This is a genomic window from Vibrio paracholerae (assembly GCF_037672085.1).
Lineage (GTDB): Bacteria > Pseudomonadota > Gammaproteobacteria > Enterobacterales > Vibrionaceae > Vibrio > Vibrio cholerae.
In genome coordinates, this window is sequence record NZ_JBBHLM010000002.1 from 115,343 (window position 1) to 173,013 (window position 57,671).

The 57,671-nt window shown below is 47.5% G+C and carries 53 protein-coding genes, 2 pseudogenes and 1 CRISPR repeat array (2 of these 56 running past the window's edge); of the genes and pseudogenes, 35 read left to right on the forward strand and 20 right to left on the reverse strand.

Features of this window, described 5'->3' with window-relative positions; all coding sequences use genetic code 11:
- The 4 genes from R4537_RS05835 to R4537_RS05850 all read right to left on the reverse strand — a co-directional run.
- A protein-coding gene (locus R4537_RS05835) for a methyl-accepting chemotaxis protein (protein WP_071178006.1) crosses the window boundary here: on the reverse strand, positions 1-386 show its 5' end (the start). Its footprint begins 1,594 nt before the window's first position; 386 of the gene's 1,980 nt are visible here — the first part of the coding sequence; its start codon is at positions 384-386; its stop codon lies beyond the left edge, outside the window.
- 374 nt (positions 387-760) lie between these two features.
- Positions 761-1,594 (reverse strand): rhomboid family intramembrane serine protease GlpG, encoded by an 834-nt coding sequence (glpG, locus tag R4537_RS05840; protein WP_071178007.1) that lies wholly within the window; start codon positions 1,592-1,594, stop codon positions 761-763.
- Positions 1,595-1,600: 6 nt separating this feature from the next.
- Complete coding sequence (gene glpE / locus R4537_RS05845) at positions 1,601-1,921, reverse strand: thiosulfate sulfurtransferase GlpE (protein WP_000349528.1); 321 nt, start codon at positions 1,919-1,921, stop codon at positions 1,601-1,603.
- Between the two features lie 760 nt (positions 1,922-2,681).
- Positions 2,682-3,449, reverse strand: coding sequence for a TatD family hydrolase (locus R4537_RS05850; protein WP_071178009.1), 768 nt, complete (start codon positions 3,447-3,449; stop codon positions 2,682-2,684).
- Between the two features lie 176 nt (positions 3,450-3,625).
- On the opposite strand from R4537_RS05850, the gene hemB reads away from it, so the two are divergent.
- The 4 genes from hemB to spfP all read left to right on the forward strand — a co-directional run bounded on the left by hemB (position 3,626) and on the right by spfP (position 8,947).
- Positions 3,626-4,669 carry a porphobilinogen synthase gene (hemB, locus tag R4537_RS05855; protein WP_000116550.1) on the forward strand — a complete coding sequence of 348 codons (1,044 nt, stop codon included), beginning with the start codon at positions 3,626-3,628 and terminating at the stop codon, positions 4,667-4,669.
- Positions 4,670-4,775: 106 nt separating this feature from the next.
- Entirely contained in the window at positions 4,776-5,204 is a 429-nt protein-coding gene (locus R4537_RS05860; RefSeq protein ID WP_000908506.1) for a GNAT family N-acetyltransferase, read from the forward strand.
- Positions 5,205-5,901: 697 nt separating this feature from the next.
- A complete protein-coding gene (gene polA, locus R4537_RS05865; protein ID WP_071178010.1) occupies positions 5,902-8,706 on the forward strand; it encodes a DNA polymerase I in 2,805 nt (934 codons plus the stop codon).
- 193 nt (positions 8,707-8,899) lie between these two features.
- Positions 8,900-8,947: a small protein SpfP gene (spfP, locus tag R4537_RS18725; protein WP_438356636.1), complete on the forward strand. Its 48-nt coding sequence runs from the start codon at positions 8,900-8,902 to the stop codon at positions 8,945-8,947.
- Between the two features lie 505 nt (positions 8,948-9,452).
- Here the strand turns inward: spfP and yihA are convergent.
- On the reverse strand, positions 9,453-10,115 hold the full coding sequence (gene yihA / locus R4537_RS05870) for a ribosome biogenesis GTP-binding protein YihA/YsxC (RefSeq protein ID WP_071178011.1): 663 nt from the start codon (positions 10,113-10,115) through the stop codon (positions 9,453-9,455).
- 151 nt (positions 10,116-10,266) lie between these two features.
- Here yihA and R4537_RS05875 point away from each other — a divergent pair, with 151 nt between their 5' ends.
- The 5 genes from R4537_RS05875 (at position 10,267) to hemN (ending at position 14,296) form a co-directional block, all read left to right on the forward strand.
- Positions 10,267-10,884, forward strand: coding sequence for a c-type cytochrome (locus tag R4537_RS05875; RefSeq protein ID WP_000731846.1), 618 nt, complete (start codon positions 10,267-10,269; stop codon positions 10,882-10,884).
- A 200-nt stretch (positions 10,885-11,084) separates the two neighbouring features.
- Positions 11,085-11,723 (forward strand): class I SAM-dependent methyltransferase, encoded by a 639-nt coding sequence (locus tag R4537_RS05880; protein ID WP_000549852.1) that lies wholly within the window; start codon positions 11,085-11,087, stop codon positions 11,721-11,723.
- The gene (gene yihI, locus R4537_RS05885) at positions 11,723-12,271 is read left to right on the forward strand and encodes a Der GTPase-activating protein YihI (RefSeq protein WP_032480618.1); all 549 of its coding nucleotides are present in this window, start codon (positions 11,723-11,725) and stop codon (positions 12,269-12,271) included. The genes R4537_RS05880 and yihI overlap by 1 nt, the downstream gene beginning before the upstream one ends.
- Positions 12,272-12,280: 9 nt before the next feature.
- Complete coding sequence (locus R4537_RS05890) at positions 12,281-12,769, forward strand: DUF2489 domain-containing protein (protein WP_071178012.1); 489 nt, start codon at positions 12,281-12,283, stop codon at positions 12,767-12,769.
- Between the two features lie 138 nt (positions 12,770-12,907).
- Complete coding sequence (hemN, locus tag R4537_RS05895) at positions 12,908-14,296, forward strand: oxygen-independent coproporphyrinogen III oxidase (protein WP_071178013.1); 1,389 nt, start codon at positions 12,908-12,910, stop codon at positions 14,294-14,296.
- Between the two features lie 63 nt (positions 14,297-14,359).
- Here hemN and R4537_RS05900 read toward each other — a convergent pair whose 3' ends face one another.
- The 4 genes from R4537_RS05900 to hemC form a co-directional block, all read right to left on the reverse strand.
- Positions 14,360-15,556, reverse strand: a complete 1,197-nt coding sequence (locus R4537_RS05900) for a heme biosynthesis protein HemY (protein ID WP_071178014.1) — start codon at positions 15,554-15,556, stop codon at positions 14,360-14,362.
- On the reverse strand, positions 15,553-16,752 hold the full coding sequence (locus R4537_RS05905; protein ID WP_071178015.1) for a uroporphyrinogen-III C-methyltransferase: 1,200 nt from the start codon (positions 16,750-16,752) through the stop codon (positions 15,553-15,555). Before R4537_RS05905 ends, R4537_RS05900 begins: the two co-directional genes overlap by 4 nt.
- Positions 16,736-17,503 carry a uroporphyrinogen-III synthase gene (locus tag R4537_RS05910; protein WP_071178016.1) on the reverse strand — a complete coding sequence of 256 codons (768 nt, stop codon included), beginning with the start codon at positions 17,501-17,503 and terminating at the stop codon, positions 16,736-16,738. The genes R4537_RS05905 and R4537_RS05910 overlap by 17 nt, the downstream gene beginning before the upstream one ends.
- A 76-nt stretch (positions 17,504-17,579) precedes the next feature.
- A complete protein-coding gene (gene hemC / locus R4537_RS05915) occupies positions 17,580-18,515 on the reverse strand; it encodes a hydroxymethylbilane synthase (protein WP_000141020.1) in 936 nt (311 codons plus the stop codon).
- Positions 18,516-18,871: 356 nt separating this feature from the next.
- On the opposite strand from hemC, the gene R4537_RS05920 reads away from it, so the two are divergent.
- On the forward strand, positions 18,872-21,403 hold the full coding sequence (locus R4537_RS05920) for a class I adenylate cyclase (RefSeq protein WP_071178017.1): 2,532 nt from the start codon (positions 18,872-18,874) through the stop codon (positions 21,401-21,403).
- Positions 21,404-21,509: 106 nt separating this feature from the next.
- Here R4537_RS05920 and cyaY read toward each other — a convergent pair whose 3' ends face one another.
- A complete protein-coding gene (gene cyaY, locus R4537_RS05925) occupies positions 21,510-21,824 on the reverse strand; it encodes an iron donor protein CyaY (protein ID WP_001005953.1) in 315 nt (104 codons plus the stop codon).
- Positions 21,825-21,899: 75 nt separating this feature from the next.
- Here cyaY and lptM point away from each other — a divergent pair, with 75 nt between their 5' ends.
- The 7 genes from lptM to cdpA all read left to right on the forward strand — a co-directional run bounded on the left by lptM (position 21,900) and on the right by cdpA (position 29,081).
- Positions 21,900-22,016: an LPS translocon maturation chaperone LptM gene (lptM, locus tag R4537_RS18700; protein ID WP_000726424.1), complete on the forward strand. Its 117-nt coding sequence runs from the start codon at positions 21,900-21,902 to the stop codon at positions 22,014-22,016.
- 32 nt (positions 22,017-22,048) lie between these two features.
- Positions 22,049-23,302 carry a diaminopimelate decarboxylase gene (gene lysA / locus R4537_RS05935; RefSeq protein WP_000384387.1) on the forward strand — a complete coding sequence of 418 codons (1,254 nt, stop codon included), beginning with the start codon at positions 22,049-22,051 and terminating at the stop codon, positions 23,300-23,302.
- Between the two features lie 11 nt (positions 23,303-23,313).
- Positions 23,314-24,144, forward strand: coding sequence for a diaminopimelate epimerase (gene dapF / locus R4537_RS05940; RefSeq protein ID WP_071178018.1), 831 nt, complete (start codon positions 23,314-23,316; stop codon positions 24,142-24,144).
- Positions 24,145-24,157: 13 nt separating this feature from the next.
- Positions 24,158-24,856, forward strand: coding sequence for a DUF484 family protein (locus R4537_RS05945; protein ID WP_071178019.1), 699 nt, complete (start codon positions 24,158-24,160; stop codon positions 24,854-24,856).
- A complete protein-coding gene (gene xerC / locus R4537_RS05950) occupies positions 24,825-25,760 on the forward strand; it encodes a tyrosine recombinase XerC (RefSeq protein WP_071178020.1) in 936 nt (311 codons plus the stop codon). Before R4537_RS05945 ends, xerC begins: the two co-directional genes overlap by 32 nt.
- A 2-nt stretch (positions 25,761-25,762) precedes the next feature.
- Entirely contained in the window at positions 25,763-26,482 is a 720-nt protein-coding gene (gene yigB / locus R4537_RS05955; protein WP_071178021.1) for a 5-amino-6-(5-phospho-D-ribitylamino)uracil phosphatase YigB, read from the forward strand.
- Between the two features lie 109 nt (positions 26,483-26,591).
- The gene (gene cdpA, locus R4537_RS05960; RefSeq protein ID WP_071178022.1) at positions 26,592-29,081 is read left to right on the forward strand and encodes a cyclic di-GMP phosphodiesterase CdpA; all 2,490 of its coding nucleotides are present in this window, start codon (positions 26,592-26,594) and stop codon (positions 29,079-29,081) included.
- Between the two features lie 32 nt (positions 29,082-29,113).
- On the opposite strand, the gene R4537_RS05965 is transcribed toward cdpA, so the two are convergent.
- The 4 genes and pseudogenes from R4537_RS05965 to R4537_RS05980 all read right to left on the reverse strand — a co-directional run bounded on the left by R4537_RS05965 (position 29,114) and on the right by R4537_RS05980 (position 32,710).
- A complete protein-coding gene (locus R4537_RS05965; protein WP_071178023.1) occupies positions 29,114-29,710 on the reverse strand; it encodes a tRNA-uridine aminocarboxypropyltransferase in 597 nt (198 codons plus the stop codon).
- Positions 29,710-30,465 (reverse strand): annotated as a pseudogene (locus R4537_RS05970) (COG3650 family protein); the annotation flags it as partial. The gene R4537_RS05965 and the pseudogene R4537_RS05970, both read right to left, overlap by 1 nt.
- A 286-nt stretch (positions 30,466-30,751) precedes the next feature.
- Positions 30,752-31,579 (reverse strand): Cof-type HAD-IIB family hydrolase, encoded by an 828-nt coding sequence (locus R4537_RS05975; protein ID WP_002030139.1) that lies wholly within the window; start codon positions 31,577-31,579, stop codon positions 30,752-30,754.
- Positions 31,580-31,693: 114 nt separating this feature from the next.
- Positions 31,694-32,710 carry an alpha/beta fold hydrolase gene (locus R4537_RS05980; protein WP_071178024.1) on the reverse strand — a complete coding sequence of 339 codons (1,017 nt, stop codon included), beginning with the start codon at positions 32,708-32,710 and terminating at the stop codon, positions 31,694-31,696.
- A 74-nt stretch (positions 32,711-32,784) separates the two neighbouring features.
- Here R4537_RS05980 and rhtB point away from each other — a divergent pair, with 74 nt between their 5' ends.
- Both rhtB and R4537_RS05990 read left to right on the forward strand, forming a co-directional pair.
- A complete protein-coding gene (gene rhtB / locus R4537_RS05985; protein WP_071178025.1) occupies positions 32,785-33,402 on the forward strand; it encodes a homoserine/homoserine lactone efflux protein in 618 nt (205 codons plus the stop codon).
- Between the two features lie 19 nt (positions 33,403-33,421).
- Complete coding sequence (locus R4537_RS05990) at positions 33,422-34,648, forward strand: EAL and HDOD domain-containing protein (protein WP_071178026.1); 1,227 nt, start codon at positions 33,422-33,424, stop codon at positions 34,646-34,648.
- Positions 34,649-34,827: 179 nt separating this feature from the next.
- On the opposite strand, the gene R4537_RS05995 is transcribed toward R4537_RS05990, so the two are convergent.
- Together R4537_RS05995 and R4537_RS06000 are read right to left on the reverse strand one after the other, a co-directional pair.
- Positions 34,828-35,298, reverse strand: a complete 471-nt coding sequence (locus R4537_RS05995; RefSeq protein ID WP_000224702.1) for a Dps family protein — start codon at positions 35,296-35,298, stop codon at positions 34,828-34,830.
- A gap of 170 nt (positions 35,299-35,468) precedes the next feature.
- Complete coding sequence (locus R4537_RS06000; protein ID WP_001117041.1) at positions 35,469-35,798, reverse strand: DUF2500 domain-containing protein; 330 nt, start codon at positions 35,796-35,798, stop codon at positions 35,469-35,471.
- Between the two features lie 203 nt (positions 35,799-36,001).
- Here R4537_RS06000 and R4537_RS06005 point away from each other — a divergent pair, with 203 nt between their 5' ends.
- From R4537_RS06005 to R4537_RS06015, 3 genes are all read left to right on the forward strand, one after another.
- Positions 36,002-36,370 (forward strand): DUF4145 domain-containing protein, encoded by a 369-nt coding sequence (locus R4537_RS06005; RefSeq protein WP_071178027.1) that lies wholly within the window; start codon positions 36,002-36,004, stop codon positions 36,368-36,370.
- A 502-nt stretch (positions 36,371-36,872) separates the two neighbouring features.
- Positions 36,873-37,130, forward strand: coding sequence for a hypothetical protein (locus tag R4537_RS06010; RefSeq protein ID WP_071178046.1), 258 nt, complete (start codon positions 36,873-36,875; stop codon positions 37,128-37,130).
- 116 nt (positions 37,131-37,246) lie between these two features.
- On the forward strand, positions 37,247-37,876 hold the full coding sequence (locus tag R4537_RS06015; RefSeq protein ID WP_000525633.1) for a lysoplasmalogenase: 630 nt from the start codon (positions 37,247-37,249) through the stop codon (positions 37,874-37,876).
- Positions 37,877-37,927: 51 nt separating this feature from the next.
- Here R4537_RS06015 and R4537_RS06020 read toward each other — a convergent pair whose 3' ends face one another.
- Positions 37,928-38,194, reverse strand: a complete 267-nt coding sequence (locus R4537_RS06020; RefSeq protein WP_000645838.1) for a DUF1145 domain-containing protein — start codon at positions 38,192-38,194, stop codon at positions 37,928-37,930.
- Positions 38,191-38,790: a 16S rRNA (guanine(966)-N(2))-methyltransferase RsmD gene (rsmD, locus tag R4537_RS06025; RefSeq protein ID WP_002030155.1), complete on the reverse strand. Its 600-nt coding sequence runs from the start codon at positions 38,788-38,790 to the stop codon at positions 38,191-38,193. The genes R4537_RS06020 and rsmD overlap by 4 nt, the downstream gene beginning before the upstream one ends.
- Before the next feature lie 202 nt (positions 38,791-38,992).
- Between rsmD and ftsY the strand changes: the two genes are divergently transcribed.
- The 4 genes from ftsY to rpoH all read left to right on the forward strand — a co-directional run bounded on the left by ftsY (position 38,993) and on the right by rpoH (position 42,912).
- Positions 38,993-40,174, forward strand: coding sequence for a signal recognition particle-docking protein FtsY (gene ftsY / locus R4537_RS06030; RefSeq protein ID WP_338953660.1), 1,182 nt, complete (start codon positions 38,993-38,995; stop codon positions 40,172-40,174).
- A gap of 48 nt (positions 40,175-40,222) precedes the next feature.
- Positions 40,223-40,897, forward strand: coding sequence for a cell division ATP-binding protein FtsE (gene ftsE, locus R4537_RS06035; RefSeq protein ID WP_000617863.1), 675 nt, complete (start codon positions 40,223-40,225; stop codon positions 40,895-40,897).
- On the forward strand, positions 40,887-41,882 hold the full coding sequence (gene ftsX, locus R4537_RS06040) for a permease-like cell division protein FtsX (RefSeq protein WP_071178029.1): 996 nt from the start codon (positions 40,887-40,889) through the stop codon (positions 41,880-41,882). The genes ftsE and ftsX overlap by 11 nt, the downstream gene beginning before the upstream one ends.
- Before the next feature lie 169 nt (positions 41,883-42,051).
- The gene (gene rpoH, locus R4537_RS06045) at positions 42,052-42,912 is read left to right on the forward strand and encodes an RNA polymerase sigma factor RpoH (protein ID WP_071178030.1); all 861 of its coding nucleotides are present in this window, start codon (positions 42,052-42,054) and stop codon (positions 42,910-42,912) included.
- Between the two features lie 213 nt (positions 42,913-43,125).
- Here rpoH and sthA read toward each other — a convergent pair whose 3' ends face one another.
- Positions 43,126-44,526, reverse strand: a complete 1,401-nt coding sequence (gene sthA, locus R4537_RS06050; RefSeq protein WP_071178031.1) for a Si-specific NAD(P)(+) transhydrogenase — start codon at positions 44,524-44,526, stop codon at positions 43,126-43,128.
- Between the two features lie 307 nt (positions 44,527-44,833).
- Between sthA and fabR the strand changes: the two genes are divergently transcribed.
- Both fabR and R4537_RS06060 read left to right on the forward strand, forming a co-directional pair.
- A complete protein-coding gene (gene fabR, locus R4537_RS06055) occupies positions 44,834-45,475 on the forward strand; it encodes an HTH-type transcriptional repressor FabR (protein WP_000838356.1) in 642 nt (213 codons plus the stop codon).
- Positions 45,476-45,511: 36 nt separating this feature from the next.
- Positions 45,512-45,883, forward strand: coding sequence for a YijD family membrane protein (locus R4537_RS06060; protein WP_071178032.1), 372 nt, complete (start codon positions 45,512-45,514; stop codon positions 45,881-45,883).
- 65 nt (positions 45,884-45,948) lie between these two features.
- On the opposite strand, the pseudogene R4537_RS06065 reads toward R4537_RS06060, so the two are convergent.
- Positions 45,949-46,179: pseudogene (locus R4537_RS06065) on the reverse strand (MetQ/NlpA family ABC transporter substrate-binding protein); the annotation flags it as partial.
- A 128-nt stretch (positions 46,180-46,307) separates the two neighbouring features.
- Between R4537_RS06065 and R4537_RS06070 the strand changes: the two are divergent.
- The 7 genes from R4537_RS06070 (at position 46,308) to cas6f (ending at position 55,498) form a co-directional block, all read left to right on the forward strand.
- Positions 46,308-47,159, forward strand: a complete 852-nt coding sequence (locus R4537_RS06070) for a BrxR family transcriptional regulator (RefSeq protein ID WP_479688292.1) — start codon at positions 46,308-46,310, stop codon at positions 47,157-47,159.
- 114 nt (positions 47,160-47,273) lie between these two features.
- Positions 47,274-48,275, forward strand: a complete 1,002-nt coding sequence (gene cas1f, locus R4537_RS06075) for a type I-F CRISPR-associated endonuclease Cas1f (protein ID WP_071178035.1) — start codon at positions 47,274-47,276, stop codon at positions 48,273-48,275.
- The gene (cas3f, locus tag R4537_RS06080; RefSeq protein WP_071178036.1) at positions 48,272-51,646 is read left to right on the forward strand and encodes a type I-F CRISPR-associated helicase Cas3f; all 3,375 of its coding nucleotides are present in this window, start codon (positions 48,272-48,274) and stop codon (positions 51,644-51,646) included. The genes cas1f and cas3f overlap by 4 nt, the downstream gene beginning before the upstream one ends.
- Entirely contained in the window at positions 51,646-52,923 is a 1,278-nt protein-coding gene (gene csy1 / locus R4537_RS06085) for a type I-F CRISPR-associated protein Csy1 (protein WP_071178037.1), read from the forward strand. The genes cas3f and csy1 overlap by 1 nt, the downstream gene beginning before the upstream one ends.
- Entirely contained in the window at positions 52,920-53,807 is an 888-nt protein-coding gene (gene csy2, locus R4537_RS06090) for a type I-F CRISPR-associated protein Csy2 (protein WP_055035775.1), read from the forward strand. The genes csy1 and csy2 overlap by 4 nt, the downstream gene beginning before the upstream one ends.
- Before the next feature lie 11 nt (positions 53,808-53,818).
- Entirely contained in the window at positions 53,819-54,850 is a 1,032-nt protein-coding gene (csy3, locus tag R4537_RS06095; RefSeq protein WP_071178038.1) for a type I-F CRISPR-associated protein Csy3, read from the forward strand.
- A 9-nt stretch (positions 54,851-54,859) separates the two neighbouring features.
- Positions 54,860-55,498, forward strand: a complete 639-nt coding sequence (gene cas6f / locus R4537_RS06100; RefSeq protein WP_071178039.1) for a type I-F CRISPR-associated endoribonuclease Cas6/Csy4 — start codon at positions 54,860-54,862, stop codon at positions 55,496-55,498.
- A gap of 155 nt (positions 55,499-55,653) precedes the next feature.
- A CRISPR array of direct repeats spans positions 55,654-57,671; the repeat unit is 28 nt; unit sequence GTTCACTGCCGTACAGGCAGCTTAGAAA (it continues 530 nt past the right edge of the window).

The window sequence follows — 57,671 nt, forward strand, 5'->3', positions numbered from 1 at the left end:
GCATCCTGCAGCAAGCGCTGCACAGATGGTTGCTGATGAGTGCGCCATAAGTTCGCAAAATCCGTTCCGACCATCGCCTCAGCCGATACCCGACAGAGATGAGCAAACGCATCATTGGCATAGCAAATCGTGCCGTTGGGCTCACATTCTAACAGTGCCAGATGTTCACGAATCACCTGAACAAAAGCTTGATTGACTTGGGGTGTGAGGTCTGATTCTGGCGTGGTGAGCGCAAGGTCAGTTTGATAAGGCGCAACCTGTGGTTCTTGCTGTAATGCCGTCGTCTCGGTTGTTACCGGAGATTGCATCAGCGGGTCTGGCTTAACCTCCGCTGGTTGCGTCGGATGATGTGGTGCTGTAGAGAAAAGACGTGCCAATAAACCCATAACCTGCTCTCCTTGGATGGGACCAACTGATGTTTTTATTTCCCTTTTCTACTTGAAGCGGTCACGCTGGAGGCCGTGTTCGTTTCGTCCAGTCACAGAGTTTATCTATGCTTGTAACGATGGTCTCACTGGCCCTCTGCCGTCGCAGCAAGTTGTTAGGGTATGCGATCATTGATCGCGTGATCTTATGGCAACACTAAGGCACAACGCAGTCAGGACAGCACAGAACTGAAAAGCATTATGTTGCACATTCGATACTAACTCATAGCAGAGGTTTGGTGATTAGTACAAGTCGGTGAGCCGTTTTACGATCAGCATACGTGCTGACCTTGATCACGACTCAAAGAGAAGCGGCGCAAGAAAGGAGGAAATGCTTAAGCTTGTTGGTCGCGTTGGCTGTCGAACCATGCCAGTACGACACCGCTGATTAAGCCAGCTAAATGAGCGGTATTGGCAATCGCCATAAACGGCTGCACATAACCTAACACTAACCAGATCAGCATAAAGCCCATCAAGGATCTTGGAATGGATAAACCCAGTTGGGGGGCGCGCTGACCAAGAATCCACAGATACCCAGCCAAAGCATAGACAACACCGGATAGGCCTCCAAAATTCGCGCCTTCAACCCAGTATTGACCGGCACCAGAGATAATCGCGGACACCACAAACAGCTTAATCAGTCTGACACTGCCAAGGCGCTGTTCAAGATCGCCCCCAAATTGCCACCACCAGAGTAAGTTAAAGGCAATATGCATGACGGAAAAGTGCAGTAAAGCATGACTAACCCAGCGCCAAATTTGCCATTGCTGGCCAGCAAGAGCGGGAAAATGTAATGCATTAAACACCGCATCTCCCGCACCAAACGTTTGCAGAGTAAAGATGATGATACACAGCGCCATAATAAACAGCGTAAACACTCCAGCTTTGGCTTTAATCAGGCTGAGTAAATTGGGCGATGCGTAATAAAATTGGGGGCGTTTTTGATCTGCGACTTCCCATGAGGCGGCTTGGTATTTTTCCGCATAAGGGTTCTCTAAAAACAGCGCGAGTTCAGCTTGTGAGGTTTCAATGTGTTGATCTTGGATTACCCAGAGAGTGAACTGACCACCTGCATCCGGCATCATCTGAATTTCAATGTGGTGGGCGGCCATGTAATCGATAAAAGCTTGTGCCGCACGCGGATTGTTAAAAGTGGTCAGTAAATGCATTAGTCGTTAACTCGCTTCGATGGGGAGATTGGCACGATGCCAGGCTTCAAAGCCGCCATCGACACTATACACCTCTTCAAATCCTTGGTTAACCAGATATTGGGCTGCGCCTTGGCTACTGATGCCGTGATAACACATGACTAAAACCGGCTGATCAAACTCAGCTTGTTCCATGAATTGAACCATGGATTGGTTCGTCAGGTGGTAAGCGTTTTTAGCATGAGCGAGTTGAAAAGATTGTGGGTCGCGAATATCGACTAAATGAGCCTGTTTCTGCTCCATCATGGCTTGTGCTGCATTAACGTCGATGTGTAAAAAATGGTCCATAGGTTTGCTCTCATTTGGCATGCCGAATCGGACTAAGTGTAACCTATTCAAGTTTAGACAAGTACTGAGCAAGAGTAGGGTTATCCACTTGTGATTAAAATGACAGCACCTGTGGGTAATCCTGTGAATTGCGTTGATAAAGTGGTTTTGTAATTTTCGATCCACAATATGTAGCGATGATCCTGATTTTGCTGTGGGTAATTTTGAAAGTATCCCCAATCGATGAATTGTAATAAAGCCTTGAAATAGGCGGTTTGATGACAGTGAATAAAGAAATTTATCACAGACTTATCCACAGGCTGATTTGCGCAACGAGATCCCGAGTGCGATCTAAAATCGGATCACTGCAGCGCAATTGAACGTTTGAGTGGAGTCTGTTCCGTGAGAGGTCACAGGAAGGGAGGAAGAGAGAACCAGAATGACCTGCACGGGCAAGTCATTCGCTCACTTATCGAGGCTTGAGTGACGATGAGCTTAGTGCAAAAAAGAGGTTAATAAGACCACTATGCTCTCGCAGCAAAGCCGTCACTATTTGATCTTGATGATATGTCCGCACTCTCTGCAGATGTAGACTTCTTTAATACCAATCAGCTTTTGCCACAATGTGCGCCGTTTACGTTGCAAATGATTCGTGTGAGTACAATTGAGCATAATATATAAGTTAACCATGAAAAATTGTTACGAATATTACATTTGCTGCATAGGAAATGAAAGTGATCTTGGTTCAATAAAATGCTATGAAATCAAATTAATAAAATTGTCATATATCTATTCCAAACAATACCTTAGAGTTATCGTTGGTGATTTTGATAACCTCGTCGAGAGGGAGTGAGCGAAGCTGTGCAACTTTCTCACTGATGAGATGGGTAAACATAGGTTCATTACGTTTTCCACGGTGGGGGACGGGGGCTAAATAGGGACAGTCGGTTTCTAAAATTACGTAGTTAAGATCGAGCTGCGGGATCACTTGATCCATGCCGCTATTTTTAAAAGTACTGACCCCGCCAATACCGAGATGAAAACCAAGATCATTGATCGCTTTTGCCTCGTTGATACTACCGCCAAAGCAGTGAAAAACACCGCGTAAGCGACCATCTTGCGCTTGCTTGAGTAATGCTAATGTCTCGTTGAGCGAATCTCGGGTGTGAATGACCACGGGCAAATCCAGCTCTTTTGCCCAGTTGAGTTGGGTTAAAAACGCCATTTCTTGTTCGGCTTTAAAAGTCTTATCCCAATATAGGTCGATACCGATTTCGCCCACGGCAATAAAAGTGTGGCGAGAAAACCACTCATAGATGGTCGCTAAAGTCTGTTTTACATTGGCATCCACATAGCAAGGGTGGAGTCCCATCATCGAATGGCAAAGATCTGGGTAGGCTTCTTCTGTTGCCAACATGGGCGCAATGGAATTGAGGTCAATATTAGGCATCAAGATTTTTTCAATACCGACTTCTCTAGCGCGAGCGATTACCTCATCGCGGTCATGGTCAAATTCACTGGCATAAACGTGGGCATGGGTATCAATCATCGGATCATCTCAACATTCGGTTTTGTGGCGAGTATACGTGAGTGTGAGCACGAGGTCATTTTTGGCTTTTTCCTGTTTTGCCGCTAGCATGCCGAGCCGAGAGTGATATGATTTTGCCCAGCACTTCCCTCAGCACCTGATTTTTCAGGCACTGACCACATAAGAAGGAGAATAGAGTGTCGGTATCCATTCAAGGTCAATTTCCTGGGCGTCGTTTACGCCGCCTGCGTAAACATGATTTCAGCCGTCGCCTTGTGGCCGAAAACCAGTTGTCGGTGAACGATCTGATCTACCCGATGTTTATTTTGATGGGTAAAGATCGCCGTGAAAAAGTCGATTCCATGCCGGGCGTAGAACGTTTATCCATCGATTTAATGCTGGAAGAAGCACAATACCTCGCTAACCTCGGTGTGCCTGCGATTGCTCTGTTTCCTGTGGTCAATCAGGATGCGAAAAGCCTATGTGCTGCCGAAGCTTACAACCCTGAAGGCTTAGTTCAACGCGCAGTGCGTGCGTTGAAAGAGCATGTGCCGCAAATGGGCGTGATCACTGATGTGGCGTTGGATCCATTCACAACTCATGGACAAGACGGCATCATCGATGAGCAAGGTTATGTGTTGAATGATGAAACAACGGAAGTGCTAGTGAAGCAAGCACTGTCGCATGCTCAAGCTGGTGCGGATGTAGTTGCCCCTTCCGATATGATGGATGGCCGCATCGGGCGTATTCGTCAAGCATTGGAAGAGGCGGGGTACATTCATACTCAAATCATGGCTTATTCCGCTAAATATGCCTCGAATTACTATGGGCCATTTCGTGATGCGGTCGGGTCATCTGCGAATTTAAAAGGTGGCAACAAGAAAAATTACCAAATGGACCCCGCCAATTCCGATGAAGCTTTGCATGAAGTCGCGATGGACATCAATGAAGGTGCGGACATGGTGATGGTGAAACCCGGCATGCCCTATCTGGATGTCGTGCGTCGAGTCAAAACCGAATTGCAGGTACCGACCTTCGCTTACCAAGTTTCCGGTGAGTATGCGATGCACAAAGCGGCAATCATGAATGGTTGGTTGAAAGAGCGGGAAACGGTATTCGAATCTTTACTCTGCTTCAAACGTGCAGGTGCAGATGGCATTTTGACTTACTTTGCGAAAGAGGTGGCTGAGTGGTTGGCGGAAGACAGCGCAAAAGCTGCGCAATTCTTACCTAAAAAGTAAAGAATACACCGCGCCAATAAAGCAAAGATCGAGGCTGACGTAAGTCAGCCTTTTTAACATCCCTAAGCCACTGCTTTTAGCGGTGGTGATTGTTTGAGGAAAAATGATGCTAATTCGTCAAGGTTCCCTGAGTGAAATTGTACAAATCGTTGAAAAAATTCATGAGTTTGCACAGAAAGAGACGGAACAGAGCTTACAAGCTCGGCTGAACGATAAGACTTGCTTAGTGCTCGTTGCAGAAAATGAGAGCGAATTGCTAGGTTTTAAAATAGGTTACGAGCTCGATAATAAAACGTTCTACAGCTGGTTTGGTGGTGTGACTCCTGCCGCACGAGGGCATGGTGTCGCGCAGCGCTTACTTGACGTTCAAGAAAAATGGGCGTTAGAGCAGGGGTATCAACGTATCAAAGTGAAATCGCGTAATCAGTTTCCCGCCATGTTACGGCTGTTGATAAAAAATGGTTATCTCATTGAAGATTATGAGAAAAAAGAATCCATCGTCGAGAGCCGAATCCACTTTGTTAAAGTGCTCTAAAAAATAAATGAGATTTTTTCTCATTTGGGTGTTGACTATTAAATGAGAACCATTATTATTAACCATGTCTTAGGGAACAAGTGAAGGTTAACCAGGACGTTAAGTCACCCTTTATCGAGTCATCGATGTGCGGTAGCGAAACGGCCGAACTTGAGCAGGTTCTTTTTGACACGACATTGCTCACATTGCTTCCAGTGTAATTTTTAGCTTTTTGGTAAAGCGAATCAAAAAATTGGCTTTGACCTTGTTTGCTAGGCGACATCTTCGGGTGTCGCTTTTTCTTTTTGTGGCTCTCGCCCATGAAGTTATCCACTGAAGCTTAATATTATCCCAGCAACGAGTGGACAAGTATGAAGTTTCACTGCACTCATCCACTGGTCAATCCATCACGTAAGCAGAGTGAGCAAAAGGGCAGCGAGTGTCTTTTCCACAATTTACGATCCGCAAAAGATCATTTTATTTTCAGTCGATCCTTTTTTTTATTGTTTAAAAACATTAACTTAAAAATTAATCATGCAGTAAATTTATCGGTTTTAAATCGACGTAAATAAATCTATAAACAGAGTTATCCACAGAATTCTAGGTTGCGTAAGTGGATCGGATATCCCCTGAATGAGCCAAAATCGGTAACAACATGGAATCCAAGCAGTAGTCGTGGCATCCTAGGCTCATTTACTTACGTTTGGATAATCCTTCTATGGCTCATATACCTGACAATCCATTGATTTTGATCGACGGCTCCTCTTACCTTTATCGCGCATTTCATGCTTACCCGGGCACCATGAGTAATGGTGAAATCCCAACCAACGCCATCTATGGTGTGGTAAACATGATTCGCAGCATGATGCGCCAGTTCGCTTCGGATCGTATGGCGGTGATTTTTGATGCCAAGGGAAAAACCTTCCGTGATGAGATGTACGATCAATACAAGGCGCATCGTCCACCTATGCCAGATGAGTTGCGCTGTCAGGTTGAACCTTTACACCAAGTTATTCGCGCTATGGGTTTACCGCTGTTGGCGATTGAAGGTGTAGAAGCAGACGATGTGATTGGTACGCTGGCGCGGCAAGCCTCACAAGCTGGTATGCCTGTTTTGATCAGTACCGGCGATAAAGATATGGCGCAGTTGGTGGATGATAATATTACCCTGATCAATACCATGACCAACGTCGTGCTGGATCGGGAAGGTGTGATTGAAAAATTCGGTATCCCGCCAGAGCTTATTATCGACTACCTCGCCTTGATGGGCGATAAAGTGGATAACATTCCCGGCGTACCTGGGGTGGGTGAAAAAACCGCGACCGCACTTTTGCAAGGGATTGGCGGCTTAGAAGCGCTGTACGCCAACCTCGATAAAATCGCTGCTTTAGGCTTCCGTGGCTCAAAAACCATGGCACAAAAGCTGGAAGAGAACCGCGATAATGCCAAGCTCTCTTATCAACTCGCCACCATCAAATGTGATGTCGAGCTTGAGGAGTCTCCGCAAACCCTGCTAAAGCAAACGCCAGATCGAGATGCGTTGATGTCGCTCTACGGTAAGCTCGCCTTTAAATCTTGGCTGACCGAATTGCTTGATGGTGGTACAGGTGTTGTGACGGCGGACGAGCAAACGAAAACCTCTTCAGTTACTGTGTCAACCGCAGCAAGTCATGCGGCTGCGATTCCTGAAAGCCCAGCGGCCCACATCGATCGTAGCCAGTATCAAACCATCCTAAACGAGCAAGACTTCCAGCTTTGGTTAGAGAAGTTAAAACAAGCCGAGCTGTTTGCCTTTGATACGGAAACCGACAACCTTGATTACATGGTCGCCAATTTGGTGGGAATGTCGTTTGCAGTTGCCGAAGGTGAAGCGGCTTATCTGCCAGTTGCGCACGATTATCTGGATGCGCCGCAGCAGTTGGAGCGCGACTGGGTGATTGCCCAGCTGAAACCTCTGCTTGAAGATGAAAGCAAAGCCAAAGTGGGCCAAAACCTCAAATACGATGCGAGCGTGATGGCGCGCTACGGCGTTGAGCTGCGTGGTATTCGCCACGACACTATGCTGCAATCCTACGTCTATAACAGCGTGGGCGGCAAACATGATATGGATAGTTTAGCGCTGCGTTTTTTACAGCACAGCTGTATCTCGTTTGAACAAGTGGCAGGTAAGGGTAAGAACCAGCTCACCTTTAACCAAATCGCTTTAGAAGAAGCGGCACAATACGCGGCAGAAGATGCGGATGTGACGTTGCGTCTGCATCAGCGTATTCATCCGTTGATTGAGCAAGACCCTAAGCTTGAGCAAGTGTATCGCGAAATCGAAATGCCACTGGTACCTGTGCTATCACGCATTGAACGTACGGGCGTGATGATCGACGACATGCTGCTCAGTGCCCAATCGCAAGAAATTGCGTTACGTTTAGATCAATTAGAACAAAAAGCTTATGAGTTGGCAGGTCAGCCGTTCAACTTAAGCTCGCCGAAGCAGCTACAAACCATTTTGTTTGAGCAAATGAAACTGCCTGTCTTGCAAAAAACGCCATCCGGTACCCCTTCAACCAATGAAGAAGTGTTGCAAGAGCTGGCTTTGGATTACCCACTGCCCAAGGTTCTGATTGAGTACCGCGGTCTGGCCAAACTCAAATCGACCTATACCGATAAGCTGCCGAAGATGATTAACCCCAATACAGGGCGTGTACATACTTCTTACCATCAAGCTGTCACGGCAACGGGGCGTCTTTCATCGACAGATCCTAACCTACAAAACATCCCTGTGCGTAATGAGGAAGGGCGCCGTATTCGCCAAGCGTTTGTTGCTCCGCACGGTTGGAAAATCATGGCGGTCGACTACTCGCAAATTGAGCTGCGTATCATGGCGCACCTGTCGGGCGATCAGGCGTTATTGGATGCTTTCCGTGATGGGAAAGATATCCATGCGGCGACAGCGGCAGAAATCATTGGTGTGCCGATTGATCAAGTGAGCAGTGAGCAGCGTCGTCGAGCGAAAGCGGTGAACTTTGGTTTGATCTACGGCATGAGTGCGTTTGGTCTGGCAAAACAGCTCGGTATTCCACGCGGTGAAGCACAAGAGTATATGGATAAATACTTCGAGCGTTATCCCGGCGTGATGCAGTACATGGAAGATACGCGTAGCCGTGCTGCACAATTGGGTTATGTCGAAACCATCTTCGGTCGTCGCTTACACTTGCCGGAAATTACCTCACGTAACGCTATGCGCCGCAAAGCGGCTGAGCGGGCAGCGATCAACGCACCGATGCAAGGCACCGCGGCAGACATCATCAAAAAAGCCATGTTGTTGGTGGATGAGTGGATTGAGCGAGAAGGCGATGGCCGAGTCAAATTACTGATGCAAGTACACGATGAATTGGTCTTTGAAGTTAAAGAGTCATCTTTATCCGAAATTGAAAGTAAAGTACAACAGCTGATGGAGTCAGCGGCCGAGCTTGCAGTGCCTTTAGTGGCCGAAGCTGGTCACGGCGACAACTGGGATCAGGCACACTAGCTCGATTTTTCAGCGAAACCGAAGAAATGCATGAGCCAGCGCACGTTCGCTGGCTTTTTTTATCACTAAAAAAAGGTTACCTAGCTCAGACAGTTATGTTTTTTAACTAAAATTTAATGAAAAAAAACTACAAAAAATATTTTCAATTCTGACCAATTGTTGTACATTAGCTCGCGTAGGGTACAGAGGTAAGATGTTCTATCTTTCAGACCTTTTGTTTCACGTTATTGGATTAGGCTGATTCAGCCGCCCCAGTCACCATTTGACTGGGGCGTTTTTTATTGGGCGTTATTCCGCGTTTTCAGCTCTACTTTTAGCCTATATCTCTGCCCATTTTGTGGTCGGTCACTTATGTACTTTAAGCGGATTGATTCGACAAAAACACTCCATTCTGTAACTAAACACCATTCACACTTTTATTATTTCTAACGAGAAATCAAGTCTCTAAAACACAGCATTTAGACCTTCGAACGATGCTGAAAGCCAAGAGCAGCAAGGGTTAAGCTATCTTGAGTCATCTGATCTTGAGCGTTTTGTGCCGACTTGAAAAAGAGCCGCGTTTGCGAAATGCTTGGGCCATAACAATAAAAACCGTTTTCTCTCCCGTTGCCCCACCAGGATGGTGGGGATTTTGTTGCTTTCCCTCATATTTGTTGGCTTACCATCGACAGCCCTGAGTGACATCTCTGAATTGTGGTAATAAAAAACCCCGCATGAGCGAGGTTTGTCGTGGCATAGTGTTAAGACTATTGGTCGGTAGAAGATTCAGGCTGCTCGCCTTCTTCTTGTTCGGCAAGAGCTGCCAACATCGGGGCGTACCACTCATCCAGTTTGGCGCGCAGAGTATCGACACCAATTCCGCTTAATGAAGAGAAAGCATCAACGGCCACATCACCACCAAATTTTTGTGCATCTTCACGTACTTTTAACACTTGCGCTTTACGAGCGCCACTTTTTAGCTTATCCGCTTTAGTCAGCATCACTTGTACTGGAATTCCGCACTCCACCGCCCAGATGATCAGTTGCTGATCGAGGTCTTTCATCGGATGACGAATATCCATCAGTACCACTAAGCCTTTTAGGCTTTGGCGCTTTTGTAAGTATTCACCAAGGGCTCGCTGCCACTTGAGTTTCATCTCTAGCGGGACTTGAGCAAAGCCATATCCGGGTAAATCGACGATATGACAGCCGTCTGCTACTTTAAAAAGGTTAATCAACTGAGTACGACCCGGAGTCTTACTGGTTTTGGCCAGATTTTTCTGGTTGGTCAGGCGATTAAGGGAACTTGACTTACCAGCGTTAGAGCGTCCTGCAAACGCAATTTCGATACCTTCATCTTCAGGAAGATGGCGAATATCAGGCGCACTGGTAATGAAATGCGTGTTTTGGTAATGAATTTTTACGCTCACTGTGTTAACTCCATCTCGACTTTGTGTAGTCGATTGATTACTTTTTTGTGAAATTGTGTAAAATAACCGTGCTCGGCATAAGGTCGCCTATTGTACCATGAGAGGTACCCCAGAGTGGTACTGGAAGCTTGATAATTATAAATGGAATGTCATGAAGAAATTAGCGCTAATCTTGAGTGTTTTAGCCAGCTGCTCTGTATGGGCCCAAGGTAGTATCGAAGCTGGTAAAGCCAAATCTCTAACCTGTGCTGCCTGCCACGGTGCAGACGGCAACAGCCCATTAACCATTTACCCTTCACTGGCAGGGCAACATCAGAAGTATCTTGAGAAACAACTCAAGGAACTGAAATTGGGTGCTTCCAGCGGCGGAAAACAGGGCCGTTATGATCCTGTGATGAGTGCAATGGCGATGCCACTGAGCGATGAAGATATCGCTGACTTGGCAGCATACTATGCCTCTATGCCTATCTCTGGCAATACTACACCGGAAGATGTCGTGGCCCAAGGTAAAGTACTTTATACCGCTGGGGATGCATCACGTGGGTTGACCGCTTGTATTGCGTGTCATGGTCCGCGCGGTAATGGTACGGAGTTATCAGGCTTTCCAAAAATTTCAGGCCAGCATGCTGACTACATTAAAGCGCAGCTAGAAAAGTTCCGTTCCGGCACTCGTGCGAACGATATGAACGAAATGATGCGTGATGTGGCACATAAGCTGACCGATGCGGATATCGATATCCTATCCAAATACGTAGGTGGCCTACACTAATTAGGCAAAACGAGCAAAGATGACTAAACAGCCCTAGTGACCTTACTAGGGCTGTTGCTTTTATGGCTTGCCCACCTCTTTTGGGGTAACGCATCGAACAATTCAGCGTTTTTTGTTTAGGCTGATGAGAAAATCGCCTTTTACACTCCACTCTCAAGGCAGTTTCTGGTATGTTGCGCATCCCGTTGGAGGAGGTCAGCATGCATCTATGCCCGTTATGTCACAGTGAAAATAGCCAAGCGTATTTTGCTGATAAGCAGCGCGACTATTTTCAATGTCAGCAGTGCGAACTGGTATATGTGAATCCTGAGCAACGCTTAAGTGCGGAGCGCGAAAAGGGCTTCTATGACTTGCATCAGAACATTCCGAGTGATGAGGGCTATCGACGCTTTTTATCACGCGTCTGTTCTCCTATGCTTGAGAGAGTGCCTCCCCAATCACAAGGGCTAGATTTTGGCTGTGGGCCGGGTCCAACCTTGTCTCTCATGTTAGAAGAGGCGGGACACAGCATGGCGTTGTACGACATCTTCTATCATCCAGATACGCAAGTGTTGAACCGTCAATATGATTTTATGACTGCGACCGAGGTGATTGAGCATCTGCACGATCCGCACCGAGTGTGGCAGCAATGGTTAAATTTAGTTAAGCCAGGCGGCTGGATTGGTCTGATGACAAAAATGGTCAAAGACTTAGACGCGTTTGCTGGTTGGCACTACAAGAATGATCTCACCCATGTGATCTTTTTTAGTCGTGCTACGTTTCAGTATCTGGCGGAGCGGGATCAGCTCGAACTTGAATTTATTGGTAATGATGTAATTTTACTGAGGAAAACCCAGTAATGAGTCGCTCAAAAAAATCGAGAAAACCGGGTACCAACAGTAACGATCAACTGGTCGTGGTACGTACACGCAGCGAATCCGAATTGGAAAGCCGCCTGCGTAAAAAACTGAAAAAGCGTAAAGGCTTAAAGTCAGGCAGCCGCCATTCAGAAGGCAGTGAAAGCCAAGTGCGTCAAGCGGCGCAAAAGCGCGATCCGCGTTTGGGGAGCAAAAAGCCGATTCCATTGATTGTGGCAGAGCCGAAGAAGCTCAATAAGCAAGATCGCAAACTGGCGGCTGAGCAAGAGCTAGCAATGCTAGAGAAAGACGCGCAACTCAACGTGCTGCTCGACCGACTCGACAACGGCGAGAAGCTCGGGATTGGCTTGCAGAAATATGTGGATGAGAAGCTGGATCGCATTGAAGTGCTGATGGAGCAGTTGGGCTTGCTCGACGATGAACCAGAGCTAGCGCCGGCACCACAGTCAAAACCGACTAAAAAGCGCAAAACTGAAGACGATCTATTGTCTGAGTTTGAGCAGCTGGATGTGGATAAGTACCAAGATTAAGGAGCGGTGATGAACGGGATGCTACTGGCTAGTGTGGGCGGTGCCATTATCGTGGCATTGGCCAGCTATGCAGCTTACTTGCTGTGGCAAGTGAAAAAGCAGCAGGCGCTACAGCGGCAACAGCAACAGTTAGCGATTGAAAAGCGTAACGCCAACATCTTTGACAGCGTTAATATCCTTTGTATGGCGGGGATTCAGGGGCAGTGTGATCTCTCTGAAATCAGTATCCGCGTCTATTGCATTATGGATTACGTACAAGGTGAGCAGCGCATCAATTTTGAACAAGAGTATCCCGCCATCAGCGAGCTGTACCATGTGGTGAAAAATATGCCGCGTGGCGAAGCGCGCCAACCACTCCCCAAGCAAGAGCGGATGAAACAGAATCTGGAGCGCACCAAAGCAGAAAGTCGTCTGCAAGATGCAATCATTGTCGAACTCACCGCACTCAAGCAGCGCATTCAGCCGCTGAATAATCAAATCGCGATTCAGATGGTGTGAAACTAACCCGAAAGGGGGAGTGATCGCGCTAGCAGAATCGAATATTTTGTTGCCAGATCCTGTACTGCCGCCCGACGTTCGTCAATGTCGTGTGGCAGAATAGCCCGTCAAGAATTGAGCAAAACGGAAAGATTCATTATGTCGTCGTATGTCGTACCCAGCCAACAGATCGTATGGGATCAGGCCATTCTGGATAAGTACAACTACTCCGGTCCGCGTTACACTTCATACCCGACTGCGGTTGAGTTCCATGAAGCCTTTACCATCGCTGACTTTGATATGGCCTGTACTCAGTACCCAGAGCGACCATTATCGCTGTACATTCATATCCCGTTTTGCCATAAGCTTTGTTACTACTGTGGTTGTAACAAGGTGATCACTCGTCATTCGCACAAAGCGGATGAGTACCTTGATGTGCTTGAGCATGAAATTCGTCAACGCGCCTCACTATTAATCGGAAGAAACGTCACTCAACTCCACTTCGGTGGTGGTACGCCGACGTTCTTGACCAACGCTCAAATCAGTCGTTTGATGACGCTGCTGCGTAGCGAGTTTCACTTCACCGATGAGGCGGAGATCAGTATTGAAATCGATCCGCGTGAAATCCAGTTAGAGGTGCTTGATCACCTGCGCCAAGAAGGCTTTAACCGAGTCAGCATCGGGGTGCAGGATTTCAATAAAGAAGTGCAGAAGCTGGTTAACCGTGAGCAAGATGAGCAGTTCATTTTTGATCTGGTTGAGCGCGCTAAACAGCTGGGTTTTCGTTCGACCAACCTTGACCTCATTTACGGCTTACCTAAGCAAACCGCAGCAACCTTTGCCCAGACGTTGCAACAAGTGCTGACCATGCAACCGGGGCGTTTGTCGGTATTTAACTACGCGCACATGCCGCAACTGTTCGCAGCGCAGCGCAAAATTAAAGAAGCCGATTTACCTGCCGCCGAAGAAAAACTGGCGATTTTACAGCAGACAATCACCACGCTAACAGGCGCGGGGTATCAGTTCATCGGTATGGATCACTTTGCCTTGCCGGATGATGAGCTAGCGATTGCTCAGCGCAGTGGTATTTTGCACCGTAACTTCCAAGGCTATACCACCCAAGGTGAGTGTGACTTAGTCGGCTTTGGGGTTTCGGCGATTTCCATGGTGGGTGATGCCTATGCACAAAACCAGAAAGAGCTGAAAAAATACTATGCGCAAGTCAATGAGATGCGTCATGCCTTGTGGAAAGGTGTGGCACTGGATAAGGATGATTTACTGCGCCGTGAAGTGATTAAGCAGCTGATTTGTAATTTCAAGCTTGATAAAACAGCGATTGAGCGTGAGTTTAATCTGCGTTTCAATCACTACTTCCGCCAAGATTTAGCTCTGCTACAAACCTTTATCGACGATGGGTTGGTGACGGTGGATGAACGCATGATTGAAGTGACGCTGCGTGGGCGTTTGTTAATTCGCAACATCTGTATGTGTTTTGATAAATACTTGCGTGAGCGGGCGCGTCAGCAGCAGTTCTCGCGAGTCATTTAAGACCGCATTCAACAACAAGGCCACCGCATGCGGTGGTCTTGTTGTTTGTGCTCTGACTTAAATTCAGGATGACTGAGCGGAAGGTGATTCCAGCAAAGAAAGCGCTTTACGAGAAACATCGTGCGCGGCACGCGTGAAATTCTGCTTTTCCAGTGCATCAGCCAAATAGGCATAGTCGGAGACGCTAGAGCGCAGTGACAGCGCTTTTTCGAGATGTTTCTGCGCATCAGCCCAATGTTTCTCACGCAGATACAGTTGACCCAAAGCGCTATGTGCTTCGGCATTATTGCCATCACGACGCAGCGCTTCTTGCAGCAAGGCAATCAGGGGATGGCGATCGCTGATATTGAGTTCCGGCAGTAGCGCGTACATCTCAGGAGTCGCTTGTTTCTTCAAGCTCTCTTTGATCATTGAGAAGGCCTCATAGTCAGCTTTGCGTTGAATCAGCTGAGTGATAAAGCACATCAAAAGTTCTGGCTCCGTTTTCAGTTTACGTGATAAGTGAGCCCAATGCTGTATCAAGCCTTCACTGCCTTTTTGGCTGGCAATGTCTTGCAAAATGCCACGCTGAGCGGTGATTTCCAGTTGCTGCGCTTCCTCATTCGTCAAATGCTTCGCTTTGACCAGTTTGGGTAGCAAGGCCAGCAGTGGTTGCCACTCGCCAAGGGCTTGATAACACTGCTTGAGCAAGTTGAGCACCACCGTATTGTGCGGGTGATTGCGCTGCAGTTGAGTTAAGGTTTCTAGGGCCGCTTGGTTATCGCCATCACCCAGTTGTTGTTTGGCGCGTGTCAGCTCCACCGCCAAAGTCGAGTTATTTTGCTGAGCGGCCAGCGCTAAGTAATGATCGCGCTTAGCTCGATCGCCCATACCATTGGCGGCTTCTGAAGCGACAAGATAGCAAAGCAGCGGCATATCGTGGTGATTGGCCCAACGAGTCACTTTCTTCTCGGCTTGTGTCCAATCGCCTTCCAGCAGTTTGATGATCCCTTCATTGGTATAACGGCGTGAGCGACGCTGCTTACGCACGCTAAACCAGTTCCAAGTGTGAAAGCTGGTGTAGAGGATTTTTTTCACCAAAAACTCTAGAGCGAACAGGGCTGCCAATGCTCCAATGATAAAAATCACTAAAGTGGTGACACTCATTTCAATGGTGCGATTGGCGATCGAGATCAGCACATAGCCTTGTTGGCCAGCGTATTGCGTTCCCACAAACAGGCCAAGTCCTAAGACAACAAAGAGGAATATGAGACGAATCATTGCTCAGCCCCCGTGGTCAGTGGTGAAACACTGCGGCGCAAGCGTTCGTTGATCACATCGGCGAGCTGTTGCTGAGCCTGTAATTTAACGGGGTATTCCACTTGCACTTGCTGCTCGGCGAGCTGGGCCAACGCTGCGTTAAAGCTTTGTACGGCTTTATCGTCTGGATTGAAGAACGATGTTGACCACTGGGCGGCTGTGTCGAGAGCGGTGCGATAGAGTGTTTGTTGTTCCGTGTACACCCCTTTGATCGCCGTTTCTAACTTGGCTTGCAGATTTTCTCGCAAATAAAAATGCTGAGTAGGAGAGAGAAGTGGGATCACATTGCCATCACGTGAGCGGAAAGTGATGAAGTTATCGGCAAACGCTTTGAGCGAATTTTTCAGGTTGGTTTGCCAGTCATCGATGTTTTCTGATACCGCTTGGCTTGTTTGTGGCTGATCGGCAGGCAAGATGGCATTGGCCAGCGGTAAGTTATCGATCTGCTGTTGCAAGCTGATGAGGCGCAGCACTAAGCCATCGCGGTCAATGAGCGGGATATTTTTCAGGGTAGTGATGTCATTGGCCATCGCTTTACGCAGCGGCGTGAGGCTAGGGTCATTAAGCGCAGCGATGCGCTGATCGGCACTTTCCATCAGTTGAGTTGCGGTTTCCACATCGTGCTCAAGAAACAGCTTGCGACCCGCGAGCTTGACCAAGTAATCCGCTTCTGCAAGTAGCCAATCATTCGGGCGACGGCCTTTAATATCCGCCACGGCGAGCTGCAAGCTTTCAATACTTTTTTGTTGCTGTTCCAGCACGGTTTCTGCGCGATGAGTAATCTCAGTGGCTTGTGACGTGGCTTTCGATACCGTTTGTTCCAACTGCGCATTGAGCGTATCACGAGTTTGTTTCAGCTCTGCGCGTACGGCTTGCAACTGGTTGTTAAATTCACTTTTTTGCTGCTGATGCACATAGGCAAAACCTGCGCCGAGCGCTAACACCAGCAAAAGCGCCACGCTTGCCAACTTTTTCCCTTGCGAGTTTGGTTGCGGCGGCGGAGTTTGAGTTGGTGTGCTGTCCAAGGTTTTCTTGGTCGCAGGTTGGTTTGGCGCTGGGCTATCTTGTTTGTCGGGCGCGGTCGGGGGAGTCACCGCTGCCGAGCTTGGGTTTACTGTGGTTTCAGGTTCTTGTTGCGGTTTATTGTTGTTGGTCATTGCTCAGAGTTCCTGTTGGTTTTTCGGGCATCAATGCCGCGACTAAATCGCGATTAGCAGGACTTAGCGTGACCACGATGCGATGAAATCCTAGTTGATGGGCGAGAGTGGCAATCCGTTGGCTGGGTACGAGCAAAGTTAACTGCTGTACCCATGGCAAGTGTGATGTCTCGAACTGACGGATAAAAAAAGCCAACTGCTCACTGCTGGTGATCACCAGTGAGTCGACCTTCGCCAACTGCCATTTTTGGACACACTCGGCGGCGGCAAAAGGCCGCTCATGTCGACAATACGCTTCTTGATAGCGCACAGTCGCTCCTCTTTCCACTAAGGTGGAATAAATCAGCTCACGACCACCATTACCACGTAAGATCAATACCTTCTTACCTGCAACATCCCGCAGCATACTGAGTGCCAGCAGATGTTCACTATCGCTTATTTCTGGATAGTCTACTGATTGTTGGCAGGCTTTGCTGAAAACATGCGCGGTTTTTTGACCAACGGCAAGGTAAATAGCGTTATTTGGCCAACAAATTCGGCGATGTTGCAGAAATTGGTCACTGAAGATGACGGCATGTTGACTGACGGCAATGATGATATCGAATGAAGATAAATCTTCTGCCAGCGCAGCAAGTTGAGGGCTGGCAGAGATGGCGATCAGCGGATGGTGCAGGGCGGGGATGCCCTGCTGGTGCAGCAGTTGGCACAGCTCTGCGCCTTGTTCATCAGGACGAGTGACCAGTACTGTCATAACACCCTCAATCAATGCGAGATAAGCAATCAGTCTATGCGTGCGGACATAGGCTTACCATTATTCGTGGTCATCATTATTCATGGTCACAGTAGAGACGCTCCAAGATCTCTTTGGCTCCTTGGCTAAGCAGTTGCTCAGCCAGCGTGATGCCAAGTTGCTCAGCTTGTGTGCGAGGTCCGCGAATTTCGCCGCGCACGATTTGCGAACCATCGGGTTCACCCACAAGAGCGCGTAGCCAAATATGGTCACCCTCCAGCAGTGCATAGCTACCAATCGGCACCTGACAACCACCTTGTAATGTGAGATTCATCGCGCGTTCGCAGCGCACACGATCGGCGGTATCTGCATGGTTAAGAGGTGCGAGTAGGGCGCGCACGCGTTGATCATTCACGCGACATTCAATACCAACGGCACCTTGGCCAACTGCAGGTAGGGACTGTTCCGGTTCAATAAAGCTACGAATACGGCTTTCGAGCTCAAGGCGTTTTAGGCCTGCTGCCGCTAAAATGATGGCATCGTATTCGCCCGCATCAAGCTTACTTAGGCGAGTCCCCACGTTGCCGCGCAGCTCTTTAATCACTAAATCTGGCCGTGCTGCTTTGAGTTGGCATTGGCGGCGTAAACTGCAGGTACCGACGATAGCGCCCGAGGGCAGATCTTCAATCTTGGCGTAGGTATTTGAGACAAACGCATCACGCGGATCTTCTCGTTCGCAGATGGTGACTAAGCCTAGACCGTCAGGGAAATCGACCGGAACATCTTTCATTGAATGCACAGCTAAATCGGCGCGCCCTTCGAGCATGGCAATTTCCAGCTCTTTCACGAATAAGCCTTTACCGCCCACTTTAGCCAGTGGAGTATCCAGAATCACATCGCCGCGCGTGACCATAGTCACCAACTCCACCTGCAGTCCGGGGTGGGCTGCCATTAAGGCGTCTTTAACATAGTTGGCTTGCCACAAAGCCAGTGGACTCTGGCGGGTTGCAATGCGAATCGGCGTCTCGGTCATTATGATGTTCCTATCCATCTGTTTTAAAATCGCCTAATCCTATCACTTGGGGCTTAAAATGCTTACAACTAGTTCGAGTCGGAACGATTTTGCGCAGAAGAATGTCGTTTTCCTGCTTGATTGTGTGATTCGACTCGCATTTATTATCTTGGCGATACTTACAAAACGGCAATTTGCAACAACACTGTAATCATTTATGCTGTTTTGTGTTGATAAGTGTTTAGTTTGGTGTGATGTGCTTCCAAGAGCGCTTTACCAAACCGGAAAGAAGTGTTAGATTGATCACGTTTTGTTGGCATGGTCGCGTAAAACATAACCAAAAAGCGGCTTTTATCTGTCATATCAGGGAAGCAAACTTGCAGGCTTATACTCAGACCTTAATCCATAGACTTGATAAGTTAAACCGGCAACGTATTGAACGTGCGCTGGCTCTTATGGATTTGCAAAGTCAACGTGTTTTCCACCTCATTCCCGCACTATTTCAATTTAATCATCCCCTGATCCCCGGTTATTTTTCTGCTGATACGCCTTTCGGTATCCATCTGTTTGAAGCCAATCCTATCCAGCAGCAATTTATCGATGATGCGCAGTTGACGCTCGGCGAGCCGTTAACGTCAGCTGACAATCCGGCGATTTTAGGCTTGTATACGATGGGCAGCACCTCATCGATCGGTCAAAGCACATCGAGCGATCTGGATATTTGGGTCTGTGTCTCTGCTCACATGAGTTGTGAGGCGCGCGATAACCTCTCCAGCAAATGTCTGCTCATTACCGATTGGGCGAAAAGTCAGGGTGTTGAAGCCAATTTCTTCATCATGAATGAAGAGCGTTTTCGCCATAACCATTCCGAAGCGTTAAGCGGTGAAAACTGTGGTTCATCACAGCATTTATTGTTATTGGATGAGTTTTACCGCTCTGCGGTGCGCTTAGCGGGCAAGCGACTGCTGTGGCAAATCGTGCCACCAGAAATGGAAGAGTGCTACGACGAATATGTTCATGAGCTCTGTTCAAATGGGTATTTGAACTGCAATGAGTGGATCGATTTTGGCAAGTTAAACCGCATTCCGGCTGAAGAGTACTTTGGCGCGAACTTGTGGCAACTGTATAAGAGCATTGACTCGCCTTATAAATCGGTACTCAAAGCCATTTTGCTTGAAGCCTATTCGTGGGAGTACCCGCACACTCAACTGTTGAGTATCGACAGCAAACGCCGTTTCTTTGCCGATGAACCGGATCTGTACGGCATGGACTCTTACTATCAGATGTTAGAGAAAGTGACGCGCTATTTGGTGCGAATTGGTGATAGCACACGCCTTGATTTAGTGCGCCGCTGTTTCTATCTCAAAACCCATGAGAAGTTGTCGCGTGAGCCGGGCGTCGGCTCGATGCCTTGGCGTCGTGAAGCGTTACGGGAACTGACTAGCGAATGGCAATGGAGCGCAGACTTGATTGCCGAGCTCGATAACCGTCGTAACTGGAAAGTCGAGCAAGTGAAGGTCGTGCACCACGCACTGCTTGATGCCTTGATGCTCAGCTATCGTAACCTGATCCAGTTTGCGCGTCGTAATGACATCACCTCTGCCATTAGCCCACAAGATATCTCGATTTTGGCGCGTAAACTGTACGCGGCGTTTGAAGTGCTGCCGGGGAAAGTCACACTGCTCAATCCACAAATTTCCCCAGACCTGCATGAGCCCGATTTAAGTTTTATTGAGGTTTGTGCTGGACGCACCAATAAGCCCGGTTGGTATCTCTACAAGCAGCCGCTACAGGCGCAGCGCTTGATTGGTCAGCCGTATCTTGAGCACAACGAATACTTGAGTAAATTGGTGGCGTGGGCCTTTTTTAATGGCCTGATCACTGAGTCGACTCGATTGCATGCGGTGGTGCGTGAAGCGCAGCTGGACATCGACAAGTTCTACCAAATGGTCAGCGATCTGCGTAATACCTTTTCGCTGCGTAAGCGTCGCCCTACTATGCAAGCGCTCGCTAATCCTTGTGAGATTAGCCAGCTTGCCATGTTCATCAATTTTGAGCACGACCCAACCAGTGAATTGAGTGGGAAAGCGCTGAAAGTCGACCTGAAAAATATCGATATTTTTAGTTTTGGTGCTGAGCAGAAATGCTTAGTCGGCAGTGTCGATTTGGTGTATCGCAACTCGTGGCAAGAAGTGCGTACCCTGCATTTTGAAGGCCAGACGGCCATGCTTGATGCGTTGAAAACCGTGCTTGGAAAAATGCATCAGGATGCGCTGCCGCCAGAATCGGTGGATGTGTTCTGCTACAGCAAAAACTTGCGTGGTGTGATGCGTAACTTGGTTTATCAACTGTTGGCTGAGTGTATCGATTTGCGCCTCAAGCCGATGGAGCAAGAGAAACGTCGTCGTTTCAAAGCGCTGCGCATGGGCGATCAGATGTATGGTTTGTTCTTTGAACGTCGTGGTGTTTCGGTTCAGAAGTTGGAGAACTCGGTCGATTTCTATCGCAGCATCTCAACCAATAAGCTCAAGGGCTCGCCTTTACTGATGCTCGATCGCGATCAAGATTACCCATTGCCAGCGGTGGTGGATAGTTTTGCCAGTGAAGGTTTGGTGCAGTTCTTCTTTGAAGATACCGAGAAAGGTTTCAACATCTATGTGCTTGATGAGGCCAACCGTGTTGAAGTCTATCACCAGTTTAATGGCGAAAAAGACGAAATGATTGCCAGCGTCAACAGCTTCTACACCTCGATGTTGGATGACAGCAGTAAACTCGGCGCGAAAAGCATCAATTTTAACTTGCCGCAGTATTACCAAATCATCCACCCAGAAGAGGGAGAAACGTACGTGGTGCCGTACCGTAACGACAGCGCTGTGTATTCCAAGCCTTCGCAAGTGGTCAATGCCTAACTCGTTTGACGTCTCAGGTTTTCTAAATCCTTATCAATAAAAAAGAGCACAATCGTGCTCTTTTTTATTATGCGTCAGCGACAGCATGCCTAAGCGACTTTCGTGCTTAAACCCAATCAATCGGCTCATCGGCGTGCTTATCACACTCTTGCTTGAGCAGAGTGAGCAGCTCAAGCCCGGTTTTTGAACAGATCCATTCGCCATCAATCGATTTGAAATGGTAGCCACCTGATTTGGAGGCTAGCCAGATTTCACGCATCGGCTCTTGGCGGTTAATGATGATTTGGCTGCCGTCATCAAACTCGAGTGTCATCACATTGCCTGACGTTTCGTAGTCGATATCCGCGCCGGCCTCATCAATCGCGGCCTCTATACGCTCTAGCTGGCTATCGACGAGTTGATGAAATTCAGTTTCGTTCATCCTATCTATCCTATTGCTTTTCCTAATCGTGGTGCGATTATAGGGGGCATTGATTCAATAAGCACGATATGCAAAATGAAAAAGAAATTCACTGCACTGTTTTTGTTGTCGGCTCTCGCGTTAGCGGGATGCGGGCAAACTGGGCCACTGTATATGCCTGATGATGCAAAACAAAGTGAGCAAAGTCAGTAAATCACGCTACTAAGAATAAAAGGGAAAGCATTTTGGATTACTTCAATTATCAGGAAGATGGTCAGTTGTGGGCTGAGCAAGTTCCACTCGCCGATTTGGCAAACCAGTATGGTACACCGCTTTATGTTTACTCAAGAGCGACACTTGAGCGCCATTGGCACGCGTTTGATAAATCAGTCGGTGATTATCCTCACCTAATTTGTTATGCGGTGAAAGCCAACTCTAACTTAGGGGTATTGAATACTTTAGCTCGTTTGGGTTCCGGTTTTGATATCGTCTCCGTTGGCGAATTAGAGCGTGTATTGGCCGCCGGTGGTGACCCAAGCAAGGTGGTATTCTCTGGTGTGGGTAAAACCGAAGCTGAGATGAAGCGCGCCCTGCAATTGAAGATCAAATGCTTTAACGTGGAATCGGAGCCTGAGCTGCAGCGCCTGAATAAAGTGGCTGGCGAGCTTGGTGTTAAAGCGCCGATTTCACTGCGCATCAATCCTGATGTGGATGCCAAAACTCACCCTTACATTTCAACGGGCCTGCGTGATAACAAATTTGGTATCACCTTTGACCGCGCAGCGCAGGTGTATCGCTTAGCGCACAGCTTACCCAACCTCGATGTACATGGTATTGATTGCCATATCGGCTCACAGCTAACCGCTCTCGCACCGTTTATTGATGCGACTGACCGTTTACTGGCACTGATTGATTCGCTGAAAGCGGAAGGCATTCATATCCGCCACTTGGATGTCGGCGGTGGTTTAGGGGTGGTTTATCGTGATGAACTGCCTCCACAGCCTTCGGAATATGCCAAAGCATTGCTGGACCGCCTAGAGCGCCACCGCGATTTAGAGCTGATTTTTGAACCGGGACGCGCGATTGCGGCTAACGCGGGAGTATTGGTGACTAAGGTGGAGTTTCTCAAACACACCGAGCACAAAAACTTCGCGATCATTGATGCGGCGATGAACGATCTGATTCGTCCGGCGCTATACCAAGCGTGGCAAGACATCATTCCACTGCGTCCGCGCCAAGGCGAAGCACAAACCTACGATTTGGTTGGCCCGGTGTGTGAAACCAGTGATTTCCTAGGTAAAGATCGCGACTTAGTGTTGCAAGAGGGGGATTTACTGGCGGTGCGCTCTTCAGGTGCGTATGGGTTTACCATGTCGTCGAATTACAATACCCGTCCGCGAGTGGCTGAAGTCATGGTTGATGGCAATAAAACCTATTTGGTGCGTCAGCGTGAAGAGCTTAGCAGCTTGTGGGCGTTAGAATCGGTATTACCGGAGTAAAGTTATCTTCTATGCATTTCCATTTTTCTAAAATGCACGGTTTGGGCAACGACTTTATGGTCGTGGACTGTATTACCCAAAACGTCTTCTTCTCTCCGGAATTGATCCGTCGTCTGGCGGATCGCCATACTGGAGTTGGCTTTGACCAATTGTTGGTGGTTGAAGCACCTTACGATCCAGAATCGGATTTCCATTACCGCATTTTCAATGCCGATGGTAGCGAAGTGGAGCAATGTGGCAATGGTGCGCGCTGTTTTGCCCGTTTTGTTCGCATGAAAGGGTTAACCAACAAGTACACCATCCATGTCAGTACCAAGAAAGGCAAAATGGTGCTCAATGTGGAAGAGGAAGATCTGATCACCGTGAACATGGGTGTGCCGGAGTTTGAGCCGAACAAGATCCCATTTCGCGCTAAACAGAGCGAAAAAACCTATATTCTGCGTGTCGGTGAACACACCTTGTTTTGCGGCGCGGTGAGTATGGGCAACCCGCATGTAGTGACTGTGGTGGAAGATATTCGCACTGCTGCGGTAGAAACCTTAGGGCCGCTTTTGGAATCGCACGAGCGTTTCCCTGAGCGCGTCAACGCTGGTTTTATGCAGGTCGTGAGCCGTGATGAGATCAATTTGCGTGTGTATGAACGTGGTGCGGGCGAAACTCAAGCTTGTGGCAGTGGCGCGTGCGCCGCGGTTGCGGTAGGCATTTTGCAAGGTTTACTGGATGAGCAAGTTCGTGTCCATCTTCCCGGTGGCGAACTGGAAATCCAATGGCAAGGCCCCGGCAAACCGCTGTATATGACGGGCCCTGCTACTCACATCTACGATGGTCAAATCTCTTGCTAATTGAGGTTCAATTTTGTCTCAGGTAACGGCGGATGCTCTGACTGCCCAAGTGGTGGCAGAGTATCTTTATGAACATCCCGATTTTTTTCAGCATCATGCGCATTTGGTTGAACGTTTGGCTTTACCCACTCAAGCGGGGGCGGTATCTCTCGCTCATGTACAGTTAGCGCGTCAGCGCCAGCGGATTGACGATCTCGAAGAGGAGATCACGGCCTTGATGTCGCTCGCGGCGAATAACGATCGTACTTTCCACGAGTTTATGGATCTGCAAGAGCAGATGCTAAAGTGTTCGTCGCTGCAAGCGGTGCTGCATGCGATTGAAGCCAAAGCGCGTGAACTTAATTTGCGAGCGTATATACTCCTGTTACAGCGCCATGATGAGAAATATGGTTTGGTTAGTGAGGATTGGCAGCGTTTTGCGACTAATCATTTTAATGGCAAATCGGCTTATTTAGGTCGCTTACGCCAAGCGGATCGGCAACGTCTGCTGGGGGATAGACCTGCGCCAGAGATGGGGTCGTATGTGGTTTTGCCTTTGCAGCATCAAACGCCGCTGGGTATTTTGGCTTTTGCCAGTGAAGATGGCGGCCACTTTCAGCCGAGTATGGATACCTTGTTTTTACGTCATATGGCGTTAATTTTAGCTCATCTGATCGAGACATTACCTTGGCAGTCACACGATGAAGAACGACGAACTCACCCCGCTTCCTAATGCGTTGGCTCAACCGTTAGAGCGTTTTTACGCCTACCTGCATACGGAAAAAGGGTTGAGCCTGTATACCCAGCGCAACTATAAGCAGCAGTTGGAAACCATGACCCAGTACTTAGTACAGGTTGGGCTCTCCAACTGGTCACAGCTTGATGCGGCTTGGGTGCGCCAATTGGTGATGCAGGGGAAAAGGCAGGGGATGAAGGCCAGCAGTATCGCGACGCGTTTGTCTTCACTACGCAGTTTCCTGGATTTTCTGATTTTACGTGGCGAGCTTCAGGCTAACCCTGCGAAAGGTGTCTCTGCGCCACGCAAGCAGCGTACTTTACCGAAAAACCTCGATGTCGATGAAATGGCGCAGTTACTGGAAGTGACCGATGATGATCCGCTTTCGATTCGCGATCGGGCGATCATGGAGCTGATGTACGGCGCGGGTTTGCGTTTGGCTGAGCTAGTTTCGATTGATGTCAAAGACGTTAATCTAAGCGAAGGTGAGATCCGCGTCATCGGTAAAGGCAACAAAGAGCGTAAGGTGTGGTTTGCTGGACAAGCACAAGAGTGGGTCGGTAAATGGCTCAAATTGCGCAGTCAATTGGCGGATAGCGCAGAAACGGCACTGTTTGTTTCCAAACTCGGCACCCGTATTTCACATCGTAGTGTGCAAAAACGCATGGCCGAATGGGGTCAAAAACAGGCGGTCGCCAGTCATATCAGCCCACATAAACTGCGCCACTCGTTTGCCACCCATATGCTGGAATCGAGCAATAACCTGCGTGCGGTGCAGGAGCTGCTTGGGCACGAGAACATCGCGACAACGCAAATCTATACCCACCTCGATTTTCAACATCTGGCACAGGTATATGACCAAGCGCATCCTCGGGCGCGCAAAAAGAATAAGGATGATTAAGCATGCTGTTTTACCGCCCATTGACTTCGATTCATGCACTGACGTTTGATTTGGACGATACCCTTTACGATAACCGTCCGGTGATCAAACAGGTGGAGGAAAAAGTTACTGAGTGGTTGTTAAGTCAGCATCCCATTACGGCAACGCGCTCTTTGGCTTGGTGGCAGACAATGAAGCGTGATATGGCACGCCGCTTTCCGGAACAGTGCCATGATGTGAGCCAATGGCGTTATTTACAGGTGCAGCATGGTTTACTGGAATTGGGTTATTCGCAGCCACAAGCGAAGCAAGCGGCGAGTGAGACGCTCGAACAAGTGATGCGCTGGCGTAATCAAGTCGATGTGCCTGCCGAAACACATCGGGTGTTGGCTGAGTTGGCGGCTAAAGTGCCGCTGATTGCGATCACCAATGGCAATGTACAGGTAGAAAAAATTGGCTTAAGTGGCTATTTCCAAACGGTACTGCGTGCAGGGCCAGATGGCCGTGCTAAGCCTTATCCTGATCTCTTTGCGAAAGCAGCACAACAGCTTCAGCTTGACCCCCGTTCAATCTTGCATGTCGGGGATCATTTGCAAACCGATGTGCTAGGGGCGCGGCAAAATGGTTTTCAAGCCTGCTGGTTTAACGATCAAGGGCAGACTATTCGTCGGTTAACCAAAGCGAGCGTATTACCCGACGTGGAGATCGAGCGTCTCTCAGAATTACTTTTGATAGTTAACTAGGTGCATAGCATCGGGTCACAAAAATCACATTGCATAGTTATTGAGTATAGTCTGCGGTAACGATTGCATTGCATAATGCCTGAACATTTCACTGGCTTATCAGCTCTTTATGTTTACGGTCTCGCGTCTCATCCCAGATTTAGCATCGGCCAATCATGTGCTCGATACGATGGCTCTTCCTCATGGACAATCGATCTTAGTCCAAATTTTCTCTCCTTTGAGCCGCGAACATGTTGTGCAGCTTGCGCGGCTCATCCGCAGCCACTACCCACAAGCTTGCCTACTTGGATGCAGTACCGAAGAGGTGATTTTCCAAGGTGAAGTACACCATCAGGTGACTTTGCTGCAGATCACCGTGTTTGAGCAAACCTATCTTAGCCGTGCTGTGGTTGATTACAGTGATGATGATATTGCCGACGCCGAACGTTTAGCTCGTCAGCTTGAGCTCAATAGCACCTCTCGGGCGGTGGTGTGTTTTTCTTGGCAGATGGATACCTTGCAAGCCGCGCGATTTGCTTTACATGACACACAAGGTACACCAGTGCCCGTCGCTGGTGGAGCCGCCAAACAAACCCCAAGTGGTCGCTGGGTTTTGCTCGATGAGGCTTGTTACCAGAACGCCAGTGTGGCCATTGCGCTGCATGGCGAAGCACTTTATGTCGAAACTGGCGGGTACACAGAATGGCAGCCTGTGGGACACACTTATCGGGTGACTGCCGTGGAGGGGGATCGGGTCTTACGTTTGGATGATGAGCCGATAGAGGCGATTTATCAGCGCAATTTGGGCGCACAAGCTGACTTACCTCATGATTGGCTGATCAGTTTTCCGCTGATGAAAGGAGAATGCCGCCACCAAGATATCTATCTGCCGCTAGAGCTAGCGGATGGAGGTGGGGTCATATTTAACCGCCCGTTAGCGCTGCAAGATGAGGTACGCTTTTGTTTTGATCACCCGAGCTTAACCCTAGAGCGGGTTTATCTTACCGCGCAGCAGTTGCAAGCCAAGCAGTGCCAACAAGTATGGGTATTTAACTGTGCGCTGCGTTTAAACTTCATGCATGAGAATCACGAATTACAACCGCTGCAGACAGTGGTGCCGACTGATGGTTGTTACTGTTGGGGAGAGCTGCTGTATGAGCATGGTCAGCAGCAAGTGATGCACCATAGCATGACGTTTCTTGCTTTACGTGAAGGGGCGGTGCGTGACGATTTTATCCCAATTCCCTTGCCGAGTTATCCGGAAGGGATGACGTCCCCTCTGTTTAATTTGATCCGCCATGCGTTTCACGATTTGGATGCCATGACGGACAATTTGGCGCAGCAGATCCGCGCTCAAACCTCATTACTGACCGCGAGTTACCGACGTGACCGACGTACCGGTTTACCCAATCGAGTCGTGTTACGTGAACGATTGGCGAATTTCGCGGCCAATGAGCACCTAATCGCCCTGAAAGTGACCAATTTCAATCAGATCAATGAGAAGTACGGTTATCCGGTAGGTGATAAGCTGCTTCGTGATTTGAGTGAACAGTTTCAGGTCTTTTTGGATCAGAAATTGGCAGGGCAGAGCGGTTTGTATGCGATTGGGGTCGGCGAGTGGGCAACGGTTTTTCGTGCCAAGTTGGACGGGAAAAGTATTCATAGCCATTTCTATCAGTTTGTGGAGCGGTTGGAGCACGTCAATTTCGAGCCCTACGGTTTGCCGAATGTAGATTATCTGTCGATCTCGTTGTGTGCAGGATTAGTCAGTCAGGGGGATTTTTCTGAGTATTCGCCGGATGAGTTACTGCTACGTGCTATCGAAGCGCGCCGCTACGCTTTTAACAACAACCACCATTTTTGTAATGCGGCACGTTTAAAAGTGCAAGACAGCATTCGTCAGGACAGACTTAATTGGCTTTCAAGGGTTAGCCGCGCAGTGTTACGCGATGATGTGGTGGTTTACGCGCAGCCGATTTGCCAAGCGCGTAGCCATATCATCAACTCTTATGAATGCTTGGTGCGGATTGAAGATGAGGGTGAAATTCTGATGCCCGGGCACTTCTTGCCTATTATCACGGATACGCATCTTTACACGCGTTTAAGCCGGCAAATGATCAGTCATACCTTCAATATGATGCGTCATCGCCCGGAAGCGTTTTCGATCAATCTTTCACCGCAAGATTTGATGAGTGAGCGCACCTTGCAGCATTTGGAAGCGGCAATCAAATCGGTGGCCGATCCCGCTCGCGTCGGGCTCGAAGTGTTGGAGAGTGAGCAAATCAAAGATTACGGGCGGATGATTGAAGTGTGTAACCATTTCCGCACGCTGGGCGCGACCATCATTGTCGATGATTTTGGCAGTGGTTATTCCAATATTGATGAGATAGTGAAGCTTGAACCGCAGGTGATTAAGCTCGATGGCAGCTTGATCCGCAATATTGATCAGGATGTGAAGCAGCGCCGAATTGCCGAGCAGCTCGTGAAATTGTGTCAGGTACTGAATGCGAAAACCGTGGCAGAGTTTGTCCATAACCAGACGGTTTGTCGCATCAGTGAAGATATGGGGGTGGATTATTTACAAGGCTATTTCTTGGGTCGACCTTCACGCTTGGGTTAACGCAGGATAGACGCGTCATACCATCTTGATATTTATCGTTCAATCCAGCGATGACCGCTTTTGTCGGCTTTAAAAGCGTTCATCGAATAGTGATAAAACTGCTCTAACATCTCGGCCGAAGCATCGGCGTTGAAATGGCGCAGCAGCATTAATCCCACCTCAAGGGTGCAGAGATTGCCCGGCTGTTGATTGCGCCTGAGCCTATAAGCTGACACTTGATCGGTGGTAAGGTGAACTCTCGGAACATCGGCCAGCCAAGGGCTTTTACGCTCCATTTTGCGCGCTTCCTGCCAAGTGGCATCGAGCACAACAAAATGCGCGATCTCATCTTCGCTCAGTGAGCGGAGTGCATCGGTTAACTCCACGCTCTCTTCGGATGGGTAAACCAGAAACGAGCGAGCGTTGGGTTGGGTGAGGCGCGCTTGTAACTCAGTATTGGCCGCGACTCGGCTCCATGTATAGGCTTGGCACTCGGCCATGGATTTCACCAGCCAGCGCCCAGTATTGGTTTCGCGCTGCCACTCATTATCGTGAGTGAGCAGCGAGAGTTGAAACGGCGCATGGAAGCTAGGGACTTCGGAGCAGAGGCATTGAAATTTAAGCCCGCATGCAGGACAAGTTGAGCTCACGGCTTGATATCCGTGTCTGATACATCGCTGGCAAATAGTACTAGGCCACCATCGGCGATATCATATATTGATTGTCCTACTTTCTCTTTGTCCGCTTTAAGCTGATTTCCCTCACGAGTGAAAATACGCTCTGATATTAAGTATTGGCGCTGATGGCGAGTCATCACCACTTGGATTTGATTCGAATTAAGCTGTTGCCAGTAGCCTTGTTCAACCACGGCTGGATCGCCATTCGCATATTCATAGAGGGTTTGTGCGCTATGGTCAGGCTCTAAAATCAAGCTGACACTAAATCCGCTCTGTGCGGTGGAACGAGCAAAATAGGTTCCGCTCCAGTTGAGTGTAGGATCTTGCATTGGCTGACAAGAACCGCTTTTCCTGCTCAGTGATTGGATTTTATGTACAGCAATCCGCGCGACATAATCGCCATTAAATCCATTAGGGTTAGGGGGGAGTAGAGTGCCAACAATTTCCCCGTATAGGGGTTCATAAGGTAGACGACTTTTTTCTTGAGTGTCACGCAGTTGAGTGGCCGATAAATTAAGCCAGTACTGCTGATTGCTACCGCACGGAGTAAAACGTTGCACTTCGCTGCCGACCACTAATTCTCCGCGTAAGACAAAGTTTTGTGGCTGAATAGTCTCTGGATTGTCGAGTGTCGCGAGAGTCTTTGAGGTAAAACTTGGCAATGATGTGTTGGAGCACGCTTGCAATAGCATAGCGAGCGATATGGCGCAGAACGGCAAGGCTCTCATTGTTCAATTCCTTTGGATCGAGATTGAATGGGGGATATTTAGTATGCCACTACAGTAGCAAAAATGATTACATAAACTCAAAGACAAGCTAAACCGTCACAAGGTTCCATTAATAGAGTGCGTGAAGGAACGTATTGCTTGAGAGCTGTTTCGTGCGGTGAGTGGCTAAGATTTGGCGCAGAACATGGCAAACGGCAGCGTTAGGCTGCCGTCGAGTTGTGCTCAGAAGACGATCTTTTACGGCTTAACCTGAGCGCAATAGGCACCGAGCGAGACGTGAATCTGATTAAAACAGATGTTGATGCAGGTAATGCGCTACCGCATCATCGGCATTACTGCCGATCACTTCATTATCCGGTAGAGCGTTGAATACTTTTTCATGAGCTGTACCCATGACTAGGCCTTTTCCTGCCATGGAGAGCATTTCGACATCATTCATCCCATCCCCAAACGCAATACAGTTTTCAAGGCTAAGGTGAAGAGATTCGGCCACAGCTTGCAGCGCATCGCCTTTTGACACGCCCGCACACATGACTTCTAGGCACCAAGGTGTTGAAAAGGCAACGTTGATTTTATCGCCAAAGCGCTGATTCAGTAAGGTTTCGTACTGCACCAAATGTTCATGATCTTGGTCTTCTTGAGTGAAGAAAATTTTCGCGATGCCATCGGTTGGGGCGTTATTAACATCAAAGACGCGATAGGTAAAACCAGAGTCTTCATGGAAGTCGCGCAGGATCTCATCTTCTTTATTGAGCATCCATTCGTCATTACGGTACAGATGCACGAACAACTGCTCATCGTGTTTAACGACATCGATGATGGCTTGCACCAAATCTTGCGGTACGTTTTTGCTGTACATCAGTTGGTCATTCTGGTCATGCACTCGCGCACCGTTTGAGGTGATCATATACGCAGGAATCCCCGCGATTTCACGAATCCCCGCGACATCAATGTGGTGACGGCCTGTCGCGAAAATAAAGGTAAATCCTTTATCGTGCAGCTGTTTCAAAGTCTGTTTCGAAAATTCGCTCAACTGATGGTTCGGGGCGAGTAAGGTGCCGTCGAGATCCGACGCCACGATTTTATACGGATGTTTGTGTGCTGAAGTGGTCATAAAACTCTCTGTTTCTCGGTTGGCCGGATGAGCCGTCACCCTTAGGTTGCCTAGTGTAGTGGAATTAAATGCGGAAAAAGAGGGTAAACCTCTCTTTGCGCTTTTCCTCAATTTTTATGGTCGATGGTACTGTCTTTTATGGTTGATAGTACTGGCGGCGAAAAAACGCAAAATATGGTCTAACGTCTGATTTCGGTAGGCATCTTGTTCAAAAAGCAGTTCATGTCTGGCTCCTGCTATGCGGCATAAAGCGGCACGTTTTTGGGTGCGAGACAGCTTTTTGAAGAGCCGGTTTTGCGCCCGATTACACACAATCGCTTCTTCGCCAGCTTGTAAGATCAGCATGGGGATTTTGATTTGTCGGGTTAACTGCAAACACTGTTTGGTCGCCATTAAGCTTTGCCAAACCCAGCGGTGACTCGGCCCACCAATTTGCAGTTCAGGGTGTGCTTCATACAGTTCACGAAACAATTGGTAACGGGTTTCACTGTGGGTGAGCAGATTGAGATGAAAGGGTTTGGCGTGATAAGGGCCATAACCCGGAGCGTAACTGGGTTTTGGGGTAACGGCGGCCATAATTTGAGTGATGAGCAAAGCCCATGGCCTTAAATACCAAGGCATATTCACGCCAAACATCGGAGCGCTCAGTGCCAGTGCGCTAAAGGGGTGCTCTGGAGTGGTCTGGATATAGCGCGTAGCAATCGCGCCACCCATAGAATGGGCTAATAAAAAGCGCTCTTGGTAGTGACTGAGATCGAAATGCTCGACTAAGGCTTTTAAGTCAGTCACGTAATCTTGAAACTCATGTACATGGCCAATTTGTCTATCTTCAGTCAGACGTTCTGACCGTCCTTGACCACGGTGATCATAGGTATAAACATCAAAACCTTGGCGGAATAGGTCATAACACAGCTCTTTATATTTCCACGCAGATTCAATCCTGCCATTCACAATCACTACGGCTTTTTGATGCTCAGGCTGCTTGAGACTACACCAATAAATGTGCGTTTTATCAAAACTGCGATAGGTTCCTTCGCTTCGAGTGTGCCACACTTGAGCTATCTCAAAGTTGAGAGCTTGCTCCAAACTCGACTCTTGCGTATAAGGATAAAGATTTTTTTCAGGGTTCATAAGTTGGCAATGGGGTTGTGCGCATCAGTGTTTGACCTTATTGGGCTAGCATAAGTCAGGAATGAGGAATTGCAATGGATATCCATGTTTGGCTTGCCTATCTACTGACCGCGGTGGTGTTTAGTCTGGCGCCCGGTTCAGGCACGGTCAACTCGATCAGCAATGGTTTAAGTTATGGTACACGCCACTCATTAGGGGCGATTATCGGCCTACAAATCGGTCTTGCTTGCCATATAGTGTTGGTAGGCATCGGAATTGGCGCTTTGGTGGCACAATCTGCGTTGGCGTTCACTCTGATCAAATGGATTGGCGCGGCTTATTTAGTATGGCTGGGTATTCAGAAATGGCGAGATAGAGCCCCCCTAACGGCTACCACAACTTCTAATGAACTCTCGCAAGCCGCCCTACTGCGTAAAGCAATATTGATTAACCTGACCAATCCCAAATCAATCGTTTTCTTAGTGGCATTATTTCCGCAGTTTATTGATCCCACTAGAGATCATTGGCCACAGTTCTTGGTTCTGGGTATCACAACCGTTACTATTGATGCGATTGTCATGTTCGGATACACGGCGCTGGCTGCGCAGCTAGGTCGCTATGTTCGTTCACCCAATATCATGACCAGAATGAATAAACTGTTTGGTTCGATGTTTATGGGCTGCGGAATGCTGTTGGCCACCGCCAAAGCGTAAGCAAGCCTTTGAGGACACCATGTACACAACTTATGTAGCACGCCAACCGATATTGAATGCAAAGCGACACACGCTAGGTTATGAGCTGCTGTTTCGAGATGGAGAAAAAAACGCGTTTCCTGAGTACATGGATGCCGATCGTGCAACCTATCGTCTGATCGTTGAAAACTTTTTATCCCTTGGTACCAACCCGAGAATTGCCCGCTCGCGCTGTTTTATCAACTTTCCCCATAAAAGCTTAATTCGACGTTTGCCTCTGACTCTGCCGCGTGAGCAGATCGTGGTAGAAATTTTGGAAACGTGCCAGCCGACCGATGATCTTTTTGAGGCGATACAAGAGCTGAGTCAGCGAGGTTATCTGCTCGCGTTAGATGATTTTGTTTACTCACCAGCTTGGGAGCGTTTTTTACCTTACGTACAAATAGTCAAAATTGACATCATGGCGATGGGGCTCGATAAAGCGTGTGAATTTGTGCGCGATCGATTGGCTCAGGGGAGTCGTAGGCGATTTTTAGCCGAGCGAGTTGAGACAGAAGATGAATTTCATCAAGCGCGTCATGCCGGTTTTACCTTCTTTCAAGGCTATTTTTTCAGCAAGCCAGAAATCATCAAACAGCGCTACATCAGTCCAGAGCATGTGATTGCGATGCAACTGTTTCGCGAAGTCTGCCAGCCGGAAGTCGATTATGTGCGAGTGGAGCGTTTGGTGGCGCAAGATATTGCGCTATCCTACAAACTACTACGTTTCGTAAACACTATGTCGGATCGGCTCTCTGTCTCTATTTCCTCATTTCGCCAAGCCTTGGTGTATCTTGGACAGGATAAGTTGCGCATTTTCGTCTCTTTGGCGGTCGCGTCTTATATCTCATCCAAAAAACCGAAGGAGCTTTACAACTTATCGCTACAAAGAGCGCAGTTTTGCCAGTTGATGGCGACGCATCCGCATTTTAAAGCGCATCGTGATCAAGCCTTTTTGATTGGCATGTTTTCTGTACTGGATGCCTTGTTAGATACTTCAATCGAGCAATTGGTGGAGCAACTGCCGCTGGCCGATGATGTAAAGTTGGCACTGCGAGAGCGTGAAGGGCCACTGGGTACTTTGCTCGCTCTTGAGGAGTGTTTTGAAAAAGCCGATTGGCAAGGTGTTGAAAAACACTGCTTAGAACTGGGTTTTGATCTGGAAGATGTCCGTCAGGAATTGATTGAAGCCCAGCGTTGGAGCCAGGACATCAATCGATTAATTTAGTGATAAGTTGATATCCCTTTCCTAATTGAAGCTGCAGCGATGTTGGGTGCAACGCCAAGTCATTTGGGTAGAGATGGTCGGCCAGCCCGACTCTGAGGGTGTAGGATGATAAAGGCTGACCGACCAAATAGATTAACTTTCCTGCACCTTATGTTTGATGAGCTTATCGTGGCGATGATTTATTTCAGCCAAGCGTTAAGCATCCACACCAGCTTTTCTTGTTCGCGGATGTAGTCACTCATCAGCGCTGAAGTCCCTTCATCCCCAGTTTCGGCAGCAAGTTCAAGAATGTCTCGTTGTTGGTGGAGCAGAATGCTAAAGCCATCCACCAATCCCTGCATACTGCTACGGCCATCAATTGAGTCGGTATGCTCTTTGATTTGCGCTGCTTTGAGGTAACCACTAAAGCTGTGCATGGGTCGAGCACTCAGCGTTAAAATACGCTCTGCCAGTTCATCGATTTTTAGCTGTAAGTCGGTATAAATCTCTTCGAACTTAGCGTGCAGTTCGAAAAATTCCTTACCTTGAATATTCCAGTGGTAACCGCGAGTATTCATATAGAACACTTGATAGTTGGCCAGCAAGTTGTTGAGCGCATTCGCTAGTTTTTGACTTTGTGTGGTATCAAGACCAATCAAATTCGTTGCCATTTTTACACCTCTCAGTTTTTTATTTCCCTTATCGGGATGAACCAAGAATAGTGTAGTTCAGAGATGGAAGAAATTTGGATTATCTGATTTTTCTGATAGGCATAGACTATTAAACCATTATAAACAGTATGGAATTACCCGCTTTAAGTGCTGTTTTAACAAATTATGGTTTAACGCTTTAAAGCAAAGTGTAAAAAGCGTTGCCCTTGGTAAGTCAGAATGCCTTTATCACCAGGATTGAGCGCGTGATAGTAATGAATACCAACTTGAAACTCACGTTTTGGTCCTAAACGCCCTTTCTGTACGTAAATCCAAAACTCTTGATCGTCTTGACCGGGGAGAGGGTGCGGAATGTCGATCGCTTGCTTATCCAGTATGGTCACCTCGGCAGTACGCTGCGGGGCATTTTCACCTTGCATGTGGCGGCGGTAGAAGTGGCTGAAAAACCAAATGGCCGCAATAATCAATAACGCTAAACTGATCAATAAAGTGAAGGGCATAACAGCCTCCTATTCTGAATACGCCGCTATTTTAGCGAATGGCGTATTTTTCCAAGCAGTTTGTGGTGAGAAAGAGATGTGTGGCAGTAATCAAAGGGATTTTTTCGGCATATCTCACACTTTCTCAGCCATTGTTCGACTAACAATTGGATAATGTGACTCTGGCTGCTAGAAAATAAAGAGAGAAGCGCAGGAGGGCGGAAATGTCAGAAATTGAACAAGTTGTTCTACGAACGCGCAAACTCGAAACCTTGTTGCGCGAACAATACCATGCAGAAGGCAAGGGATTACATCAATTGGTCACCAGTTGTGAGGAACGTTTACCCCATGACGTGATTAAAAAGCTGCGTTATGTGGCGACCATTCGCAATAAAGTGGTGCATGAAGAGAATTATCGCTTAGATGATCGCAAAGCTTTTCTCGCGGTATGCCAAGAGTGTGAAGATGAGCTCACGCCGAGAAGTGGGAAGTTTGTGTGGCGAATTGCTTTTATGCTGATGATGTTGATGACCTTAGGAGCCCTATTTTTCTATTACTGGCATTGGGAAGAGTTATCTCAACATTTTCAGTAGTGGAACATATAACCAATAAAAAAGGACGCGACGCGTCCTTTTTTATTTTAAAAACACTGACTTAGTACATCATGGGCAGTGTCATTAAACCAATGATTACTGCGATCATAACAAGTCCTTGTTTTTGAGATGAAGAAATCATAACACTGCTCCTTTGGTTGATTACTCATTCTGTAAAAAAAGAATAGATCATTTACCCAGCTTGATCAATAGATCGTTGGATAAAGTTTAAAAAACACAGTTCTTTTGCTTGTAAGGTGATTTTTAACGTAAGAAAAGTCACACTTTTACGCTGTTTTAATCATAAGCTAAATGCTGATTTTTAATTCAATGTTAGATTTATTTTATTGATTTTATAGTGTTTTTTATTATTTTCTGGTCGGTTGCTATTTGTTCTGGTTGTGGTTATTACGGTTTGTTTGGGATCGATTGTCAGGTTTTAGTAAATTACCACTTTATGAGAATTATTTTCTTGTTGTTGATATCTATTATCAATTGGATTGTGTTTTTATCCTATCTCTGGTTTTATAGTTTCAAAAATAGCAGTGATTTTTCATTTCTTTGTTATGTTGGTTGTTTTCAGTTTATTTATTGTTTTGTTGTTGTTTTTATAGTGTTTTTATTTCTATTTTCTGTTTTTGTTTTGGTGGTTTTTCCATTTTTTTGTTTTATTTTGATTTGGTTTTGTTTGTTTGGTGTTGATTTTCTTTATTGTTTTGTTTTGTGGCAAGTTTTCTTGTTTTGTGGTTTTATTGAGTAATTACTATTTTATATAGCAGCTCACGCTGGGATTCGCTAGCAAGATCCAACTTTTTACTTTGATAGCTGGACATCAAAAGTCAGATCCCTACACTGGCGGCAGTTTGAGTTAGGGGTATGGGCATGTTGAGCTGGATTTCTGTCGTGTTGTCGGGTTTTATCAGCATTTCTGCTTATGAAAATCAGAAGCGTAAGCAAGCGATATTCTTTCGAGTTTTCAGCCTTCTGTTACTGACGATCATTGTGTGGGAGCAGCACAGTCATGCCACGCCAGAGGTGATTTTCATCTCTCTTGGTTTGGCGGTGTCAATGTTTGCGCATGGATTGCGGTTAAATTTTCGTTACCACAAAGCCAGTTTTGTGCTGTTTTTAGTCGCGCAACTGCTGTTTAGTAAAGCATTCTGGGTGCAATTGTCGGGTAGTATGGTGTGGTGGCTACCAGCATTACTTGTGGCAGCAAGCATAGTGGTGTTTTTTCTGCTACTGCCGCAAATTGATACCTTAATCTTCCCTGTCACCATTATGGGGCTAATGTTAGTTCAGATGGCGTGGGCAGCGGGTGAGCTGTGGCTACAAGAGGCGACATTGGCTTCCGGTGCTGGTTTCTTGGGGTGTCTAGTTTATATTCTTTCTGCAACGTTATTAGCGATCCACGATTATCGGCGTCCCGTTCCTTGGGGGCACATGATTATCTCTAGCAGCTACCTGATTGCCCAAGCGTTGATCTCAGCGTCGATCGTGTTTTAGTCATATTCACGGTCGTCTGTGATGTAAAAAAAACGCCTCGCGGCGGTTTTTTTACATCATGTATTTACGGCGAATATCCAACATGGCGAAAATACCAAAGATTAAAATTGACCACTTTTCCCAACGCTTCAGCGGTACTTTATCGCCAAATGCGCCAATGAATATCAACATTTGCAAACCGTGCATGAAGAGTAAAAATGCAGTCATGATGTAGAGTGCGATGGCTGCATTACCCGGAAAAGGCTTCACGATGTTGAACAGCAAAACTAGCCATACAAAACCAATCGCTGCTTTCGCTAACCAGAGTAGTGCTTTCATTGTTCTTCCCTTATAAACAGTCGATAACAGACTTGTCCGGCACTCTTTTCTCGATGTAGATGCCAATGAGGAGGCAACTCCGTCAGTGGCAGCTCTTTTTCGCACTCAATATAAATCATCGCTTGTGGCGCGAGCCAACCGTTTTGCTCGAGTAACTGAGTGGTTGCCTGTAACAAACCTTGTCGAAAAGGAGGGTCAATAAACACCACGTCATAAGGTTTACCCGATTGTCGCAGAAAGGCGAGTGCATCCGTGTGAATAAGCTCAATATTTTCTGCTTTCAGGCTCTGTACATTAGTTTTGAGTTGCTGAAAGGCGAGCGGGTTCAGCTCAAGCATGGTTACTTGGTTGGCTTGGCGTGATGCACACTCGAAGCCTAGGCCACCAGAACCTGCAAAAATATCGAGACAGCGAGCATTTGGCACTTCTTGAGCAAGCCAGTTAAACAGCGTTTCTTTCACTCGATCGGTCGTCGGGCGTAGCCCTTCGGCATCATGCACGGGTAATTTTCGGCCACGCCACAGGCCGCTGATGATCCGAACTTGCCCTGTAGGGGCTATTTTTTGTGATGGGTTTGGCTGGCGACGTCTTTGCATAGATTTTTTGACCGCTAATTAAGTGTTACTATACCTCGCTTGTCAGCCATTTGGCGCGACAACCCGAGTGAATATAAAAAACTGGGCAAAGTGTACCAAGCGAAGCAAAAAGTTTTCACTGCTTTGTCATTTTTCTTTTCGGAGCCGCAATAATGGCCAAGAAAAGTCTGTATTAAAATAAAGCGATTCAGGATAGCTCCAGATGACGGAAAAAAAGAAGCGTGGCTTGTTGTCATGGCTTGGATTTGGTGATGAAGAAAAAAGCCAAACCACTGTAACGGATACTCAAACGCAGGATGAACCACAAAGCCAAGCCGATGTTGAAGCGGTGGCGATTCAAGCGGAAAATGTGTTAACAGAAACAGAAACAGAAACAGAAACAGAAACAGAAACAGAAACAGAAACAGAAACAGAAACAGCCGCGGTTGAATCTGCACGTATTGTTGAACAAGAAAAACCGACCGAAAGTTTCTTTGCGCGCTTAAAGCGCAGCTTGAGCCGCACCAAAGCGAATATCGGCGCTGGCTTCTTTGGCCTGTTTAAAGGCAAAAAGATTGATGATGACCTATTCGAAGAGCTCGAAGAACAACTGCTGATTGCCGATGTCGGCATGGATACGACCAGCAAAATTATCGCTAATTTGACCGCCAAAGCTTCTCGCCAGCAACTGCGTGATGGGGAAGCGCTGTACGGTCTGCTCAAAGAAGAGATGGCCGAGATTCTCTCTCAGGTCGAGCAGCCATTGGTTATCGATACTGAGAAGAAGCCTTATGTGATCTTGATGGTGGGCGTGAACGGGGTAGGTAAAACCACCACGATCGGTAAACTGGCGAAACAGTTCCAAGCGCAAGGTAAGAAAGTGATGCTGGCCGCCGGTGATACTTTCCGCGCTGCGGCGGTTGAGCAGTTGCAAGTGTGGGGAGAGCGCAATCAAGTACCTGTCATCGCTCAGCATACTGGCGCAGACAGTGCCTCCGTCATTTATGATGCGATTGAAGCGGCGAAAGCGCGCGGGATTGACGTGGTGATTGCGGATACGGCAGGCCGTCTGCAAAACAAAAGTAACCTGATGGAAGAGCTGCGCAAGATTGTACGCGTGATGAAGAAGATTGACGACAGCGCACCACATGAAATCATGTTGACGCTGGATGCGGGTACCGGACAAAACGCGATCAGTCAGGCCAAATTGTTTAGTGATGTGGCGCCTATCACCGGCATTACCTTAACCAAGCTTGATGGCACCGCTAAAGGTGGGGTGATTTTCGCGATTGCCGATCAATTCCAGATCCCAATCCGTTATATCGGTGTCGGCGAGAAAATTGACGACTTACGTCCATTTGCAACACAAGAGTTTATCGACGCGCTATTTAGCCGCGAAGAATAAACCAATCTCAGTTGGCACACTGTGCCAGCCTTGTCAGGGGGAGACGGCGTGATCAGGTTTCAGCAAGTCAGTAAAGCGTATCGAGGTGGACGACAGGCGCTACAGAAAGTGGATTTCCACTTACGGCGTGGTGAAATGGCCTTTTTGGGAGGTCATTCTGGAGCGGGGAAAAGCACTTTGCTTAAGCTGATTTGTGCGATTGAACGTCCAACCGATGGCAAAATCAGCTTCAATGGCCACGATATTACGCGTATTCCAAATAAAGATATTCCGTTTTTGCGTCGTAATATCGGGATTGTCTTTCAGGATCACCGTCTGTTAATGGATCGCAGCATCTATGACAATGTCGCGTTACCGATGCGCATTGAATCGATCTCGGAAAATGAAATTAAACGCCGTGTCTCGGCGGCGCTCGATAAAACGGGCTTACTTGATAAAGCTCGCTGTTTACCAAGCCAGCTCTCCGGTGGCGAACAGCAGCGAGTCGGGATTGCTCGCGCGGTAGTTAACCGTCCGACCTTACTGTTGGCTGATGAGCCGACAGGGAACCTTGATCCTGAATTGGCCAACCGAGTGCTGCGTTTGTTTGAAGAGTTCAATCGTGCCGGAGTGACGATCCTATTGGCGACGCACGATATTCATCTGGTGAATTCGCGGCCACAATATCGTCATCTTGAACTCAATCAGGGTTTTTTAAGTGAGGTAGCGGATTATGGCCGTTAAGCCGGGCAATCACAAAATCAACAAAACCGATAAAAGCGATAAGAAGAGTAAACCAAGAGACGTTAAACGAGCCAAAACGGACAGCTTTATCGCGATCCATTTTAAACAAGCTAAAGCCTCATTTTCGGCTTTGTGGCGACGCCCTGTCGGGAATGTTTTGACCCTAGCTGTCATATCAATGGCTTTGGCACTGCCAGCCAGTTTGTACCTATTGAGCAAAAATATTGCGTCGGTAGCAGAGCGAGTGGCAGGGCCATCACAACTCAATGTTTATCTAAAAATCGATATTCCTGAGCCTCGGATTATCGTGTTAAAAGACGATCTTGAACGGCGTGATGAAATTGCTCAAGTGAAATACATTTCATCGCAGCAGGGCCTGGATGATTTAAGCAAATATTCCGGATTTGAACAGGCGATAAGCTTACTCGATAACGCCATCTTGCCTGCTGTATTGGTGATCACTCCGAAAGTGGATAATCGTGAACAGATCCAGATGCTCGCTAAAGCACTACAAGCAGAAGAAGGCGTGACTGATGTGCGTATGGATGAAGATTGGTTCGCACGTCTCGATGCGATTCGCCACTTAGCAGCCATAGTGGTCGTCAGTTTATCCAGTTTAATGTTGATGTCGGTGTTTTTGATTGTTGGCAATACGCTACGTTTTAACGTACAAGCCAACAAAGAAGAGATCCAAACCATGAAACTTATCGGGGCGACCGATGCATATATTCTGCGTCCCTATCTTTATTCGGGGATGTGGTTTGGGTTATTGGGCGCAGTCGCGGCATGGTTGCTTACTGCCTTGATGACTATTTTACTTAATGGTGCGGTTGAAGCGTTGGCGTTACTGTATGACAGCCGTTTCCGTTTAATTGGTCTTGGTTGGGATGAATCTTTGTTGTTGGTCATGCTCGGTGTATTTTTGGGTTGCGTGGCTGCAAAAGTTTCTGCTCAGCGACATTTAAAAGAAATTGAACCAGTTTAAGTGATAGTGGTCATACATGGGCGGCTGAATCACGCGTGAGGCAGAGCGCGACTTGAGTTGCCCTTTTGTTTATGCATAATGGCTAATCAAACTTGAAACCTGTTCATTTTAGGTTCAAGCTTGCAGCGGTAAAATTACGTATCCAGATCAGAGAATGATGAGGAATTGAATGACTAACCAAGCGTATCCAATGGCTCTTGTTTCCCAAGACAGCTTAGATAGCTACATCCGTTCAGTAAACGGTTACCCGATGCTGAGTGCTGATGAAGAGCGTGAGCTGGCAGAGCGATTACATTACAAAGGGGATATCGATGCTGCGAAAGGTTTAATCTTGTCGCACCTACGATTTGTTGTTCACGTTGCTCGTGGTTATTCCGGTTATGGCCTGCCTATGGCGGACTTGGTACAAGAAGGTAATATCGGCCTAATGAAAGCGGTGAAGCGCTTCAACCCAGAAATTGGTGTAAGACTGGTTTCATTTGCCGTGCATTGGATCAAGGCTGAAATTCATGAATACGTCCTACGCAACTGGCGTATTGTGAAAATCGCCACCACCAAAGCACAGCGCAAACTGTTCTTTAATCTGCGTAAATCGAAAAAACGCCTTGGCTGGTTTAATAACAGCGAAGTGGAAACGGTGGCGCGCGAGTTGGGTGTTGAACCTTCTGAAGTGCGTGAAATGGAATCTCGTCTGGCAGCCCAAGATGCTGCGTTTGAGATGTCCGCCGAGGATGACGAAAACGGCATGGCTTACACTGCGCCTGTGCTGTATCTCGAAGATAAGCACTCTGACTTAGCCGATAACCTAGAAGCTGAAAACTGGGAAGCGCATACCACACAGCGTCTTAGCATGGCGCTGGCGAGTCTTGATGAGCGTAGTCAGCACATAGTGCGTGCTCGTTGGTTGGATGATGACAATAAAACCACACTGCAAGACTTGGCAGAAATGTACGGTGTTTCTGCTGAGCGTATTCGTCAGCTTGAGAAAAACGCCATGCGTAAGTTGAAAGAAGCGGTGGGCGAGTTCTGATTTCACCTCGCGTAACCGCTTGATAAGAAAAGGTCTGGTTAATACCAGACCTTTTTTGTCTTTATCTCATATCCCTTTCCTTCTTGAAGCTGCAGCGGTGTTGGCTACGTTCGTTCACCCCAATCACATAGTGTATCTATGCTCATGGGGATGAACGCACTTGCCGCCTACCTGCAAACTCCAAGTAGTTTGGGTATAAAACACTCTAGCGTATTAAAACAGTCGGTTAAGACCATTTAAGGCTGCAACACGGAAGGCTTCGGCCATCGTCGGGTAGTTAAAAGTGGTATTCACGAAATACTCAATGGTATTAGCTTCCCCTTTTTGTTCCATGATCGCTTGGCCGATATGAATGATTTCTGCTGCTCGTTCACCAAAGCAGTGAATACCTAAAATCTCTTTGGTTTCACGATGGAACAGGATTTTTAAGCTGCCGATGTCTTTGCCTGCAATTTGCGCGCGCGCCAAATGTTTGAAAGAAGCGCGTCCCACTTCATAAGGCACTTTAGCCGCCGTCAGTTCTTGCTCGGTACGACCAACGGAGCTGATCTCCGGGATGGTATAAATACCGGTTGGGATATCTTCAGTCAGCAAATGTGCCGCTTGGCCATGAATGATGGCTTGCGCGACAAACCGACCTTGGTCATAAGCGGCGCTGGCAAGGCTTGGGTAACCAATCACATCACCCACGGCATAAATGTGTTCCACTTGAGTCTGGTAATTGGCGTTGACGACTAACTGGCCCCGCGAATCGGCTTGTAAGCCCACCGAATCTAAATTGAGCTTATCAGTATTACCGGTGCGCCCGTTGGCGTACAACAAGCAGTCGGCGCGCATTTTTTTGCCCGATTTAAGATGGACGATCACCCCATCGTGGGTACCTTCCACCTTGTCGTAGGTTTCATCATTGCGGATCACCACACCACTGTTCCAGAAGTGGTAAGAGAGCGCATCAGAGACTTCATTATCCAGAAATGACAGTAAGCGATCACGGGTGTTGATCAGATCCGTTTTGACATCCAAGCCGCGGAAGATAGAGGCGTATTCACAACCAATCACCCCTGCGCCGTAAATAATGATATGGCGAGGATCATGTTCGAGATTCAGAATCGAGTCGCTGTCATAAATACGCGGGTGACCAAAATCGACATCTTTCGGATGGTAGGGGCGTGAACCGGTGGCGATAACAAATTTATCGGCACTGTAGGTGTCGATGCTGCCATCGGCTTTTTTGACCGCTACGGTGTGAGCATCAATAAAGTGCGCGGCGCCAAAAATCAGCGTGCATTGATTACGGTCGTAAAAGCCTTGGCGTAGGCGTGTTTGTTTATCGATCACGCTTTTGGCGTGACTTAAAATGGTAGAAAAAGTAGCGTGAATGCTGGAGTTGTTTTTGCAAAACAGCGGGTTGCTATTGAACTCAATAATTCGGCTCACCGCGTGACGTAGAGCTTTCGACGGGATGGTGCCCCAGTGAGTACAACCACCGCCAACACTGCTCTCTTTTTCTATGATCGCGACATTCTTTCCCCCTTTGGTCAGCCCCATGGCTGCCCCTTCTCCGCCCGGACCGCTACCGATCACAATGACGTCAAAGTGGTTTTTCTGTCCCATAGTGAATCCTTGTTATATTTGCTTAACATTGCTGTTGCGAGATTTTAACGCATTCCCTTACGTGGAAACATGCTGCAAGGTGCAGAGAGTGGAGGGGATCACGCCTTCATTGCAAAACAGGTGCTCAACCTTGCTTGATTCCAATCGCTTTTGATTACATTGAGTTAGCATCAGCACCATTATTATCTGGTATCCGGTTGCGAAAATGGTTGCTGTCTCATACTGACGAGCTTTGTTACTTAGACAAGCTAACCAATCAGGTTATAGTATGAACCAAATTTTTTGACTTAGCTGAGAACTGACAGGAATGAAATCGTTGGGAATCCGAGCACAACAAAAAGAAAAGACGCGCCGCTCTTTAATTGATGCTGCGTTTAGCCAACTGAGCGCTGATCGAAGTTTCTCGAACCTGAGTTTACGTGAAGTTGCCCGAGAAGCGGGCATTGCACCAACCTCGTTTTATCGTCACTTTAAAGACATGGATGAACTGGGTTTAACTATGGTCGATGAGGGTGGGTTGTTATTACGTCAGTTGATGCGCCAAGCCCGCCAGCGTATTGCCAAAGAGGGCAGCGTGATCCGCACTTCAGTGGAAACCTTTATGGAGTTCATCGAGAGCAGCCCAAACGTATTTCGTTTGTTGCTGCGTGAACGTTCGGGCACTTCCTGTGAGTTTCGTGCCGCAGTCGTACGTGAAATCCAACATTTCGCTGCGGAACTGACCGAATATTTGGTTGCCACCGGAGTGACGCGTGAAGAGGCGATCACTCAAGCAGAAGCGTCGGTCATCTTAGTGTTTAGTTCTGGTGCTGAAGCCTTAGATCTTGATGGTCGTGAGCGAGATGAACTTGCAGAGCGCTTGATCATGCAACTGCGCATGTTAGCCAAAGGGGCGCAATGGTATCGTAAAGAGCGTGAGCGTAATCGCCTAAAAGGCACCTTGGAATAAGCACAAACGCTAATAAAAAGTAAAAGGAACAACAAAATGCCGATAGAAGAAAACGTGCAGCCCGCGCGTTCGGAACGTAAAACTTTAATCTTGGCACTGGTGGCGGGGATGTGTAGTGATGCTTTGCTTTCATGGCTCACTATGAGCTCAGTCCCATTTTCTCTGTTTGCTTTGATAGCTTTAGTGCTCTCAGCTCAAATGCTTTATCAAGAGTATTTGGCTCATCCTGTGGCGGAAGAGGTGCCATTAGTCGGTCTGGCATGTTTCTTCGTCGGGGCTTTTGGTCACTCAGCTTTTATCAAAGCACAATACCCGCAAGAAGGGTCAAACTTTTTCTCCATCGTCATAGTACTGCTCTTGATCTTTTGGATTGGGCGTAAGCTCGGTTACATCGGTAAGCCACGCTAAACCAAAAACGAGCCATCTGGCTCGTTTTTGGTTGTAGAAGTTGGATGCTTACGCTCACCACCCATTTAAAACGCGGGCTCGATAGTGCCATTAAAGTTTGTGGCTAAGTAATCTCGAATGGCTTTTGACTGGTAGATTTCAACAAACTTTCTATAGTCAGGGTTATCTTTGTTTTCCGCTTTGGTTGCGATAACCATGACTGCCAGTGCAGCATCTTTAGGTTCTAGATAAATGGCCTTCTCTTGGGGATTTAGCCCTGAAGACATCACGTAGTTCATGGTAATCGCAGCGGCATCTCTGTTGCGCTGCTTTGATTTGGCAGCGCTAGCGCTTTGGCCACCTGCGACCGATGTTCCTCGTGTAATGTCGAAATTATCACGAATACATCTTATTGATTATGCTACGTTATGCCCATTGTTAAACAATGGGCATATACAGCTTGACCATACATACTCTTCAAGAACGGCATCGGTTTTTAGAAATGCTTGCCTTGTGGCAAGGCTATGTTCGCAACAAAGATCTGGTCGATCAGTTTTCGATTACCCGCCAACAAGCCTATCAGGATATCCGAGCCTACCAAGAGCAACATCCTGAACGGTTAAAGAAGATGGTGACTGGCCCTTATCAATTTAGCGCGCAATATCTCTTTGAAGCCCCCAAACACTCGCTTGAGCATTATTTGCAATGGTTCAGTACGGGTCAGTTTTATGCGCCTCAGTCATCATTCAATGCCGCGCTGGGTGAGCACTGCTCCGTTCCACAGCGTTATGTTGCACCACAGGTGATTGCAGTGCTAACGGCAGCGATTCGTCAGCAAAAACGCCTTGAGCTTGGCTATGTGTCACTGTCCAATCCCGAATGGGAAGGGCGAATTTTCCACCCCCATACCTTGGTTAAAACGGGTTTGCGTTGGCATGTTCGTGGCTACTGTGAAAAATCGCAGGACTATCGTGATTTAGTCTTAAGCCGCTGCCGTGGTGATGCAGAATTACTCGATACTTCAGATCACACTAAAGAGGACGATCTGGTTTGGAATACGCAGGTGGATTTAATTTTCGCCCCTGATCCACGCTTAAATGACGAGCAAAAAGAAGTCATCGCCCACGATTACCAAATGGAAAACGGACAACTGCGTATAACCACACGTGCCGCATTGGTTGATTACCTACTCAAAGAGATGCAAGTCAAAACCCACTATCTCGAAGGCACGCCAGAAGCCCAGCAGCTGATTTTGGTTAACCCACGTGACATCAAACCTTGGTTATTTGAACGTTAAAACTCAGCCAAGCCATGCTTAGGTAAAGTCACTTTACCTGAATAAATGCGCAGGATTGAGCTTTGGTAACAATCACATAAAGTGGATGCATAACCGTGAAGCATGGAGCAAGTTATGGACGATCTCTCACCCTCTGATCTTAAAGTCATCCTGCACTCAAAGCGCGCCAATATGTATTACTTGGAATATTGCCGCGTGATGCAAAAAGATGGCCGCGTGCTCTACTTGACCGAAGCCTGCTCAAATAAAGGGCAAGAAAACCTCTACTTCAATATTCCGATTGCCAACACCACCGTACTCATGCTCGGCAACGGTACTTCAATTACTCAAGCCGCCATGCGCATGCTCTCACAGGCTGGCGTATTGGTTGGATTTTGTGGCGGCGGCGGTACGCCACTGCACATGGCTTGCGAGGTCGAATGGTTCACGCCTCAGAGCGAATACCGCCCGACAGAATACTTACAAGGCTGGCTCTCATTCTGGTTTGATGATGAAAAGCGCTTGGCCGCCGCCAAACAATTTCAAAACGCACGGATTGATTACTTGCAGCGCGTTTGGCGATCAGACCGAGAGTTAACGCTTGAGAAATTTAATCTACAAGATGAAGTAATAAAGCAATCCCTTGATACCTTCCACCAACGCACTGAAGCCGCGAGTAAACCAGCCGATCTGCTGCTCACTGAAGCGCAGCTGACCAAAGCCTTATACAAATACGCTGCCAATAACACAGGCAAAGAAGGCTTTACGCGTCAGCATCAGCCGGATAAAAAATGCACCGACAAAGCCAACGATTTTCTCAATCACGGCAACTATTTAGCCTACGGGCTTGCGGCAAGCTGCCTGTGGGTGCTTGGTATTCCGCACGGCTTTGCGGTCATGCATGGCAAAACCCGCCGAGGCGCTTTGGTATTTGATGTCGCGGACTTAATCAAAGATGCGATTGTGCTGCCTTGGGCCTTTGTTTGCGCCAAAGAGAACGCCAGCGAACAAGAGTTTCGCCAACAAATTTTGCAAGCCTTCATCGAACACAAAGCGCTCGACTTCATGTTCGACACAGTGAAACACGTCGCACTGCCAGGTAAAGAGGAAGAAGAGCGCGAGGCACACCAATTATGATGGTCACCTTTGTGAGTCAATGCGAGAAAAACGCCCTCAAGAAAACCCGCCGTGTACTGGATGCCTTCGCCAACCGCATTGGTGATAACACCTGGCAAACCCTTATCACCGAAGAAGGGCTACTCACGGTGAAAAAAATGCTTCGCCAAACCGCCAGCCGTAGTACCGCAGTCAGTTGCCACTGGATCCGCTCCCGTTCGCGCAGCCAGTTTTTGTGGGTGGTAGGTAACAAGAAGAAATTTAATGCAGAAGGATATGTGCCAGTAAACAGTACAGAGAAAGACCTGTTGAACAGTGAATTTGAAAATGATTGGAAATATTTACCCCTGATTAAAGCGATAACCGGAATGGCCGCTTTGCTGCACGATTGGGGTAAAGCCTCTTTACTTTTTCAGGAAAAGTTAAATCCAGAAATTAAAACCAAGCACAAAGGTGACCCGCTACGCCATGAGTGGATATCTTGTTTGCTTTTTCAACAATGGATTTCCAATCAAACACATGAACGTCTTGATGAGGTTTGGCTAAATTCATTGATTGATAAAGGCATTGATGAAACTTGCTTTAACACCAACGTTTTACAAAAAGAGAAAGCACTTGCCGAATTGCCGACAGCGGCGGCTTTGATCGCTTGGCTGATCGTTTCTCATCACCGCCTGCCTCTACCCAAAGAGAAAGACTTGTGTGATAGACAACGAGAAGCTGATAACTCGTCGTTGGCGGATTTACTTGCCAGAATTACCCCAGCATGGGGTTATGAAAACCGCTTTGATGAGTACAACGCGCTGCTGCCGAAATGTTTTGAATTTCCGTTAGGTCTGCTCTCTAATTCCTCGATTTGGCTTGCCGAACTTAAACGTCGTGCCAAGGATCTATTGCATCATCTACCTTTACTCGATCAGGCAATCAATGATGGTAGTTGGCGAGGGATTCTACACCATGCTCGTTTGTGCTTGATGCTAGGTGACCACTATTACTCTTCACAGCCTAATGATCATCAATGGAAAACCTCGATAGAGCTGTACGCTAACACCGATCCCAGCACCAAAGCACGTAAACAAAAGCTGGATGAGCACTTAGTGAATGTTGCTAAAGTCGCGGTGACCACAGTGAAGTTACTGCCGTTTTTTGAAACCGAACCGCTCAAAGCCACCGAGCTTGGCGAGCTTGCACCTAAGGCCAACACGCCCAAAGCATTCCGTTGGCAAGACAAAGCGGTACGCAAAATCAATGAGTGGCGTGAACACACGGAAGATAAAAGCCAAGGTTATTTTGTAGTGAATATGGCCAGTACCGGCTGTGGCAAAACCATCGCCAACGCCAAAATTATGCAGGCGTTATCTGAAGAGGGTGAAAGCCTACGATTTATCTTGGCACTTGGTTTGCGCACACTCACTTTGCAAACCGGAGACGAATATAAGGAAAGGCTCAAACTGCAAGAGAGCGATTTAGCAGTGCTGATTGGCTCTAAAGCCATTTCTGAGTTGCATAAATCGGGTAAGGCGGTTGAAAAAGACGACATTGAACCTGAACAAGCTGACGCTGGTTCTGAGTCTTTGGAGAGTCTTCAAGATGAAAACGATGTTCTGGATTGGCAAGGTGTGCTGCCTGAAGAAGAGCTCACGACCGTTTTAACCAAAGAAAAAGACCGAAAACTTCTGTATGCGCCAGTACTGGTATGCACCATCGACCACATCATGGCCGCGACCGAAACCAAGCGTGGTGGACGCTATATTCTGCCCTGTTTACGTTTAATGTCATCCGACTTGGTGATTGATGAAATTGACGACTTTACCGGTGATGATCTGATTGCGATTGGCCGATTAGTGCATCTGGCAGCCATGCTGGGGCGCAAAGTGATGATTTCCTCTGCCACCATACCGCCGGATTTAGCATTGGGTTTATACAATGCCTATCGTCAAGGATGGACAGTCTTTGCCGCCAGCCGTGATCGAGTCAGCACTGTTAATTGTGTTTATGTCGATGAATTTAGCGCTGATGTTCAGATGGTGGGCTGCAATGATTCGGACTTAGCTGCCTATCAGGAGTTCCAGCAACGCTTTGTGTCTAAACGCGTGGATAAGCTAAAACAGCAGGTCGCGAAGAGAAAAGCCAATATCATTCAATGTATTAAACAGAATGATCAACCGCTAGAAATACAGTATTTCGAGACAGTGAAGCAAGCGGTTTTGGCTAAACACCAGCACCACAACACGTTAGAACCAGAAAGCCAAACCAGGGTGTCGTTCGGTGTGGTTCGGGTTGCCAATATTCAACCTTGTGTCGAATTAACCCAATATCTACTCAGCTGTGATTGGCCTGCCGATACCGAAGTGCGCTGCATGGCTTATCACAGTCAGCAAGTGATGTTACTGCGTCATGCGCAAGAAAAGCATTTGGATGAAGTACTCAAGCGCAAAGAGAAAACGGGAGAATTACCCGAAGCGTTTGCTCATCCCGTTATTCGTGATCACCTAACCGCTTGCCAAGCAAAAAACCTGATTTTTATTTTGGTTGCCACCCCAGTTGAAGAAGTGGGACGTGATCATGACTTTGACTGGGCGGTGATTGAACCCTCATCTTTTCGTTCGATTATTCAAATGGCAGGTCGGGTGCGCAGGCATCGCGATGGCGAGATTAAAGAGCCCAATATTGGCTTGTTGCAATACAACGTCAAAGGCTTCAGGGGCGGCGCTGAGCGAGTATTTAATCATCCCGGTTATGAAACAGACAGCGCCACCCAGCTCGCCACTCATGATTTATCTGAGTTGGTGGATGAAACGTCGCTGCTGCAAGCGGTTAATGCCATTGTCCGTATTCAAAAGCGAGCAGTGCTAGAACCGCGCAACAACTTAGCGGATTTAGAGCACTTTGCCACCGCGAAAACCCTTGGTAACGAGCATATTGGCAAACCACAGCAAGTCAATATCAGCCGTCAGGAGAGATACAGCCGTAATCGTCGCAACAGTGCGTCGCAGTCATGTTGGCACGAGCATCTGCATGGTCATATTCACGGCTACTGGTGGCTTACCGCACTGCCGCAATACTTCAAACGCTTTCGTAAAAGTGAACCCACAGTACAAATTTACTTAGTTAAAAAAGCGCGCAGCATTGAGTTTTGTTTGCGTGAAGAGCAGGGCGGTTTACACCCGATTGAACGCACCTTGAATATTGAACACCTGCCGCTTCCACCAATGCAGCAACAGAATCTTTGGCTACAACGTGATTATATCGAGTTAGTCAGTGTATACAGTCCAAGCCCTGAGCAGGAGTTTGCCACCTCAGTGCGCTATGGCGAAATCAGTTTTGTCTACCGTGAAGGTAATCAGCAATACAGCTACAACGACCAACTAGGCTTGGTTAAGGTTAAATAATGGAGGGGAGTCGCGTGTTAGATCCAGCAATTGCCGCCTTTTTTGCGGAGCGTAAAGAAGCATGGCTAAAGAAAAACATCAGTGCAGCAATGTCTGATACAGAAGTATTGGAAAAACAACAGGAGTGTGAACAAAACTTTCTATTAGACAATTGGTTGCCTGATGCGGCCAAAAGGGCGGGGCAAATTGCAGTGGCTTCGCATCCTTGTACCTTTAGTCATCCGAGTGCGCGGAAAAACAAAAATGGCTATGTATCGTCCATTATTGCCAAGAACAAACCAAGAATAGATGGTTTTCTTCGCTCTGGTAATGTGAGCGTTGAGCCAGATGCACTCGGTAACGCAGCGGCATTAGATGTATACAAGTTTCTCAGCTTAGAGATGAGCGACCAGCGTTCTTTATTGGTGCATATTGAGCAAGAAAGCGAGTTAGCAAGGCAATTGCTTGATATACCAAGTTGTGAATATCAGGCGCTACGCGATGGCTTTTTAAAAATGGTTGATAGCGATCAGGCGTCTGTTTCCAGCTCGAAAATTAAGCAAGTTTATTTCCCGATAGCCGATGGGGAATATCATTTATTGTCGTTATTAACCCATTCCGGCCATCTTTTTGAATTACGTAAACGTCTAGATGCACTTCGATTTGGTGATGCGGTAAAAGAGGCAAGAGAGTGCAAAAAAACGAATCACTTTCACCCCGCGGGTTACCAAGAGATCTTTGGTCTCACCACGATTGGGTTTGGCGGCACAAAACCGCAAAATATCAGCGTGCTCAATAACCAAAACGCAGGTAAAGCACATTTACTAGCCTCTATTCCACCGGAGTTAACATCTCGCGATATCCGGCTGCCGAAAACGGATTTTTTCAAAGAGAGTTTTACCGCTAGGCAAGCCAAAGAGGTGCTTGAAGCGCTGCACCGACTTTTTCTCACCGACTACAACAACATTAATATTCGTGATGGACGTGACTACCGCATTCAGCAATACGTTGATTTAGTGATTGAAAAAATGTGGCAAGTACGTCTTTTTCTTGAAGCGTATTCCGGTGAATTATCGAGTGCGTTGCCGTTGGAGCAAAAAATTTGGCTCTATCCAGAGTTTGCTGAGCAGCGTCAGCAAGAGGATGAGTGGCTCGATAAAATCATTCGCCACATTGCGCGAGGCTTAATCAACCATTACAGCCGCAGCAAAGTGATCACTAATCCCGTCACATTGGCAGACCAAGAGCTGCTGGCGATTGAAAAGGTGGTGGCCAGCAATAAGGAGAACTTGCGATGAATGTATTGATTCTTCCGCACCTAAAAATTCATAACGCCAATGCACTTTCAAGCCCATTTACCATTGGCTTTCCGGCCATGACGGCATGGCTAGGCTTTATGCATGCTTTAGAGCGCAAGCTCAGCCAAGCAGGATTATCTGATCTCATGCTGCATAGTGCTGCGGTGGTGAGCCACCGGTGTGATGTTCAGACTCATAAAGGCGAAGGTGACTTTGTTCATTCAATTATCGGTACGGCTAATCCACTCGATAAGGATGGTTCACGCTCGGCATTTATCGAGGAAGCACGCTGTCATTTGGATGTCTCCCTTGTCATTGAGTGGAGTGGCAATGAGGAGCAAGTTCAACAGCCAGAGTTTACCCTGCAGTTGCAAGCAGTGATCGCGACGATGAAAGTGGCAGGCGGTGACGTTCTTTCCTTTGGGAAGCCCTCAGTTAAATCGGTGATTACGCAAGAGGATACTGCCCAAGTCCTACGCCAATTAATGCCAGGCTATGTGCTGATCGAACGCCGCGATTTAATGATTGACGCCATGCAGCAAGGTGATGACGCAATAGATGCGCTGCTGGGTTACCTCACCGTAGACCACCATTGTGAGCAGCTTGAAGACCAAAGTGTTGCTTGGCATAGCCAGCGCAAGACGAGCGGCTGGATTGTGCCAATTGCCACAGGGTTTCAAGGTATTTCACCATTAGGTGAGGCTAAAAATCAGCGCGATCCATCAGTGCCGCATCGCTTTGCTGAAAGTGTGGTCACGCTAGGCGAATTTGTCATGGCGCACAAAATCAAACATCTCGATGACATCCTTTGGCAATACCACCCGGATTTAGAAAACGATCTTTACCTTTGTCAGCAAGTTAACGCTATCAACGAACATCAATAAGGAACAACCTCATGGCTAAAAATAACGACATCGCATCAGTACTCGCATTTGAAAAAAAACTAGTCCCATCGGATGGCTACCTCTTTGGATGTCAGTGGGAAACCAAAGAGCAAGCAACCCCATTAACCCTGCAAGAGAAATCAGTACGTGGCACTATCTCCAACCGTTTAAAAGCCGCAGTACAAAATGATCCCGCTAAGCTTAATGCGGAAGTTGAAAAAGCAAACTTGCAGCGAGTGGATGCCTGTGCGTTGGGGCAGGATCACGATACTTTGAAGCTACATTTCACACTCAAAGTATTAGGGGGACTTGCCCAACCTTCGGCGTGTAACAATGCGCTGTTCAAACAGAGCTACAGTGCTGCGGTTTCGCAGTACATTACCAAATATGGCTGTTTCGAATTGGCGAAACGTTATGCCACCAACCTTGCCAATGCCCGTTTTCTATGGCGCAACCGCGTTGGCGCAGAAGAGATTGAAGTGCAAGTCAAAGCATTAAACAAAGGGGCTGAGCAGACTTGGACTTTTAATGCCAAACAATTCAGTACTCGACACTTCGATCATAATGATCCACAGATCAATAGTTTGGCCGATAGAATTGCTCAGGCACTGGCAAGCGAAACGGACCATTTGATGCTGCAAATTGACTGCTACGCGAAGGTGGGTAAAGCCCAAGAAGTTTACCCAAGTGAAGAGTTAGTGCTCGATAAGGGCAACAGCAAAACCAAGAAAAGTAAAATCCTGTATGCGGTTAATGAGCATGCTGCGATGCATTCACAAAAAATTGGTAACGCACTGCGTTCCATTGATACTTGGTACCCAGATTACGCATCTGAGGAGCAAAGTGCAGGAGCCATTGCGATTGAACCCTATGGCGCTGTCACCAATTTAGGAAAGGCGTTCCGCACCCCGAAAGATAAGCAAGATTTTTACACTTTCTTTGATAAATGGGCGCGTGGTGAAAGTTTGCCCCGTGAAGAAGATGAGCATTACGTCATGGCGGTATTGGTGCGTGGTGGTGTATTTGGCGAAAGTGACAAATAGGTGGCAGTAATGAACTACTACCAAGAGATCACGTTATTGCCAGATGCCGACATTGCCTTGGGCTTTCTTTGGCAAAACGTCTTTCAACAAGTGCACATTGCTTTGGTGGAGCACAAAGTGGGTAGCAATCAATCTCTGGTTGCGGTCGGTTTTCCTGATTATCGCCAAGCGCAATTTCCGCTTGGCAGTAAGTTGCGTCTCTTTGCAAAAGAGCAAGTAACACTGGAAAAGTTGGATATCCACCGCTGGCTAACTCGGCTAGAAGACTATGTGCACATCAAAGGGATCAAACCTGTACCAAACGATGTGACTTACGTAAGCTTTGTACGCAAGCAGGTGAAATCGCCCGAACGAATAGAGCGGGATATGCAGCAAAAAGCCGCACTATGGGCTGCAAAATCCGGCAAACCGCTGGTGGAATGTTTAGCGGATTTGCAACAAAGCAAGCCGACAGCGTTGTGCACCTTGCCCTTTATTTACTTGCATAGCCAGCAAACCAAGCTGCGAACCCCAGAAAAAAACAGCAAGTTCCCGCTGTTTATTCAGATGCAGCAGCAAAGCACATCACAAGATGGGAGCTTTGATTGCTATGGCTTGAGTAGCAAAGCGAATGGACAGTCAATATCGGCGACCGTACCGCACTTTTAAATTGAACGAAAAAGGGTAATTTTTACCCTTTATTTTTGCTCTTTAAAAATGTGCTGTTAAAACAAATAGTTGCAACGGGTTGTTTTTAACAAGGTAAAAAGAAGATTTTTATCCTAACATCCTGTTGCAGCTTATTTTTATCGGTTTATTCTATTGTTCACTGCCGTACAGGCAGCTTAGAAATCCAGTTGGGATAGTAGTTGTTTGGCTTCATGGTTCACTGCCGTACAGGCAGCTTAGAAATAACGAAAGAGCAGTGGGACATTCTTGAGCCAGTTCACTGCCGTACAGGCAGCTTAGAAAGCAACGCTGCATTGCATGAATTGGGATATTGAGTTCACTGCCGTACAGGCAGCTTAGAAAGCCGCAATCGCTAATGGTGCAGAGTTGCAAATGTTCACTGCCGTACAGGCAGCTTAGAAATTAGAGAATCTGTTACAGACATTGATGGGAACATTCACTGCCGTACAGGCAGCTTAGAAATGTCTGACCGTTTCTTCGTTGATTTCCTTCCCGTTCACTGCCGTACAGGCAGCTTAGAAAACCCAGCTTAATAAAAAATATCTCTTTAAATAGTTCACTGCCGTACAGGCAGCTTAGAAATTGCCAAAAAAGTCGCTCATTTTCATTTCATTGTTCACTGCCGTACAGGCAGCTTAGAAAAGCAGCATTCATCGACAGGGCTAACCGTAAAAGTTCACTGCCGTACAGGCAGCTTAGAAACTGCATTGACGCAAGATACTCATTGCGGAACTGTTCACTGCCGTACAGGCAGCTTAGAAAAGACGCTGGTTAGGCGCAAAGAAAACCCGTTCGTTCACTGCCGTACAGGCAGCTTAGAAATTCAATGTAAATGGAACAATCATTATTCATCCGTTCACTGCCGTACAGGCAGCTTAGAAAGATAAAATCCAGACCTTGCTATTCATTCTAAAGTTCACTGCCGTACAGGCAGCTTAGAAAATATCTAAGCCGCGCTTACTAAACTTCTTGTGGTTCACTGCCGTACAGGCAGCTTAGAAAGCAATAAAAAGATAGTTAAAATCACCCATCACGTTCACTGCCGTACAGGCAGCTTAGAAAAATCACCGCCATGCAATACGCGTCTGTCGCTAGTTCACTGCCGTACAGGCAGCTTAGAAAGTTCCAAGTGGTGAGTTAGATGTCACCATACCGTTCACTGCCGTACAGGCAGCTTAGAAAAGCAGAGAAGTTTTTCTTGAACAAGCATGAATGTTCACTGCCGTACAGGCAGCTTAGAAAAATCGTGCAAAGGTTGGTCGCGCCAGCAACCCGTTCACTGCCGTACAGGCAGCTTAGAAAATAAGTCCTCCTGTTGTGCAGCTAAATATAACGTTCACTGCCGTACAGGCAGCTTAGAAATCAGCATCTGCTTGAGATCCCCGGTGCTATCCGTTCACTGCCGTACAGGCAGCTTAGAAAACTAAAAGAAACCACAGATACCAAAACCAAGCGTTCACTGCCGTACAGGCAGCTTAGAAATAGCGTGAAAAAACTGTTAGGGCTGCCTGAGTGTTCACTGCCGTACAGGCAGCTTAGAAACGACGCAACTTGTCCAGCACCACCCACAACCCGTTCACTGCCGTACAGGCAGCTTAGAAAAGCAACCATTGCTTTCTGGGTCTTCTCGATCTGTTCACTGCCGTACAGGCAGCTTAGAAAGTTTTATTTTTGCGATGAACCCGAACTTTGATGTTCACTGCCGTACAGGCAGCTTAGAAAATAGAGAGGAAGCTGAGCAAAATCAACACCGGGTTCACTGCCGTACAGGCAGCTTAGAAATAGCAAGCCAGCACAACCCCGCTCTCAGGCTCGTTCACTGCCGTACAGGCAGCTTAGAAAACTTAGACTCTAATCGGACACCTTTACTGGTAGTTCACTGCCGTACAGGCAGCTTAGAAAAAGCCAGAGCAGAATCACGCCTAACCCCATGCGTTCACTGCCGTACAGGCAGCTTAGAAATACATGGCCTGATTGCCTTGATAAGCCGCATCGTTCACTGCCGTACAGGCAGCTTAGAAAAACGGTAAACCGCGGCGGCAAAATCAAGCTGTGTTCACTGCCGTACAGGCAGCTTAGAAAATTTAAAGCCGATTGCAAAGCCCATGATTAATGTTCACTGCCGTACAGGCAGCTTAGAAAAAACTTCGCA

Excerpts from the sequence above, each read along its gene's own strand:
- rpoH (WP_071178030.1), top strand. The coding sequence starts at position 42,052 with ATGACTAACCAAGCGTATCCAATGGCTCTTGTTTCCCAAGACAGCTTA.
- fabR (WP_000838356.1), top strand. The coding sequence starts at position 44,834 with ATGAAATCGTTGGGAATCCGAGCACAACAAAAAGAAAAGACGCGCCGC.
- R4537_RS05975 (WP_002030139.1), bottom strand. The coding sequence starts at position 31,579 with ATGACCACTTCAGCACACAAACATCCGTATAAAATCGTGGCGTCGGAT.
- glpG (WP_071178007.1), bottom strand. The coding sequence starts at position 1,594 with ATGCATTTACTGACCACTTTTAACAATCCGCGTGCGGCACAAGCTTTT.
- hemC (WP_000141020.1), bottom strand. The coding sequence starts at position 18,515 with ATGACCGAGACGCCGATTCGCATTGCAACCCGCCAGAGTCCACTGGCT.
- R4537_RS05980 (WP_071178024.1), bottom strand. The coding sequence starts at position 32,710 with ATGAACCCTGAAAAAAATCTTTATCCTTATACGCAAGAGTCGAGTTTG.
- R4537_RS05880 (WP_000549852.1), top strand. The coding sequence starts at position 11,085 with ATGCATCTATGCCCGTTATGTCACAGTGAAAATAGCCAAGCGTATTTT.
- cas6f (WP_071178039.1), top strand. The coding sequence starts at position 54,860 with ATGAACTACTACCAAGAGATCACGTTATTGCCAGATGCCGACATTGCC.
- R4537_RS06015 (WP_000525633.1), top strand. The coding sequence starts at position 37,247 with ATGGGCATGTTGAGCTGGATTTCTGTCGTGTTGTCGGGTTTTATCAGC.
- R4537_RS05905 (WP_071178015.1), bottom strand. The coding sequence starts at position 16,752 with ATGACCAACAACAATAAACCGCAACAAGAACCTGAAACCACAGTAAAC.
- yihI (WP_032480618.1), top strand. The coding sequence starts at position 11,723 with ATGAGTCGCTCAAAAAAATCGAGAAAACCGGGTACCAACAGTAACGAT.
- R4537_RS06060 (WP_071178032.1), top strand. The coding sequence starts at position 45,512 with ATGCCGATAGAAGAAAACGTGCAGCCCGCGCGTTCGGAACGTAAAACT.
- lptM (WP_000726424.1), top strand. The coding sequence starts at position 21,900 with ATGAAAAAGAAATTCACTGCACTGTTTTTGTTGTCGGCTCTCGCGTTA.
- R4537_RS05995 (WP_000224702.1), bottom strand. The coding sequence starts at position 35,298 with ATGGCAACGAATTTGATTGGTCTTGATACCACACAAAGTCAAAAACTA.
- R4537_RS06000 (WP_001117041.1), bottom strand. The coding sequence starts at position 35,798 with ATGCCCTTCACTTTATTGATCAGTTTAGCGTTATTGATTATTGCGGCC.
- R4537_RS05900 (WP_071178014.1), bottom strand. The coding sequence starts at position 15,556 with ATGATTCGTCTCATATTCCTCTTTGTTGTCTTAGGACTTGGCCTGTTT.
- ftsX (WP_071178029.1), top strand. The coding sequence starts at position 40,887 with ATGGCCGTTAAGCCGGGCAATCACAAAATCAACAAAACCGATAAAAGC.
- glpE (WP_000349528.1), bottom strand. The coding sequence starts at position 1,921 with ATGGACCATTTTTTACACATCGACGTTAATGCAGCACAAGCCATGATG.
- R4537_RS05850 (WP_071178009.1), bottom strand. The coding sequence starts at position 3,449 with ATGATTGATACCCATGCCCACGTTTATGCCAGTGAATTTGACCATGAC.
- R4537_RS05910 (WP_071178016.1), bottom strand. The coding sequence starts at position 17,503 with ATGACAGTACTGGTCACTCGTCCTGATGAACAAGGCGCAGAGCTGTGC.
- csy3 (WP_071178038.1), top strand. The coding sequence starts at position 53,819 with ATGGCTAAAAATAACGACATCGCATCAGTACTCGCATTTGAAAAAAAA.
- R4537_RS05875 (WP_000731846.1), top strand. The coding sequence starts at position 10,267 with ATGAAGAAATTAGCGCTAATCTTGAGTGTTTTAGCCAGCTGCTCTGTA.
- R4537_RS06020 (WP_000645838.1), bottom strand. The coding sequence starts at position 38,194 with ATGAAAGCACTACTCTGGTTAGCGAAAGCAGCGATTGGTTTTGTATGG.
- ftsY (WP_338953660.1), top strand. The coding sequence starts at position 38,993 with ATGACGGAAAAAAAGAAGCGTGGCTTGTTGTCATGGCTTGGATTTGGT.
- csy1 (WP_071178037.1), top strand. The coding sequence starts at position 51,646 with ATGGAGGGGAGTCGCGTGTTAGATCCAGCAATTGCCGCCTTTTTTGCG.
- R4537_RS06005 (WP_071178027.1), top strand. The coding sequence starts at position 36,002 with ATGTCAGAAATTGAACAAGTTGTTCTACGAACGCGCAAACTCGAAACC.
- R4537_RS06070 (WP_479688292.1), top strand. The coding sequence starts at position 46,308 with ATGGGCATATACAGCTTGACCATACATACTCTTCAAGAACGGCATCGG.
- sthA (WP_071178031.1), bottom strand. The coding sequence starts at position 44,526 with ATGGGACAGAAAAACCACTTTGACGTCATTGTGATCGGTAGCGGTCCG.
- cas1f (WP_071178035.1), top strand. The coding sequence starts at position 47,274 with ATGGACGATCTCTCACCCTCTGATCTTAAAGTCATCCTGCACTCAAAG.
- cas3f (WP_071178036.1), top strand. The coding sequence starts at position 48,272 with ATGATGGTCACCTTTGTGAGTCAATGCGAGAAAAACGCCCTCAAGAAA.
- R4537_RS05890 (WP_071178012.1), top strand. The coding sequence starts at position 12,281 with ATGAACGGGATGCTACTGGCTAGTGTGGGCGGTGCCATTATCGTGGCA.
- hemN (WP_071178013.1), top strand. The coding sequence starts at position 12,908 with ATGTCGTCGTATGTCGTACCCAGCCAACAGATCGTATGGGATCAGGCC.
- cdpA (WP_071178022.1), top strand. The coding sequence starts at position 26,592 with ATGTTTACGGTCTCGCGTCTCATCCCAGATTTAGCATCGGCCAATCAT.
- rsmD (WP_002030155.1), bottom strand. The coding sequence starts at position 38,790 with ATGCAAAGACGTCGCCAGCCAAACCCATCACAAAAAATAGCCCCTACA.
- csy2 (WP_055035775.1), top strand. The coding sequence starts at position 52,920 with ATGAATGTATTGATTCTTCCGCACCTAAAAATTCATAACGCCAATGCA.
- xerC (WP_071178020.1), top strand. The coding sequence starts at position 24,825 with ATGAAGAACGACGAACTCACCCCGCTTCCTAATGCGTTGGCTCAACCG.
- rhtB (WP_071178025.1), top strand. The coding sequence starts at position 32,785 with ATGGATATCCATGTTTGGCTTGCCTATCTACTGACCGCGGTGGTGTTT.
- cyaY (WP_001005953.1), bottom strand. The coding sequence starts at position 21,824 with ATGAACGAAACTGAATTTCATCAACTCGTCGATAGCCAGCTAGAGCGT.
- dapF (WP_071178018.1), top strand. The coding sequence starts at position 23,314 with ATGCATTTCCATTTTTCTAAAATGCACGGTTTGGGCAACGACTTTATG.
- R4537_RS05990 (WP_071178026.1), top strand. The coding sequence starts at position 33,422 with ATGTACACAACTTATGTAGCACGCCAACCGATATTGAATGCAAAGCGA.
- R4537_RS05860 (WP_000908506.1), top strand. The coding sequence starts at position 4,776 with ATGCTAATTCGTCAAGGTTCCCTGAGTGAAATTGTACAAATCGTTGAA.
- yigB (WP_071178021.1), top strand. The coding sequence starts at position 25,763 with ATGCTGTTTTACCGCCCATTGACTTCGATTCATGCACTGACGTTTGAT.
- polA (WP_071178010.1), top strand. The coding sequence starts at position 5,902 with ATGGCTCATATACCTGACAATCCATTGATTTTGATCGACGGCTCCTCT.